Origin of the sequence: Bacillus sp. ISL-35, assembly GCF_018613355.1 — a bacterium.
GTDB lineage: Bacteria > Bacillota > Bacilli > Bacillales > Cytobacillaceae > Mesobacillus.
Genome location: NZ_JAGGQK010000026.1, coordinates 1 through 57098 on the forward strand (window position 1 = coordinate 1; position 57098 = coordinate 57098).

Below are 57098 nucleotides of genomic sequence, written 5' to 3' on the forward strand. Positions count from 1 at the left end.
TCCAACCTGTCAAAATAACATTCGATTCTTGACTGCTTTAGCCGCTTTGCCTTCCAATCTGTCCGTACTTGCCAGCATCGTGCATTAGGGGTACAGCTACTTCATTCCTACTTATTACTTAGATATTTCCCGAATGTGATTTCCCCCATTTTCCGCAAAGAATTTGTATTTTCACCCTCGGAGATCGATTTGTACAGTTTTCCTGGGAAAGAAATACTTAAAACTTTATTTGATTCATTATTTTTTTTTATTTTCAGTTCAGCCATTTCTTTTAATGTCATAATATCTGGTCCACCAAAATCCTCCGCTCTTCCTTGTGGATCTTTTTCCACTAAACCTATTAGATGACTGGCAAATTCACCAACATCAACAGTTTGAAATTTAAAGTTTCCAGGGACAATATATCTTTTAAAGAGTGGTTTTGATATAAATAAATTTTCGACAAAGTTGTGGAACTGAGTGGCACGTACAATTGTATGAGGGATCGAACTATTTTTTAACAACTCTTCTGCTTCATATTTTTGCTTGTAATATTTAAATGGTATTTCATCTATCCCAACAATTGAAGGATAAATAAGATGCTTTATGTGGTTCATTTTCCCTAAAAACTCCTTAAAACCTAAAACCTCGACCATTTTTGAATTTTTAATCGGACTTGTTGCTGCGTGTATAATTACATCTACATCTTTTACTGCAGATTCTAATCCTTCACCAGACGATAAATCGCTATAAATCCACTCGAAATGTCCTACTCCTTCAGGTTTTCTTCTTGAAGTTATTTTAACTTCATAATTCGAACCTTCTAGTTGCTTAAGTAAAGTCGAACCTAGTAGTCCTGTTGAACCAGTAACCAATATCCTCAAAGTAAACACACCCATTCTAATGGATTTCCTCTTTATTTTCATATTCAGAAGTTGGATTTTTAATTCAACTATCCTCCCTCTTCGTTTAAGTAGGAATTCAGTATAAACTGTGCTTAATTGCTTGAGTGCCTACTTGCACAGGTACATTGTAATAATTCGTTAAAAAATTTCAAAAAAACTTTAACAAAAAATATCTTCAGAACATATATTCGTGTATTATTTATTTATGACTATTAAGGGAGGGTTTTTTTTGAATTCAATTGACCTAATTATTTTAAACTTTAATGAAGTTCGAAGAAGAAGCATAAAAGTGTGGACATCAATTCCTGAAGAAAAACTTACATGGAAGCCTGATGATGAAGCCATGAATTGCATAGAAATGATCAGGCATGTTCTGGAAAGCGAGCATTATTATCACCTAGCACTTATTAATAGAGGGAGTCTTTCAGAGTTTATTTCACCTTTCGAAAATAGGCCTTTCACTACTGTAAGCGCGGAATTGGAGTTTGCTGAACCATATCGTAATAAGTTCTTCGACACAATCAATTCATTTTCTGAGGAAGATTTAACAAATATAAAGATAGACCGTTCTGATTCAGGATACATAAGAGACTTGGGGGATATGCTCCTTCGGATTGCCTACCACGAATCAATTCACACAGGCCAGCTATTGGATTATTTAAGAACTGCAGGGGTTCCACGGATACGAATCTGGGATTAAATTATTGTACAGGTGCTTTCACTATAGTGAAGTACCTTTTTATTCTATATTAACATATATATCCATTTTAGTTACAGTAAAAGAAATATTAGTAGACATAACGCTTTTATGCTCCGAGAATCTGTGTGATGACGACAACAAAAAACTCGTCAAAAATTGACGAGTTAATTTTGTCGCTTGTTCTTTAGTTTAGGACACGATATAAAAAAATATTAACCATTTCAAAGTTCCAGGGGCTTACTCACCTACCATACCATCCCCGTCACGATCGTCCATATATTGGTATAGCCAATGCTCACTCGTTATTGGCATGCTAAAACCTGCTGCTTTGGCTTCTTTAATCGTTACCTGTCCATTACCGTCTGTATCAACACTAGAAACATCCTCGTTTGTGTTTGAACTAGTTGATTCGGAAGGCTCACTGCCTGTTAAACCCAGTGATTCGTTTACTTCATCAGGGTTCACATTATCAAATTTATCAATAATCTTGTTACCCATTAAAGTATAGGTATACTGATAACTTGAAGGAATCTGCGTTACCGTATTCGGATATGTGATAATTGCTTCAAAATTTGTGGCTCCTCCTGCTTTACGGATCACGTCCTCCATATAAGCTTGATCACCATGTCGGTTGAGCGTACTATCCTGCGGGGTAATATTATAAGCATTCGATACCCCTCCAAGAGAATCAGCAATGATATGTCCTTCATCTAAAATGTCACTTTCCACACCAGGAACCTTGGCCTCATCAGCGTAGTATCTTCCAGAAGATACTACAGGTTCGTTAAGGTCATCTTGTAGTTTGATTTCGTCAGCAATGACACGTACCAGTTGTCCGTATTCATTAGTAAATGCCCAATATTCACGGTCCCCATATCCAATGTCGACGACGACGTTAGCTTCACGATTACCAGACAAATCACCGCCATCAACTTCAATAAGTTTGTAACCTGGGAACAGTTCACCATTTGCCTCAGTTTGTGTTTCCTCTACTACTGTTTCATCAACATCCGTAGTGTTCTTTTCTTCTTTTTCACTGTTTTCGGTTGTATTAACTGTAGTTACTTTTTGTGGATCTGTATCTCGATCCGTATTGGATGCATCTTTTACATTGCTACAACCAACCATTGAAATAATCGTTAAAAGTAAGATTAAATAATTCATTTTCTTTTTCATTTTAGTACTCTCCTATAATAGTTCCCGAGTGTCATTTAGTGAGATCCGGAACATTAACCTTGTTAGCCTATTGCTAATAGTATATTCCAATATTAACATTATTTCTGTGGGTACTGTGTTCGAAGTTTTTTTAAATCTAAAATTTTATCCCTTCTCAAATTAAGAGAAGGGATAATTTCTTGAATTTCTTTATCAATTATTAACATAAATCTTTATTTGACCTGAAAGGAATCTGCTTAGAGATAATTATCTATCTTTCACAAGCAAAATTATCTTTATCTCTATCCATTTTAGGTTTATAGGCTGGATGATCAGAAGGCACACCGTTTGGATATTTTTTCCTCAGTTCAGTACAATTGGCAAAGTCCTCTGTTTCTCCACTTGAAGCTGCAGCTGCTTGTGCTTCTGCTTCTGCCTTTGCTTTGGCTTCTGCCTCCGCCTTCGCTTGGGCTTCTGCTTCCGCCTTCGCTTTGGCTTCTGCTTCCACCTTCGCCTTCGCTTCTGCTTCCGCCTTCGCTTTCTCCTCAGAACCCTTTTCCTCATTTCTATCCTCTGCTTTTGAGGTTTCTGGACTTTCAGAAGAACAAGCAACTAAACTGAAAATCAAAAATAAAGCCAATAAACCTACTAAATACTTTTTCAACTCGTTGACCCCCATAATATTTTAATAATCTTAATCTTTCATATTAATGTTGATCAGTTTTCTTTTCGTTGCCATAGCAAAAAGGAGTATCATGTATACCGGGTTAGCCCTTATTTTGTATACCTGTTCGCATAACTTGAAGCCACAAATGAATCAGGTTTGATTTGTGCTTCGAGCCCGACTGATTCGATACGCTTAATCATTTCATCCACATATATTCTGGTTTTATTTTTTGCCCCCAGCCCAAGATCCAAATGTCCCACCATCTTAAAACTGGCACCCTTTTTAACATATGGCAGCAATAGGTCGATTATTTGTTTTTGTTTTTGCGGAGTGAACATGCAGGCAACTTCCTGCGTGAAGTTTGTTTCCAACGAAATCTTCTCCTGTAAGGTTTCAATTTTCCTTGATATATTAACGGCACGGTAGCAAGCCCAAACACCTTTGCCTTCACGTTGTATGACCACTCCTGTGATAAAGCGCGTGTAGGAACCATGTACTTGAGAGTCCGTGCCAATGATCAATCTGTGGTTGCCATTTGGCTGCACTTTGATGAACGACAGGATATGCTGGAAGACCTCTTCAAATTCCATATTCCGTTTTGTCAAATTCTGAAAACCTTTTTGGAGTTTCATTTCATTCACCTGCATTTCGGAGAAAGGTTTTACTCATTTATATGCTGCGATAAAGTTGGTTATCAGCATTTCTAATTCTTTCTAAACTGATTAAATCGCGAAGCTTGTCATTTGCGAAAATATTTACATTTTGCTTTTAGAATGTTTACAATAAAACTATAAAGTCCATAAATTTAAAAAAGAGCTTCCGGGTGCAAACGGAAACTCAGATGTACAGCAAGCTGCTTGAAGTGCAGCGCGACTAGTGTGAATAAGAAATGACCTACTCAAACAATGGGCGTTGCAGGGTAGGTCATTTCTTTTTGTTTGCAGAAATACCTAATGTGACTACGGCAATGACTAAAGCAGCAAAACTAATCATCATCATGTTCATTCCTTCGTACGTAACCATCAGCGGCACTCCCTTTCCTAAGAAAGTGAGGAATGACCGCTGTCCACCCCGCATTTGCTGTACATAGATAATCATGCCACAGGAATGTATGTTCGCATAAATCGAACACGGTCTTATAATTTACTATAAATGAACAATTCAAAATGCTATAGGCCTCCTTTCTTTCGAATTCCGAAATAAAATAATAGACCTATCACCTATCCTGTTTTATAGTGTAAGTATTAAGTAAATTCTAAAAACGGGAGGCTATTAAATGGAATATCGTCGCTTAGGCAACACGGGGTTGAAAGTAAGTGAAATTAGTCTTGGCAGCTGGCTTACATATGGCGGGTATGTGGAAGAGCAAAATGCGGTTGATTCGATTGATTTAGCGTACGAATCAGGAATTAATTTCTTTGATACGGCTAATGTCTATATCCGCGGCGAGGCTGAAAAGGTTGTCGGCAAGGCATTGTCTAAATATCCTAGAAGTTCTTATGTGCTGGCAACGAAGGTTTTTGGCAAAATGGGAGATGGCCCGAACGATCAGGGCCTTTCCCGCAAGCATATTATCGAGCAATGTGATGCAAGCTTGAAGAGACTGGGCATGGATTATATCGATATCTATTATTGCCATCGCTACCATCAGGAGACTCCGCTGGAGGAAACCTTGCGTGCTCTTGATGATCTAGTGAGACAGGGAAAGGTACTTTATCTTGGTGTAAGTGAATGGACAGCTGAACAAATTACCGAAGCAGTCCATCTGGCGGATAAAAAGCTGCTGGACAGAATAGTCGTCAATCAGCCGAATTACAGCATGCTGCACCGTAATATTGAAAAAGAAATCATCCCGGTCAGCGAAAAGCATGGAATTGGCCAGGTTGTTTTCTCCCCGCTAGCACAGGGCGTGCTGACAGGAAAGTACTCAAAAGACCAGTTGGCACCAGAAGGCAGCCGTGCAGCACAGCAGAATACAAATATGTCCCATATCCTCACACAACAAAATCTTGAAAAAGTGGACCAGTTGAAATCCATAGCAGCTGATGAAAATTTATCATTAGCACAACTCTCAATTGCCTGGATCTTAAGACAGCCAAACGTATCAAGTGCCATTGTAGGCGCAAGCCGCCCGCAACAGCTTGAGGAAAACGTAAAAGCCTCAGGGGTAAAATTGTCCAATGATGTTCTTGAGAGAATCACTGAAATCCTTAACGATTGATAAAAACCAAAATAAAAACCAAAGGATTCCGTTTTTGCCAAGGTATCCTTTGGTTTATTTATATTTAATAGTTTCCAAACCAGTTAGTAATGGAAAAAATGATGAAACATAATACAAAAATACTCTGACCTGATCAAAAAATAAACTTCCTCGTAGCAGGCCAACTCCCATGCAGTTTTCTAAGCATAACGATTTGTCCGATATGATGTGCATTATGTCGCGTTACTCCTGAAATCATTTCGGCTGCTGTAAGCTCTTTAAATTTAAATTGGGTGCCCTCGTCTGTCATGTGTTCGAATAACACGTGCAGGTCATGGTTTGTTTTATATACCTTTTTTAAAAGGCTTTCCCACTCTTCCTCGCTCCATTTATGTGCTTTTCGAAACGTTTCGTCGTTCTCTGAAGCTTCCTGGAACTGACCGATGCTGTCAGTTAGTCTTCTCAACAGCCGTTCCTGAAAATAAAGAAGATGACTGACAATTTCGGCTATACAATTCACGTTTCCTTCCTGAGGCTTCCAGACTGCATCAGAATAAGTGACCCCTTTTAGTGCATCCAGTAATGGTGGGTACCAATCCTCACGATTATAAGTGTTCAAAAAATCATGGAGTAATAATTCATTTAACTTCATAGTATTGCCTCCTTGAACTCTTGCTTTTTATTCTGCACTTGACCCTTCTCCTTAGTTCTATACATCTTTTATGGGAGCCATGTTTATTCTCCCTTATTTCTTTATGACGATGTATAATCCATTATTCGAAGAAAACCTATGGAAGAAGGGATAAAGAACGAATAGGTACCTTGTTTTTTAATTCCAAAAGTAAGTGTAAAGGTTGAATCTTTATTTCAATAGTTCAGCCTTTCAGAATTCTTATTCCCCGAAAGAAATATACCCTACCTCTTCAACTAGGTATTGTCCCTGGGGTCCCTGCATCCATTCAAGCATGGGTTGGATTGTTTTTTTCGGATTGTCTTTTAAAGTAATTGCATATAGATTGACGACATATGGATAGGTACCGTTTGCTATATTCTCTTTTGATGGTTCGATTCCATCAAGAGAAAGCAGCTTAATATTTTCATTTGGATTCATGCCTGTCGCAAAAAATCGGAATGAGTATCCTAATGAATGATTATAGTTCCGATAGCTTGCTACTTCCTCCATCAGGTCTCCCATCCCTGCTACCTCTTCTTTCAAAGCCGGCATCAAAGGCGCTTCCCCCATGAATTTTTCCATGATCGTCTGGCTGCCGGAATCAGCAGGCCGCTGGAACGCAAGGATTTTCTCATCCATTCCGCCTATCTCACTCCAGTGGGTGATTCTGCCAGAATAAATCGAGCGGATCATTTCTGATGACAAACCATTTATCGGGTTTTTTTCATTTACGAAAAATACAAATGCTTCCTTTCCAATCGGTGTAAGAACGAGTTCCTTTCCTTTGCTTTCAGCCAGGCTTTGCTGAGCGGCGGATGGCTGGGCGCCGAAAAAGATGTCCACCTCACCTGAAAGAAGTCTTTCAAACGCATAAATCGTATTGGTAAAACTCACAATCTCCTCCCCAGTCGGAAGTGTTGACTGGTAAGAAATGTTTTTATATGTAGCGTTTGCGAACGCTGAATAAACTGGAAACGCAGCCTCTGCGCCATCCAACACCGGCATTTCATCCTGGTTTTCCACCATAAAGCTGGCTGGTTCTTTTAGTTTAGGGAGCTTATTATTTGGATTGCTCACAGTATACGGCTCCAGGTCAACACTTGAAAAGCCGTTCCCGTACTCAAAACCATAAGAAGGTGGCAATACAAACTTGGCTCTTTCCATGTAGATAGCGCCGCTGATGGCAAAGAAAACGAGAAGGATGGCAATGCTTCCCCCCATGCGAAATTTACTGATTGCCACCTTTGTACTTTTTCGCCGTTCTGCTATGAAAAAACCAACCAAAAAGAAGAGATAATATGCAAATGGGACAGCAAATACCAATAGAAATTCACCCATCATAGCAGAGATAAAAGAGTTGGGCAGGAATGGGAAAAGGGCAAATACGAAAAACGTCCAGATATCATGACCGAAGAAACCTTTTGACCCGATCATCCCTACAGTGGCCAGTAAAACTGTTGTAAAAAGCGGTACATAAACGGGAAGATACCGTGCGTAAAAGGTTTCGGCACTGGATTTTTTTCCATGATAAATTCCAGTGGCAATTGCAATGATTGAGACTATCAAAAGCAAAAGCGGCGGGCCAAATCTCTCAATCGGTAAAACAGCAAATCCCAAAAATGATAGAAAAATTGGCAAAACCACGATATAGACAATCAACGAACCTGCATCTTTTTTCATGTCCACACATCCCTAACGCTTATTTATTTAGTGTAATTTTACACTAAATAAATAATTTGGTAAATAAGAATAATAAAAAAACAAAGGCAAAACCAATTTTAAAATTGATTTTGCCTGTTTTGATTTAATCCCTTAGTTATAAGCCTTCACGATCTCAACAAACAACTGGATGGCAAGTGGCAAGGCTTCTTCATCTATATCAAACTTCGGATGGTGATGCGGGTAGGCGCTTTTTTCACCACCCATTCCAACGAATACAAATGCTCCTGGTTTGTGAAGCAGGTAATGCGAGAAATCCTCTGCTCCCATACCCGGCTGGACAAGTTCGAATTGGTCATCTCCATAAGCAGATTTGATTACCCCTTCGACAAAATTGCTTTGTTTTATATCGTTAACCAGTGGAGGCGTCCCCAAAATGAAATCGACTTTCCCCTTTGCGCCGAATGCCGAACAGATCCCCTCAGTAAGCTTTTCAATCTGTGAGCGCATCGTCTGGACTGCTTCAAGTGTTAAACCTCGAACCGTTCCATGAAGCGAGGCGGAACCGGGGATAATATTATAAGTAGAACCGGCTTCGATTTTTCCGATGGTAATGACACCCGGTGTGATTGGATTCAGCTTTCTGCTCACAATTCCGTGCAGTGCCTGCATAACATGGGATGCCACATAAATCGGGTCCACCGTTTCGTGCGGTGATGCCCCGTGTCCTCCATAGCCCTCAATGGTAATTTCAAAATCATCGCAAGAAGCCATTTGCGGTCCATGTGCTAGACCAAGCCTTCCCGTTTTCATGCCCTGCCATAAATGGAGGCCAAAAATCGCGTCAACATTATCTAGCACTCCCTGATTGACCAGATATTCCGCACCGCTTGGCGTGATTTCCTCTGATGATTGAAAAATAAGCAGTATATTATGGTCTACTTCTTCCCTGTTATTCACAATCCATTCCGCCACTGCCAATAGCACGGCCGTATGACCATCATGCCCGCATGTATGTGCCACGCCAGGAATCTTTGAAAGATATGGTTTATCTCCCTCCTCCTGCATCGGTAAAGCATCAATGTCAGCCCTTAACGCGAGCGTCTTTTCTCCGGTTCTTCCTTTTACAAATCCGACAACACTCGGAGCCTCGAAGTCCAATATTTCAATTTCCAGAGCTTCAAGCCTGGTTCGAATATATTTACTAGTTTCAAATTCTTCACCAGATAACTCCGGATGCTGATGAAGATAACGGCGGTCCTGCACGGCCTGCTTTATTAGGTGATCCGATAAATATGACATCCCTATGTCCCCCTATGTATCTATTGTTACTGATTTATAAATATACAAAACAATAATGTAATTATACATCTATGTTTTTGAAAATTGAATAGAAAACTTATAGAAGACACTGCTTTGCTGTTGGATGTTTTACTAGTTATCTCTCCTGTGTTTTTGTCTGAAGCTCACATTACTTCGGACATTTCCTTGCTCTTGCATCAGAACTCTGTCCGAAGTCGCCCCGGGTTCGGACATTTTTTTGCTTTCTGGCTGCCCTTTTGTCTGAAGCTGATCTCACTTCGGACAAATTCTTGCTCATTCATCGGAACTTTGTCCGAAGTCGCCACAAGTTCGGACATTTTTTTTACTATCTACCTGCCCTTTTGTCTGAAGCTGACCTTACTTCGGACAAATTCTTGCTCTTTCATTTGAACTTTGTCCGAAATCGCCCCGGGTTCGGACATTTTTTTACTATCTACCTGTACTTTTGTCTGAAGCTGACCTCACTTCAGACAAATTCTTGCTCTTTCATCGGAACTTTGTCCGAAGTCGACACAAGTTCGGACATTTTTTTACTATCTACCTGCCCTTTTGTCTGAAGCTGACCTCACTTCGGACAAATTCTTGCTCTTTCATCGGAACTTTGTCCAAAGTCGCCACAGGTTTAGACATTTTTTCGCTTTCCACTTGTCATTATTGCTGAAGATTAGCTTACTTCTGCCAGACTCTTGCTCTTTCACAAGGTATTAGTATAAAGTCGTACGATGTTCGGACAACTACTCGCGTTTCATCAATATATTGCCCGAAGCTGCGCTTGGTTGCACTGTCATCTGTTTTATCTTCACTATTTTTTCTCAATACAGCAGGTTGTTCTCCTGCCATCAAAAGCAAAAGACGACAGTTACATCCTGTCGCCTGATTTAATCTCTTTTTATAAAGTGAAACTGTCAATCTGCTTATTCGTTTCTTCCAGTTTTATATCCACTTTGCTTGCTTCTTCTATATGCTGCTGAATCAGTTCGTTTACTTGATCAAACAAGATTTTTGTTTGGGTAAGTTCGTCCATAACCTGGTTTGAGCTGTCCTTTTGATGCTCGATCTCCACGATGACTTCCCCGACTTCTGACTTTACTTTTTGGATAACCGAAGATATGTATTCCATTCCAGCTGATGCATTCTTGCTTAAATTAATGCTCTGGTGGATCAACTTTGCACTGGATGTTGTCGAATCCATAGTTTCCTCTATTTCGCTCTGGATGTTGGCTGTGAGCAAGCCGATATCATTTGTGCTTTTCGCTGTATTCTCGGCAAGCTTGCGCACCTCTTCGGCGACCACTGCAAAACCATTGCCATGCTCTCCTGCCCTCGCTGCTTCAATCGATGCATTCAAAGCAAGAAGGTTCGTCTGGTCGGCAATTTCCTTTATGACCTGGACGATCATTTCAATTTCCTTCGATCGTTCATTTAGTTTCTTCATATTCTGAAATGCCTGATCAGAAATTTCCCCAACTTGATTAATCAACTGTTCGACCTGCCGGACCATTTCGCCGCCTTCAGCTGATTTTTCGACCATCTCTTTTGATGAACTGATTAAGCCATGACCTTTACCAGCATGCCCTGCTGCATGATGGACAGAATCCTTACTAATCTCATTCACTTTATCAAAGTGGGTTTTAATCTGACCGACCATACTCCCCAATACATAATGTTGATCATTAACCAGTTCATGCTGAGAAATCGTGTTCCCCAATTCCAGCGCGAATTTTTCCATAAAAGCCTGAAAAAAAGCTTCCTTTTCTCCAAACTGAGCATACAATTCGTCTACTTTATTTTGAAGTGCCTGTTTTTCCCCTTCAGCTACCTTTAACCGCTTCAACGTTGTCAGCATTCTATCTTCCCACGCTTTCTCCCTATTTGCATGAAAATTATAGCAATAACAGGAACAGCTCGTTGTGATATTTATCACAGTAACCATAAAACCGGCTAAAGAACCTCAGTCTATCCCAGCACCAAACAGTGACCATTTACAGCTAAAATAATTGGCCATTATAATTTATGATCCAACTGCCGGCCAATAAACTCCTTAAATGCCCTGATTGGTTTCCTTTGTGAAGCACTTCTCCACTTCACGTACTCCAATGCGAGAATACATAAAATCAGCCAGATGCCTCCAGCGAGATAGCCGGCGATAACGTCGCTCGGATAATGAGCTCCGAGATAAATCCTGCTCATTCCGATAAGGATAGGCATCAATCCACATAGGTAAAATGCAATCCATTTGATTCTTTTTTTCAAGTTCGAGCGAAGTAAGTAATAACCCAGGAATCCGTAGAAAAGCAAGGAACCCATTGAGTGGCCGCTTGGAAAGCTGTAACCGATCGCGTCGATTGCCTCGTCGATGGACGGCCGTTCTCTTCCAAAGTATAGTTTCAGCAGCTTTGTCAGCAGGCCGCCTCCTCCAATGGCAATGATGAAAAATAGAATGCTCCATTTGTCTCTCTTTTTTAACCATAAGAATGAAAGGAAAAGTAGCGAGAAAATGCTAAGGAACCAAATTGAACCTGATTCTGTTATCCAAAACATGATTACATCCAGTGTGTCTGTTGCGAAATGATGGAAAAAACCAATGATGCTATTATCAAAACTTTCCACTTCGGATTCTAGCATTTCTTCAGCTAGTTCTGCGAATAAGTATAGAAAAGCGATGGACACTCCTAAACCGGCTGCAACCAGGAGGACCGGAAGAAGCGTATTTTTCGCTTTTGTTTTCTTGTGATCATTCATTTAACATTTCCCTCCAATCTACACAATAGAAGTTCCCTTTTTAAAATAATGGCAAACAAAAAACGGCAGCTTAGCCACTGCCGTTCGTTCCTCGTATTATTTTCCATAGGATAAAATCGCCTGCTGGACGGTTCCGTAAGTGTCCAATTTTGAAAAATCGATGCCAGTATTAATGACATCAATTGCGAGATCTGCACGGATTCCTGTTAGCATCGTCTCGATTCCGATCAGTTTCAGGACTTTATGGATATTGAAGATCCGTGCTGCAATTTCACCGTCAATCGTTGCAATTCCTGAAAAATCAATAATTAATGTCTTGATTCTCAGTTCACTGATTTTCGGGATTACGTGGGTCATGATATAGTCGCTGCGTTCATAATCGAATTCACCAATCAACGGAAGAATTGCCATTCCTTTTTCAATTGGGACGATTGGCGAGGACAACTCGGATATAATACGCTCGTTCTTTTTATTCAGATCTTGCGCTTGTCTTTCACGCTCGAGGATCGTCTCAGTGATGCTTAGATCCAACAGATAACTAAGTCGGCTATTGACGTAAACGGCATCTTCAGTCGAAAGTCCTTCACTTACTGAAACGTTCGTAAGCATTTCGATCAACTGCAGGCGAGTTTCTGCATAAGGTTTTATGATGCTCTCTAGCTCTAGGGATGCATACTGAAATTGCTTTTGCTTCAGCTGTTTTTCTCTATGCCAATGAATAAACCTCTCTGCCACCGTCTCGTTCGAAAGATTTAATGTCTCCCCCAAAAACCCCAGGAATTCAGTGTTTGTTTTTATGGACTCGGAAATTATTTCGTCAGGTAGTTCTATGTCTAGTTTTTTCAGATTATAGTCAGTAATTTCCTTGCTGATCTTTTCAGCATTTTCAATAAGGTATCGGGAAAATCTTTCGATTGGCTTCACTTTTTCAGCTCCTATTAATTGTTCCGCTTTTTCTTTTAAAGATTATACCATGTTTGTATCATTAGATAATAATATTAACTGAAGCAATATAAAAAGACAAAAATAAAACGACAGTTCTAAACTGTCGTAAAAAATCGGTCTTATTTATATTATCTCTGCGTTTTTACGCTGGTTTGAGGAAACAGTAGCTTCTTTTTCTCCTCTTCCTTCACTCCATTTAAAAACGATTACACCTGCTATGATGATGAGGACACCAAGCAATTGTTTTTCAGTAAAAGGAACTTTATCAAGACCCATCCAGCCGAGTGAATCCCATAAAACTGCGAATCCAAGTTGCGATGTCAATACGATGGAGATGGCGAATGTCGGTCCGAGAAATCTGATTGCCTGCACGATTCCAGCAATTACTCCAATTCCAAGGATACCGCTGAACCAATACCACCATTGCATATTCGCCAAATTAAAAATCTCCCGGCCTTCAAAAAACAGGCCGATGATGAAGGAAGCCAGAGATCCGAGCCCTAAAACCAGGGTTGTGGTCGCCCAGGATCCTGCTTTTTCATTGACCTTGCTGTTGAAAATATTTTGCATGCCGACAAGTGCGCCTGCAATTATGGCAGATAATAAACCTATTAACATTGTATAGCCTCCTACTTATCACTCATAAAGATTTTCCTTCGCTGCTAACTTGAGCCCTTCAAGATCTTTTATCAGAATTGTCCCTTTGTTGCGCTCTACCAGTCCGGCAGCACAGAATTGTTTGATGACCCGATTAAGGTGTCTGTAACTCGTTCCAATCAGATTGGCGATATCCATGAGATTGGATGTGCTGACATTTCCATTGACCAGTGCGTCATTTTCATCATAGGCGACTGATACAAGGTAGCTTGCTAACCTTGTCTCCACAGGGTATAAAATATTGTGGCGCATGAATTGGGATTTGATATAGAATTTCCGTGTAATGATTTCAAGCAAAAATTGCATGAAGGGTGGATGATTCTTCAAGAACTGTCTGGCAGCACTTTGCTTTACTCCGATCATGACGACGGGAGTCACAGCTTCCACGGTATTGATGGTGTCGATTTCCTGGACATATTCAATGTCCCCAATCACTTCGAGAGGTGTTTTAAATGACAGAATCAGTGTCTTACCCTCTTCGGAAGTGGTGTAAATCTTCACCTTTCCTTTTACCAGGATGTATAAGAACTCAGCAGCCTCGCCCTGAGAACAAATCAATTCCCCTTTTTTAAAATGGTAAAGTGATAAGTAAGGGAGGATTTCTTCATTAAACAAAGGAGAAATCTCACCGGACCTCAAGAAATCCTCAAGTTGATCAGCATATTCCATTTTCCTATCCACAATCCTTCCCTTTTGTTACATACCGAGAACCATCACTCCGGCAACCATCATTGTAATACCGATTATCTGTGACATTTTCATTTTTTGCTTTTTGATTTCAAACCAGCCATTCTGGTCAATCAAGACTGTCATTCCAAGCTGGGAAATCAACATCGCTGAGACGGTTAGAGTGACTCCAATAAAATGGATCGCAGTGACATTCCCAAATACGACAATCGCTCCAAATGTACCGCCAATTAAATAAAGGGGGCGTACTTTTGAAAACCCCTGGAATTTCCCTTTACCTGAAACCAATAAAATCACTAATGCCAATAAGAACCCTGCAAATTGTGTGATTGTGGCCGTCTGCCATGTGCCAATATCCTGGCTGATCCTCGAATTGGCTACTCCTTGCAAGGTGATGAACGCTCCCCCTATAACCGCAAAAATAATACCCTTCATTTCTTCTCTCCTCAATCCTAATGTATATGTTCATTAAAAGACAGAACAGAGAATTCAGGAAGGACATATGTCCCAAATTTACAAAAACTATTTTAAAGAAGAGAGGTTCAAAAGAAAAGGCTGAACTAGAAGTCAAATGCTCCAGTCCAGCCTTCTATTATTTCTTTTTCACCAATTCATAGCCATTCTGCTGGATTGCGTACTCTACGCCCTGCTGCAGACTGGAAAAGGATTGTATTCCTTCGAGATTAACATTGGAACTCAAGATTTGAATGCTCAATTCCGATGACACACCAACAATGAAGCATTGGCCGCCAATCAGTCTGATTGCCTGGATTAATTTTTGAATTCCGTGGATGGAATAACTATCAACCTGCTTGATTGCTGTTAAATCGATTAACAGGTATTTAGCCTTCAGCCTCGTGAATTCTATAAGTGATTTCTCGGTCATGTTGCTGATCCGCTCTTCGTTGTACTTGCCAATTAACGGGATAACGAGAATGTCTTTTAGGACAGGAATAATTGGGGAGGACAGCTCTTGAACCAATGAGGACAGCTCTTCGGTCCGCTCTTCTACCTTTTTTTCTAATTCGAGGATGCTTTCCTGTTCTTTCTTTCTCGCTAATTCATGGATATTTTGCGAAATCGTTATGTTCGAAGGAAAAATCTCCACTTCATCATATTCATGGCCTTCCAGCTGGCTTTTCGTCATTTTGTACCACATGTCCTGCTGAAAAAGTCCACTTAAAATGCCGGCCCAATGGCTCGGAAGCAGAACGCCTACTTTATTTTCAGCAGCGAGCTTAAAAATCCGGTGTTCCCAGCTGTTTCGGATTCTTATGACAGCTCTTTTCTCTTCAAAAGAGTAGTCATGAATCTCAAAAATTCCCCATCCAGCACTCCTATAAATATCACTGTATTCATTCAAAAGCTCTACGACATCTGTTCTGCCCTCATAATACGAGCTTACCAGTTGTCCCATTCGAAAACCGGTCACTTCATAGACAGTCTTCGACACATCATTTCCGGAAATTTCTTCAATTGTTTTCAGAAACAGCTCAATCGCCGAATCCCAGAACAACAAAGCAGGAGCTCCATCAAATGTTAGCTCCCCTTCCTGGCTATTCCATACAAACTCATTTTTATTAACTTTTATCTGATAATTAGGATTCCCCATATTTCGACTCCCTTAATATTCGGCTTAGTATCATTCTATATGAACGCCCTGGAAGAATCCAGTATACCAGGTCAATGGAGAAGATGGCCCGGGAAAGTTCTGAAATAAAATGCTTCCTAAATGGACCGATTAATTCATAACTCAAATCCTACCCAAAAAAACGCATCGAAGCAACTTTCTTTAAATAAAGCTATGTGAACAACTTGGCGATGATGATAAATAGGATGGATAAAGAAAAGAAACCAACCATGAAATACCCAAAATACCTTAAAGGCTTCGGCAGCTTCTTTAGGTCAACATCAGTCGGGTATCCTTCAATTTTACTCATGTGGTCCATAGCGTCATTAATAGGCTTTTTATCCGACATAAAGCCACTCCCTTTTTCTCAAAGTCCTCTTCAACACTATTCTGGATATAAAAGGCTGTTCCTTCTTTTTTCCTATTTATTTTAAATAATTCATGATAAGTGCTTCTACGAACATAATTGCTTCCACTATTTCTCTTTTTCTACCCAAACCCCGGCTCCTTCCTCATTTCGGGCGGAGCTTCTCTCTTTCTGCGACCGAAACCTCTGATTACTCCTATTTTCGGGAGCATTCCTTATAGGAAATCTACTGATGACAAATAGACTCCAACGTTTTTCATTAGTAAATATGGGAAAAAAAGAAGAATACATAATTATTAAATCAAGAATCAATTCGTCTCCCATTAACTCTTTGAAGGACAATCCTGTAAAGGGTAAAATAAGGATACGATGACAAGAATGAGGAGTTCGGTATGTCAAAATATAAAAAACAAAGGCAGGAGCACTGGGTAAACAAATATGATTCACTCGATTTGAAAAAGCTGCTAACCATCCTGAAGGACAACCGGCGTGATATCCAGAGTAATCAGCAGCTTTATTATGATCCTGTTCAGGATCTTCAAGATATGGAAAACTATTATCGGGGAGCACAGGACTTGGACTTGTCCGGTCTTGCTCTATTTTATAAATTCCATACGATTGTTTTTCAGTCCCATAAAAATCAGCTTCCTTACTTTCTGGCCAAGGATTTGTATTTGTACACATGGGTTGACCTATACCCGGATGGAACCGCGAAAAGCATCTATTCGAGCCAGATGAAGGACCCAGAGTTATTGCTGATCGAGGATAACGATACACTGCGAGAGAAGTATGATGAATTCAGGAGGCGTTCGAGGAAAATACAGGTGAATGGATTTGATTCAATCAAGGAACTGAAGGTGTTCGAGGACCATTTCAAAATGAACACCGAGCATATTGTGCCACAATCCTGGTTCGAAGGCGCCGAGCCGATGAAGGGCGACCTGCATCACCTGTTTGTCTGTGAACCGGATTGCAATATTTCAAGGTCGAACTTCCCTTTTGCCGACTTTGAATTTTACAATCCCGAATCCGACGATGAACCGATCCAGAATAACTGCGGAGTCAGCAACGGGTTCGAGTTCGAGCCAGAGCATGGGAAAGGAACATCCGCACGGGCAATGCTTTACTTTTTCTTAAGGTATCCAAAAAGAGTAAAGGACGAATTTAAGAAGAAGGTTAACATCCCGTTGCTACTCCGCTGGAATGAGGAATTTCCGCCAACCCTTTATGAAAAGCACCGAAACCAGGCCATCTTTTATATACAAGGAAACCGCAATCCGTTTATCGACTTTCCTGATTTAGCAAAGAAAATCGTTTTTCCGTGGTGATTAAAAGGCTGAACCAGTATGTATCTGGTTCAGCCTTATTTTGTAAAAGCTACGGCTATTCTTTAATCACCTCAAAAATCTTCCTCGTAGTCACGATTGAAGCTGGAAAGAGAATGACAATGGCGAAAAATATCTGAAAGATAAAAACCAGCAAGCCATAAGGAAGCAAACTGGATTCAATATACCTGAAGACATAATCAAACACTTTTATATAGATAAAAAAGAAAATCGCCGATAAGACAAAAAACACGATTTGCTTCGCCATCGATATGCTCCCCTCCGCTCCCAACCAGTTATATTTATTTTAACAAAAAATTACAGGTTCTTGAGGCTTTATTCGCAAATTCAAATTGCGTGTTACCGAAACAAAGGAAATTATCTCATCACGGGTCCATGTTTCCGCATCTTCTCCCTGTGAATCCCCCATCCGCTCCATTTCGGGCACATGTTCCAGCATCTTCTCCCCGTGAATCATCTGTCCGCTTCTTTTCGGGCACATGTTGCACCAACTTCTCCCCGTGAATCCTCTTTCCGCTCCTTTTCAGGCACATGTTGCACCAACTTCTCCCCGTGAATCCTCTTTCCGCTCCTTTTCGGGCACATGTTGCACCAACTTCTCCCCGTGGATCATCTGTCCCCTCCATTTCGGGCACATGTTACACCAACTTCTCCCCGTGAATCCTCTGTCCCCTCCATTTCGGGCACATGTTACACCAACTTCTCCCCGTGAATCCCCTGTCCCCTCCATTTCGGGCACATGTTACGCCATCTTCTCCCCGTGAATCATCTGTCCGCTTCTTTTCGGGCACATGTTGCACCAACTTCTCCCCGTGAATCCTCTTTCCGCTCCTTTTCGGGCACATGTTACACCAACTTCTCCCCGTGAATCCTCTTTCCGCTCCTTTTCGGGCACATGTTACACCAACTTCTCCCCGTGAATCCTCTTTCCGCTCCTTTTCGGGCACATGTTCCACCATCTTTTCCCTGTAAATCCCATGTCATCACCATTTCGAGCACATGTTGCTCCACACATTACATCCTGCAACCTAGGAACTCGCCTCATTTTAACCCTCCACCGATAATTGTCCACCCACCAGAGTTAATTTTTGGTAAAGTTAAAACATATTAGACAAGCAAGTCAATTCGGAACAGAATTTTTACAAAAAGTGAAACCAGAGTGCCACCTGCAAACGACATACTAGTGAAAATAACAAATGGAGGTTTCCCAGTTGAATGAGGAACAGAAATTACTAAATCAAATCCGGGCGGGAAATGGAGATGCGTTTAGCGACCTGGTGGAAAGTCTTCTTTCCTCTGCCTACAGGACGGCTTATCTTATTCTTGGTTCGCGGGAGCTGGCTGAGGATGCTGTCCAGATTGCCCTGGAAGATTGTTATCTAAGCATAATGCGGGATATGGAGATTCGCCACTTTAAAGCATGGTTTTACCGTCTTGTTTATACCCGTTCGATTGATGTATACCGAAAACAAAAAAGGAATCAGTTTTCAGATATCGACGAGAATCCAGAAGCGATTTCTAGACTAAAAACGGATTCAGCTCAGGAAAAGGCTGTTGAAAAGGAAACTAAACAGGAACTGCTTCACCTGATCACGACCTTGAAAGATGAACAGCGAGTCCCGCTGCTGCTGTTTTATTTCGAAAACTTATCAGTGAAGGAAATCAGCCTAATACTCAGTGAAAACACCAATACCGTAAAAACCAGGTTAGCCCGCGGCCGGAAAAAGCTTGGTGAACTCATGAAAAAGGATCAACATTTTCAAATGGAGGAGAAATCATATGGGATATGATAAGAAGGATTTGCAGACCCCTGTTTCACTTGAAAAGTTCACAAAAGATTTGCCTGGTCGATTCGCTGCTGGAGAATTTAAAGATGCACGGGTGGATCGGGTTGAACGCGAACTTGAAGGCTTTAACCTTGCTTTAAAAAAGCAGTGGACTTTCTGGAAAAAGGCTGGAGTCACTACGGCCGCAATCGCTGCGAGCTTCCTGCTATTTGTCGGCTCAGGCTTTGTTTCCCCAACGATGGCGAAGATGGTTTCGAAAATCCCGCCGTTAAGCGCAATGTTTGATAATCACGAACAAGAACTGACAGAGCGACTGACGCAAGCTTTGAAAAAGGATGGATATCCTGTGAAGCAGGTGAACCAGTATGTTGGCGGCAAAAACGAAGGCATCATGGTTCATTTGGACGCATCTGAAAAACAGGTCAAGGAAATGGAACCGGGAGTAAAAAAAATCGGGCTCTCAATCGTACAGGCAGAGGAATTCAAAGGGACGAGGATCGAGGATTATTTTATTAAAGTAAGGAAGTACCATGAACCATCTGAAAAATGGAAACAAGAGCAAGCTGAAATGGAAAAGGAAAGTGAAGAAGTGTTCGAAATCGTCCAGGCTGCGCTGAAGCCATTTGATTTTAAACATAGCATCGGTTTCAGTTCTGATTCGGTTGAGTTGGAGATCCCGAGCGTAGAGAAGCAGGAAAAAGTGGATGAAATACAAAAGGCTGTGAAAGATGCCCTCGCCGCTAATGGCAAAAACAATATCGAGGTCAAAATTCGTAAATTCAACTTGGCCAAACGTGAGCAATACGCACGCTGGAGTGATGCAGTTTCAGGGATTGGCCATGAATTTATGACCTATAAAAAATATAAAGTATCAGGCGTTGGATATAAGAGCAGTGATGGTTTTATGACCATTTACATCACAATGAAAATGAAGAGCACTGACGAAGGAGCAGCTGACCACGCCACCGACCTGTACACAATGGCGGAGGAATTCATCAAGTCGGATGACATATGGCCACATGTAAAGCAAGACCCATATAAAATCGTGGTGAGGACAAAGGATAAGAAAGAATTCGTTAACGATGACGGACAAAAAGGGTTTAGATAAGACTGCGAGCAAAGGGATATTCCCCCTTTGCTCTTTTTTACTGACTGATAAAAAAAGACCACAAGCTGTGTTTCGCTTGTGGCATTTTTATTCAGAAGACGCTTTATTATCAGGATTCTCAAGCACATTCTCCATATAGTTTTTTCCCCATTGGTACATGGAGTCAAGGATTGGCATCAAGCTTTCTCCCTGCTTGGTCAATGAGTATTCTACTTTCGGCGGAACAACCGGATATACCTTTCGTTCGACAATCATGTCATCTTCAAGCTCGCGAAGCTGATTAACAAGCATTCTTTGGGTTATGCCAGGCATCAGTGCCTTCAACTCTCCGAATCGCTTTGTCCCTTCTTTTCCCAGATGCCATAAAATCAGCATCTTCCACTTGCCGCCAATCACTGCAAGCGTCAATTCTTTTTCACAGTTGAATGTTTTTGCATCCATTCTCGCCATCTTGCTTCACCCCCACTGCAACATAGAATATCACTTAGTATACTTTTTGTCACTATGTATGAAAAAAGTGCGTACTTTCAATAAAAAAACATACGCAGTATACTTACATCTATGCCATGAACCAAATGGTTACACTTGGCATGATGGTGAACGTGCAAAATAGGGTAGTTTACAACTGTGCACCAACAATAATTTTAGGGAGTGGAATATAGATGGAATTACAATTGGCATTAGATTTAGTGAACATTCCAGAAGCGATTCAAGTGGTTAAAGAAGTTGAGGAGCATATCGACATCGTCGAAATCGGAACACCCGTTGTCATCAATGAAGGGCTCCACGCTGTCAAGGCAGTAAAAGAGGCATTTCCTAATCTAAAGGTTTTAGCAGACCTTAAAATCATGGATGCTGCTGGATACGAAGTGATGAAGGCATCTGAAGCGGGAGCAGATATTATTACGATTCTTGGGGCTGCTGAAGATATGTCCATCAAAGGTGCTGTCGAAGAAGCGAAAAAACAAGGCAAAAAGATCCTAGTCGATATGATTGCTGTCAAGGATCTTGCTGGACGCGCAAAAGAATTGGATGAAATGGGTGTTGATTATATTTGCGTCCACACTGGTTACGATCTTCAGGCAGTGGGTAAAAATTCATTTGAAGACCTTCAAACCATCAAAAGCGTTGTAAAAAACGCAAAAACGGCAATCGCTGGAGGAATTAAACTGGATACACTCCCTGAAGTTGTGAAAGTCCAGCCTGACCTCGTCATTGTCGGCGGTGGTATCACTGGACAAGATGATAAGAATGCAGCTGCTGAAAAAATGAAGCAAATGATTCAGCAAGGGTAACAATAGTAATGCAGCCCACACAGTACCTTTCTGAAATTTTAAAGGAGCTTCACTCGTCAGCAGAATTAATCTCCGACGATGCTGCAGAAGGTCTTGTCAACGGCATTCTTGAATCTAAAAAGGTTTTTGTCGCCGGTGCCGGCAGATCCGGATTCATGGCGAAATCGTTTGCGATGCGAATGATGCATATGGGAATTGACGCACATGTCATTGGCGAAACGGTTACTCCAGGCTTTGAAAAAGATGATATTTTGATTATCGGATCTGGTTCAGGGGAAACAAAAAGCCTTGTATCCATGGCGGAGAAGGCAAAAAGCATTGGCGGTACCATTGCAGCTGTCACAATTTTTCCCGAATCGACGATCGGACAGATGGCCGATATCATTGTTAAGCTGCCTGGATCACCGAAAGATCAATCAGAGGGCGACTACAAGACCATTCAGCCAATGGGATCCCTGTTTGAGCAGACCCTGCTTCTTTTTTATGATGCCGTCATTCTTAGGTTCATGGAGAAAAAAGGTCTTGATACCAACAAGATGTATGGCAAGCATGCCAATCTTGAGTAATAACGGAAGGCTGCCTGATTATGGGCAGTCTTTCAGCAATTTTTTTAATAGGAGGAATTAACATGATTTCACTAAAAGGAAAAACAGCAATCGTTACAGGAGCAGGCAGAGGGATTGGACGAGCAGTTGCTATTGCTCTGGCCAAAGAAGGTGTCAATCTTGGATTGATTGGATTGACGATGTCCAATCTTGAAAAAATGACTGAAGAACTCGAGCAATATGATGTTAACATTTCAGCTGCTTCAGCCGATGTCTCGGATCTTGAAGCAGTCCAGCATGCCGTGGAGCATATTAAATCAGATCTAGGTGCGATTGACATTTTAGTTAACAATGCAGGAATCGCAAAGTTCGGCGGCTTTATGGATCTATCCCCTGAAGAATGGGAAAAAATTGTCCGCGTCAACCTGATGGGTGTATACAACGTGACAAGAGCGGTTTTACCAGAAATGATCGAAAGAAAATCCGGAGACATTGTGAACATCTCCTCTACTGCAGGCCAAAAAGGAGCACCAGTCACAAGTGCTTACTCCGCTTCCAAATTCGCAGTCCTAGGTCTGACAGAATCACTGATGCTTGAGGTCAGGAAGCATAATGTCCGCGTAACCGCTTTGACTCCAAGTACGGTAGCAACTGACCTGGCAGTCGAAAGCAATTTGATCAGCGGAAACCCTGAAAATGTCATGCAGCCAGAAGATTTAGCTGACCTTCTTGTCGCAGGATTAAAACTGCACCCAAGAGTCCTCGTGAAAACAGCCGGATTGTGGTCAACCAATCCGTAAAACTATATCGGAACAGTAAATCGCTTAACTTCATTGTTAAGCGATTTTTTATTAATGATTCTTTAAATAAAGCTTGCTTATCGCTTCTTTAATAAAATCTTATGACTAATCTTCCAAATCGTACTCATAAATTGGATTTATACAAATTAAGATCGAGACAATAGCATTATTGTATCCAGACATTCTTTCAATTTCCTTTTGATCATTAAATTCGTCGTTTGTAAAATGTACCGAAAGTTTTTTTATTATATTTAAATACTTGCTAACGAATTCATTTTCCTTCATTTCCTTAACGTCCGCCAACATTTCACTATAAGCTAGTAATTCACCTTCATCATTATTTTTGAAATCTGAATTATCGGAGACGGTACCTGTGTTTAAAAAAATTATCTTTCTTTCAATAATATCAGCCAATGTGAAATGGTTTAGTTCCTTATTATTACTCACAATAACCTCCATTTGATTAGCTCTGAATTTTATTTATTATGCCCTGTTTCTAAAAAGAAGTTCATCACAAAAAAAGGCGGTTAACCCTTCCCGGACCACCGCACCACGTTTGTTTAAAACTCATTAATATAAGAAATAACACTTTTTAAGATTTCTATTGATTTTATTGGATCATTATCAAGTTCTAAACTGTGATTTCCACCTTCGACCACTTTCAATATAAGATTTGGATTCGTTTTTATTTTTTCGAAGCGTTCTTCAATAAAACAAAAATGATCTTTTTCTCCGATAACACAAAGGCCTTCATGATTACTGTTAACCATTGCTTTAAATACTGCATCATTTTGTAGTAAAGGAGTCAACCATATTACTTTGGCATCTTTAAACATTGTATGATCGACCAGATAACTCAAAGCTTTTGTTCCGATAGATTTAGCCACAATATAAAAATGGCTGTATTTTTTATCATTGATTGCGGTGTCGATCGCAAGTAGTACACCTTTTGCAAAATCCCCTTCATTTAGCGAAGACAACTCTTGCCTGCTAAATGAATAGTTAATGTGTAATACATCGAAACCTTTATTGTAAAATGCCCCTGTTGTGTAGTATAACAATGGGGCTTGTGTAGTATAACCAGCCCCTGGTAAAACAATAACTAATTTATTTGTGTCTTCTTTCTGTTCAATCAATCTAAAAGGGATAACTTCACTATTCATCGTGATCACAACTCCACAAATTTTATAGATTTCTTTATTTAAACAATTATTCCTACGAAAAATTACCCGATACAGGAATAAGGTAAAAGCTATCCATCATACGTATGCAGGCATTTTCAGCTTTGTAGGGGTACCATTCAAGCGGAAAGATACCCTTATGCAAGCATTTCCACTGCCATAAGGGCATCATTCTAGCGGAAACATACCCTTATGCATGCATTTCCACCTCCATAAGGGCATCATTCTAGCGGAAACATACCCTTATGCATGCATTTTCACCTTCATAAGGGCACCGTTCTAGCGGAAACATACCCTTATGCAAGCAATTTCACCGCCATAAGGGCACTATTTCACATGCCTTTAAATTCCTCTTTTAAAATAGCAAATAGATAATGATCTCTCCATTGTCCTTTTACTTTCAAATTTTTAATAAAATGACCTTCCTGTCGGAAACCTATTCTTCTTAAAAGGTTGACTGAACCAGCATTTTCTACATCACAGACGGCATATATCCTATGAATATCCATCGTATTAAACCCTAAATATAATAATCCGTTTACAATTTCTTTTCCGTACCCTTGTTTCCAGTAGGATGAATTTATAAAATACCCGATTTCTACTGTTTGACAATCCTGATCTCTTATTATAAACAAAGCATTTCCGATAACTTTTTTTGTCTCTTTTTGCACTACGGCTAAAACATATATTTGTCTGTTTTCTTCGGTTTGAAAAGCAATCTGCTTTCTAAGGCTATGTAATGTTTGCTCTCGATTAGTTGGTCCCCAGGTTAAGTATTTAACCACTTTTTGATCTGACTTAAATTGATAAATATCTTCAAAATCCTCTTCATTAAGCTCCCTCAGGACAAGCCTGTTCGTTTCCACTGGTTTAATTCTAGCCATTCGTATACTACCTCCACCAGAAAATTATAGAAGTAATCACCTTTCATTCTATTAAAAGGTGGCTCAATCACACACACGTAGATTAATATAATGACGGTGGACTATCAGCCATCGTATTGACAAGAATTAAATAGAGTAGGACATTAGCGCCAGGCAATAAAATGAAGATTAATCTTACCGCTAAAGAAGATATACCAAAATACTCAGCTATGCCTCCACAGACGCCTCTTATAGACTTATCAGTGGAAGTCTTTTTTAATTTCTTTTTCAATTCAATCCCACCCTCGGTTTTCAATGATTTGAAAAATTAGATGTCTTTTTAGTCAGCTTTCTTTTGATTATCCCTGATTTCTAAAAGTGTAGAGTGAATATTATTAAGGGTTACCAAAATAATGCCTAACATCCCGAAGGTTACGATTTCCTTCGTGATAAAGGAAATCACGCCAAGAATAAATAAATACAAGGTAAATTGCCAATTCTTCATTTGAGCTGCCACCAATCCAAAATATTAAAATTACTTTTCAAGAAGCTTTCCTTAACCTATGCATACATGGGCTAAATTCCTTTCATTAGACTTCAATCTTACTTTTATTCCTTCTTACAAAGTGATTAAAAAACAACATTACAAAAATGACAAACCTAATAGCAAAATATAAATTAAATAAATTTGGAATCACGGTTGTCATACTGTTGGACTCTTGAGATATAACAAAAAGAGATAAGCTGCAGAATGCCAGTAAATGTCCCATTGCCGTTAGGATAACCGCTCTGCGGCAATGAGGGTAATTCGATTCCTGTAACTTTTTTATCTTATTGGACAGGTAGACTGTAAAAGCAATGAAAGCCAGAGCAAGAATCATTACAAAAATGTACAACGGAATCCTAGAAGGAGTCAGATGAATGTTGAAAATTTGCTCAGCTATTCCCTTATCATCTAGCCAAAACGCCAGGTTTGCCACAAATAGAACAATGCACAATCCTAAAAATTTCAATTCACTCAATACTAGTCCAAAGAACATACTTTTAGTTGACATATTGCCACTCACTTTCATTTTTATCAGTAGGTTATCAAAATGTTTTGAACACTTTCGTTACTATTTATATTAACAAATTGTACCAAATTAGGTGGTTTTATTGTTAAAAGAATACATATGTATATTCGGGAGTGAGCGTTTTGTTGGATTTATTTTTATATAATTGGCAAGTAAGAGATGATTGGTTTAATTGGTGTAAATCCATATCACCAGAAGAGTTAAAAGCGGAACGAGTTGGCGGGATGGGAAGCATTCTGAAAAACCTAATCCATGTGATCGATTGTGAACTTTTATGGCTTAATTACATGCTTGAAAAGCCTAATCACTATCCTGAAAAGGATTCAATCACCAGCTTAGATGATGCTATTAGATTTTCAGATTTCACTAAAAAAGTAACTGAAGATTTTATTAGTCACTTACCAAATGATTTCGATGGTAAACTAATTCATATAAAAAATAATAGAGGTAAAGTTCATACATTCAGTTGCGGCAAGATCCTCCGTCATATAATCACCCATGAGATCCATCATATCGGCCAACTATCAATTTGGTCGCGGGAGATGGATATGAAACCTGTTTTGTCCGATTTAATCATTCGAAATTACACATGACAACAATGTCCTTTATATTAAATATGGTACAAAAAACAAGAATAGCGTGTGAAACAGAGCTCAGTTTTGGCGCGCTATTTTTCTGAATATTTTATTAAGGCATTTGATATATTACCCCTGTTATTCACATAATTAAAGATTGTGAATTTACTAAAGCTCCCTAAAGTATTTCTCACCCTTCAAGCAACTGCATATAATACAATTTCTCTCCATTATCCTTTTCTACAAAAATAACCCCTGAATTCCCATCATTTGTATCATACAGTATGGTTCCTTCAGGTAATTTTGTAGCTGAAAGATTAGTGAAAAACCAACTAGAGGTCGTGACTTTTTTAATTTCACCAACTTTTTTCCCTTTTTGATGCTGATCTTTATTTTTCTCAAACCATTCCAGGTTCGTGACATTGCTATAAATAAATCCATCATATTTCAGAATATCCGCATTGTCATTCTGCTTGAGAACATCTCTGGCAGTCACTTTACCGCCATCTGCACTGCAGCCAGTAAGTAAAACAATAGCAATCAAAAGCAAAATCAATGATACTTTTATGACATCTCACCGCCTTTCTAAAACCGACTTTGCTCCGTATATCCTTCTAGGCATTAATTCTCACATGGAAACAACCGATTCCCGGAACCATTCGGCATACTAAACCCTTCCCCGGGGTATACTCAAACAGATGCTCATATATGGGAGGTTTTACTAGTGAAAGAAAGTTCTTCAACGGAACGTTATATGCCTATGACTTCATCAATGAGCGGGATGATTCAGAATGGTGAAAATGGTGTTTACAGCCTTACTGTCCAGATCGTAAATGTTTGTTTTGTGCGCATTTCAGAAGCACCGGGGGACTGGGTCCTGATTGATGCCGGAATGCCTAAATCCGCTGATAAAATCATCGATGCCGCAGAGGAGCTTTTTGGTGAAGGAGCTAGACCAAAAGCAATCATCTTAACGCACGGACATTTCGACCATGTTGGTGCCATCATCGACTTGGTTGAGCACTGGCAGGTTCCTGTTTATGCTCATCAGCTGGAGCTTCCTTATTTGACAGGCCAGCAAGATTATCCAAAGCCGGATGCCAGTGTGGAAGGCGGCCTGGTCGCCAAGATGTCCCCCGCCTTCCCGCATGAAGGGATTGACCTTGGAACAAATGTACAAGTCCTTAACGAGGATGGCAGTATACCACATATGGAAGGCTGGAAGTGGCTTCATACCCCGGGACATACACCTGGGCATGTCTCATTGTTCAGGGAAGCTGACCGTGTTCTCATTGCAGGGGACGCGTTTGTCACGGTGAAACAAGAATCCCTGTATAGTGTGCTGACTCAAGAACAGGAAATAAGCGGCCCTCCGCGGTACCTGACAACCGACTGGGAAGCCGCCCGGTCCTCTGTCCAAAAACTTGAGGCGCTGCAGCCTACTTATGCCATTACCGGACACGGAATCCCAATGGCAGCAGAGACACTAAGAGAAAACCTAAGAAAGCTCGTTGATGAATTTGATGATATCGCCATCCCTGACTACGGAAAATATGTAGACGGCGAAAAATAACCGACAGAGAGGCTTGCCGTTTAGGCAGGCTTTTCAACTTTTAATTCGAATCAAGGACCCTAATCTCTTCATCTACCTTTACACTGATTAATTGCTTTTCAAGTTTGATTTTATGTAACCCTTTTTCGTCAATATATGTATCAATGACATCAAAACCATTCTTAAGATTTAAAATCAACATCGCCCGCCATTTATTCATCGTTTTGGTTTGGACTACTCTGTACCCTCTTTCCATTAGATATTGATGCTGCCTTTTCATTAATGCAGATGCAATACCATATCCTCTATAGGCTGGATTCACCCCGCCTAACCAACTATAAAATTTATCGTTTTTCAATTCATATCCAATCTTATATCCAACCAATTTTGTGCCAGCCATCGCGGTAATTATTAGCAGTTGTGGTTTATTTGCCATTTTCGCAGCTAAATCTTCCGATGTATTGAATACTCTACTGTGTAGTAAATTCAATTCGTTTAAGACATCCTCACTCGGCAGCGAATTATAGATCAAATATTTTATAGTCAAGATCATTCCTCCACATATCAAGAAAAGAGGTGCTCCATCCTTATCTTAATATAGGAGCCATAAAGGATGGTGAAATCTCTCATTTAGGTTTAACGTACCGATGTCACTCACTTTCAATGAAATTTTAAAATCTATTACTTACTGTTCCTGTAATTCCCTAAGTAATTGGAAAATTTGTCCCCTATGGTGGGATTCATGTTCAATTAAATGGTAAACAACCCATTCAGGGGTTACATCATATTGTTCAAGTACACGTGGTTTTCGCCAATCGTTTAAGTCTATTGAACGGAAGTAGGAAAGGAACACTTCACGGACTTTTTTTAGACGATTAAGATGTTGCTCTAAGCTTTCTCCCTCAATGTGTGTCAGGTTACTGGCAGTGCGGCTTTCCAATGGGAACAACGAGCTAATTTCGGGATCCCAGTCTGTTCCGAGGACCTCGACATATAACCAGTCTGCCTCTACCAATGCAATGTGGTACAAGAGTGAGCCAATTGAATGCCTTCCGAGCATTTTTTTGTCTAATAAGTTCTGGTCTATTCCTGTTAATTTAGTAGTAATTGTTTGGCGTACATCCTCTAAACACCATAACCACCTGCCGATTTCTGGTTCATAGCCTGTTAATGAAGATATTTTCAATGATTCTCTATTCAATTATTCATCCTCCCTTTTAAAGTGTTAATAATCTATTCAAATGATGCTGTGCTTGTATTTTAGTAACCCTAGTTCAATAAGGAATTCCACAAAAAGAGCGTTAATCCTCCATGGACTAACGCTTGTTTGGTATTTTCTTTTATCAAGGCTCTAAAATAGCCGGGGCTGACTCGATATTTTCAATCCATTTATAGTCATGGCCGTTCAACCCCTTTTTCACCCATAAATCATTCTTATTACCATTTTTACGCAGCCATGTAATATAGTCCCCGGCAACTTGTGGCTGATGGTCGAGTTCGTTCGTCTTTGGATGGGAAATTTGTTGTTGTCCATCTGTTTTTATATCAATGGCATACAGAGTCGTAAACATGGTTGGAACCGGACCTTCATTCCAAACTTTGTTCTCTTTCGCACGGGCAACAATCACTGTATCCGGAGAATACCACGCCAGGTCCAGGTCAACAAATCCTTCAGGTGTGTATTGTTTTTGCTGAACTGCTGCCGGCATATCGGCGATGGTCGCTTTCTTGTTTTCCACAAAAAATCTTCCTTCTCCAGAAATATAGGCAAGCTGATTCGCTGATGGTGCCCACTTCAACCAGTCTTTGAACCCCAGCATCTTTCCTACCTCCTGAAATTGTTCGCCTTCATTGGTTAGAACACATAATGAATTGCTATCCATTGACCATGAGGCTGTTGGGATGACAATGAAGGCAAGCCACTTTCCATCGTAGCTCCACTTAAAAAAATCGGCATCAATCCCAAACAATGCGGTTTCATCCGTCTTAATGGTATAAAAGGGTTTCATCTTATTTTTATCCAGATTTGCGGTCACTGGTATTCTATACATCGGGATCGGTCCCCACCCTGTCGGCCGCAAACTGGATTGGGAGGAAACGATGAATTCCTTTCCATTCGGGAACCATTCAAAACCGCTGACACCAAGGGCCACATTCTCAAATCCCTTGGGCCTGCCATTCTGCATCTTGGTAACATTCAATATACCCTGTGAATTATAGGCTAGCTGATTCCTGGTCGGTGACCATTTAAAATCAGAAGTTTCAATGAGATATGGCTGGTAGCTGTCTTTTTTCTTCGTATCATAAATAAACAGTTCTGATTTATTCCCCTGCTCATCACCGTCTATATAAGCGATAAATCTCCCGTCGTAAGACCACTTGGGCGATTGCACATATTTCCCCTTCGTCACCTGTACCTCTTGCACCCCCGTTTTGATCCATAACTGATGGTCACGGACAAAAGCGGCAGTGAATGGAACCTCTGCACTTACTTTTATAGATAAAAGAAAACTAACACAAATAAAAAATGGAATCCTCAGTTTCAAGAACATCCCTCCTCTTTATAGAGTGTCCTGTTCTGAAATGAGGATTCTAATTGGTAAAAAATCAGGTTGTTACACTTTCAGGACTATTTTATTGCCTGAAGGATCGATTGTCACATAAGAATCATGTTCTTTTGTAACTGATGCACCCAGCTTATCAAGCTGTGCGACTATTTTACCCATCTTTTCTTCGTCTGACAGAATCAGTGTATATGAGGCTAACCCCACACTTTTTTCTGGCGGTGTGGGTGCACCAACTCCATTCCAGGTATTCAAAGCAATATGGTGATGGTATTTTCCATCTGAAATAAAGGTGGCCTGATGTCCATAGCGGCATACTACCTCAAATCCCAGGCCATTGAGATAGAAATCCTCCGCCTTTTTCAAATCGGCGACATGCAAATGAATATGTCCCATTACTGTTCCAGCAGGAAGGCCATTCCACGATTCCTGCTCTATTCCTGAAAGCAAGTCCTCGAAGTCCAAAGGGTCGACGGTCATTTTCACTTCTCCGTTTTTCCATTCCCATTCAGAAGGCTGGCGGTCTCTATAGACTTCAATCCCGTTACCATCTGGATCGGAAAGATAGAGTGCTTCACTTACAAGGTGGTCTGAAGAACCAAAGCGCACTCCAGCTTTCATGAAATGCTGAACAATCTTCGCTAAATCAGAACGTTCCAGCAAAAGAATGGCAAAGTGATATAAGCCAGTAGTCCTTCCCTGCTTTGGAATGACGTTTTCCGGCTGCTCAATCGTTAATAACACCGTTTTTCCATCCGCAGTAAAGCTCGCGGAAGAATCCGTCTGTTCCATTAGCTGAAAACCGATGACTTTTTCATAGAAAGCGATTGAACGCTGTAAATCCTGCACCTTTAAGTTTACTTGGCCCACGAATGTTATAGGTTTTTGATGAAAATTCATGTTTAGAACCCCCACTCAAGTTAGTTACTTTATGTAAGTTAGTATATAAGTAAAAATTACTTTAAGCAAGTAACTTTTTTATTTCATTGATTAAAAAAATGTATATAATAGGATTAAGGAGTTGGTTTCGTTGGATAAGACAATATGCCCTAGATTTGAAAAAGCCATGGGGATCTTAGGCCAAAGATGGACTGGGTTGATAATGTATCAGCTCTTATCTGGCCCTCAGCGGTTTTGCACAATAGAATCAGCAGTAGGAGTAAGTGGCAGAGTCCTGTCAGAAAGACTGAAAGATCTAGAAAGCGAAGGAATCGTCAAACGAGATGTTTATCCAGAAACACCCGTACGAATCGAATATTCCTTAACCGAAAAAGGCCAGGCATTAGAACCACTGATGAAAGAAATCGAAACATGGTCGCAATCATGGCTGTAGAAGCAGAGGGATAATACCTTCTGCTTTTTTCTTTTTAATAGTGAGAACTTAATTCATACACTTTTTGAAAGGGAATTGCAGGTTAGGGTAATTAGTCTCCGGTTAATATTGTTATATCGACGGTTAGGCCCGATTTATCGACGGTTACAGCATTTTTCCAACGGTTACAGCCATTTTATCAACGGTTGCAGATGATTTATTAACGGTTGGAACATATTTATTTACGGTTACAGCCAATTTATTTACGGTTAGACCCATTTTATTTACGGTTACAGTCATTTTATTTACGGTGGGAGCCATTATAACGGCTGCACCCAATTTACTTACAATTGCATCTCGTCTAATTCAAACTACCAATCGAATTTGCGATCTCAACCAAGACTTCTGCAGTCACTTGATCCGAAGCTCTCTTATCAACGCTTAAAATATACTGCCAGCCATCTCTTTCAAAAACAAGAAGGTTGAAGTTTGTAACATTGGTATAAATCGCTTTACCTCCATTCTTCAGTTTAAAAGTGTCATTTACCCTCATTGGAATCTTGTGACTAATTGGGCGAATGTCTATTTGATAATGATGACCAGGTGAATCCTCATTTAAAAATTTAATTTCCAAAAAGTCGTTAACATCCCCTTCAAGGTCATTGAATCTTCCAAAGTAATGAGTGAACTTTAAAGGTGGAACTCTCACAGGTAGTTTCAAATCTCTTTTATAATGCTGCTCAAACTCCGATACGGCCTCCTCGACTGTCGTATATCCAATCTCCTTATACATTTCTTCCAATGATTTTGGCTGACTGTTAGCTGCTATCACTGAACCACTATTTACTCCGCACATCATAATACTAAAAACTAGCAGTTGGCAAAGCTTCCTATGCAATTAAATCATCCCTTTTCAAATTTTTAGTTATTTTGCCCGTTAATATAGTGGCCATCCTTTTCAAAACTTTAAAGCCAGCTATATTTCATACATTCATCACATTTACATCTTATTATTATGGAAAATTGAATTCAGGATTGGAGTCTAATAATGAAGAAAATATTATCCATTTTTATAGCTGTTTTGTTCCTTTTGGCCGCTTGCTCTACTGGCCAGGATAAAAAAGAAGATTCGCTTGAAGATCCACCGGAGCTTCTGGAAGTGTCGATTAACTCACCTGAAAAAATTGAAATCAATCAGGAAGTTACAATTGAAGCCGAAGTGACACAGGGTGGGAAGAAAGTGACTGACGCAGATGAAGTGAAATTTGAAATTTGGCAATCCGGCATGGATGAGCATGAGATGTTGCCGGCACAAAACGAAAAAGATGGCACATATGCCATCAAGAAAACTTTTAACGAGAGCGGAAATTATTTCATTGTAGCGCATACGACGGCAAACCGGATGCATAGCATGCCAAAGAAAGAATTAATTGTGGCCGGCAGTGAGACAGATCCATCTTCTTCAGCAGACGAGGAAAAGGAAGTTCATGAAAGTCATGCAGAAAACGAACATACCGATCATCATAATAGTGAAGTTGGATTCGAATTCCTTAAGCCTCCCACGATTAAAAGCAACCAGCCAACTGAGTTGAGTACTAAAATTACTCAGGAGAAAAAGCTTATTTCGGAAGCAAGGGTTCGATTTGAAATCTGGCAAGAGAGCGAAACAGCTCACCAGTTCATTGATGCCAAAGAAATCTCTCCTGGCATATACACCACTGAATATACTTTTCCTTCTAGCGGGCACTTTAATGTGAAAATTCATGTGGAAAAAGAGAATATTCATGACCATACAGAAAAATCGGTAGATGTAGAATAATTGTAAATGCTCACAGTAATGCGGGCATTTTTCTTCTAAATGGCTTCCCTTTTTCCATAGCCAGATTATAAAATATGTTTATTAACATTTTCACTGGAAGAGGGAAAACTTGATGAATTTAATAAAAGAAATCAGAATGCGCAAGAATTTACAAAACCTTATCCTGTTCATGTTGTTCGCCCTGATCTTCACCTTACCTGGAAATCATATTTTCGGTGACATCGCCCTTATGGTGATCATTTTTTTTATTGCTTATATATCTTCCTATATTAATATAGTCCCATTCTGGAAAGGATTGCTTTATTCTTTCCTTGTCACACTAATCATCGTTGCCGTTTTCCTTGCCACAATAACTCTTTTTCCGACTATTTCTAATCTCCTCCTAATGGCCATCATAGCCCTTACCGGCTTTTTGTGTACATATCTGATAGGCTAATCCAATTCGTGCTAACACAAAAAGGCTGAACCAATTCCCGGTTCAGCCTTTCCTCTCAATTCGCCGTCTTGTCTTTTTCCAGCACAAACAGCGGCTCGTTTTCCTTCCATTCAGCAAAAAGCACGTCTTCGAAATGATGGATTTTTTGCTTTTCCAGTTCACGTTTAAGCCACTGCTCGTCCAACCCGGCTTCTTTTAAATTCGCCTTAACCACTTCGCCATCAAGAATCATATTGACTGGCAGACTGGGATCGTCTGCTTTGATTTTCATGTCGCTATTCTTGGGTATGTCGAAATCCGCTTTGGGAAGGACGCTGACCATTCCATTTGTTTCGATGATGGCGTATTCGACTTCCCTCAATGAAAAATAGCCTTGCTGCCTGATCAGACTTTGAAGTTGATTGATGTCCAGTTTCGCTTTTTTCAACGCATCGTACTTGATCTTCCCTCTGCGGACAACGATATTTGGTTCCCCCTCGAGCAATTTTCGCGAACCGAGGAACTTCTGGGTAATCGTCTCTGTCACATAGACAAGTATTCCCCACAAAGCTACAGCAAAGGCTATTTCACCAATTTTCACTTCATGGTCATAGATGGCATTTCCCACCAGCTCACCGAGGATGATAGCTGAAATAAAGTCAAATGGGGTTATTTGAGAGAACTGCGTCTTCCCCTGCATTTTCGTCATGATAAATAAAAAGACAAATCCACTCGTCAGCTCGAGTGCAATGGATAGATAATGATTCAACACTCCCACTCCTTCCTTTCCATTATGGGAAAAAGAACGCCAGTTGAACCGTATTTTTTTAAAAAATTCCCTATCTACACCATTCGACTTTCTTGTCATAAAAACAAGAAAGATTTATCTTCCACATAAAGGTAAAACATGTAACTTTTATGTTAAAAAATCGTTTATAAGGTTGTAAATACTTTTCTAAATATGCGTTAGTTTTCAAGGGGGAAGGGAAATGAAAAAGCTGATTGTTTGCATGATGCTGCTGGTTTCAATGGTGTTTTTCGAGGCACCGGCGCTGGCTGCGGGCGGGGAAATGATAATTATTAACAAGTCTAATAATCAACTCGCCTATTATAAAAATAATAAACTGGTAAAAACCTTTAAGGTGGGCACGGGGCGTAAGGCATCATACACACCTGAAGGCAAGTTCAAAATCGTTAACAAAATCAAGAATCGACCTTATTACAGCGGGAAAATTCCGGGAGGCGATCCGAGGAACCCACTTGGCAACAGGTGGCTGGGGATCAATGCGAGAGGAACCTGGGGCACGACTTATGCAATCCATGGCAACAACAACCCTAAATCAATCGGCGGATATGTGAGTGCCGGCTGCATTCGGATGTACGACCAGGAAGTGGAATGGCTGTATGATCAGGTAAAAGTCAATACTCCAGTTGTCATTACGACTTCGAAGAACTCCTTTAACGCGATTGCTGCTGCAAACGGTTATAAAGTCACCGGGCAGGCGTCTGTCCCTGTAACCGCAGTTCCATCAAGCACTGTTCTGAAAAAAGGCATGAGAGGCGCAGAAGTTAAAACCTTGCAGCAAACCCTGACAAAAAAGGGTTATAGTACAAAAGGAATCGATGGTGTTTTTGGCCCAGCAACAGAAGCAGCCGTAAAGAAGTTCCAAAAATCGAAGAAACTTAAAGCAGACGGAATCGTCGGACCAGCCACAAAGAAGGCTCTGGGGATGAAATAAAGTAGAGAATTTAAGAACATGAATTTCTAATTTAAAGGTGCTAATACACCGGCAGTTTTACACTTAAAAAGAATAACAGTAATCAAAAATCGCTTAACGCTACAGTTGTTAAGCGATTTTCACTTTAATCTGGCAATATCCGTTACTATGAGGCTCCTTAATAACAAAACTATATTTATTCCATATGCGATGTATCCCCTACTATTACCTTCTTAAATTGTTTGCCGTCATAATTGACAATCGTTAAACTTGTACCTAGAATCACTGGGGGATCCCACATTTTCTCTGTCGGTATATTCCAAAACAATGACATTAAGGCTCTAATCACTACGCCATGGGTAACAATTAATATCCTGCCATTTTTGTTTCCTTCAATTATTTGTTTCATTGCATGATCTACTCGTTGTTTAAATGTCAGTAAATCCTCGGCATTATGTCCATGATGATTATATTGATGTGGCTTGTTCCAAAAGTTAGCATATTCGGCTTTGAAATCTTCTTCCTCAATTTCTTCCTTGGTTTTTCCTTCCCAGTCTCCAAAAGATATTTCGTTTAAGTCATCGACAATCTTAAGCGGAATTGCATTGTCTGCATTAATAAGCTTTGCTGTTTCCAATGCTCTCTTACTTGGACTAGAGTATATAACCTTGAATTCGATATCAGATAACCGCTTACCTAATAGAACTGCATTACGGATCCCTCTTGCCGTTAATTCAGAGTTCAGCGATCCTTGCAGACGATTTTCCATGTTCCATTCAGTTGCTCCATGCCGAGTAATATAAATTTCTAACATATATGCTCCTTAATATTGAACTTTTAGAAAATTATAACATGGATTTACCCGGAACTAACCCTATAATCGAAACTCCATTATTTTCTCTTTGGCAGAAGTCTTGGGATGATTCCAACTTGTTTTTACTTAATCAATCACACAAAAAAAGGCTCTTCCTTTCAACCAGGAAGAACCTACAGTTTATTTTACACCCTTCACCAGTTCCCTCATCGCTTTAAGCTGTTCGGAAAGCTCCATGAACCACTCCTGGTCTCCGGTAGCCAGGGCCAGGTCAATCAGGTATTGAATTTGTTCTTTATTTTTCACCTGGGGCTCCGGCAGTTTTTTCACTCCATTAGTTGGCATTGGAATGGTTTTGCCAACGAGTGCTTCATCATCACTTGAAGTGATCGTCGCATTGATCTTTTCATCCAAAACATCAAGTGATTCTACATATCCAATGATCAATTCTCCATCTCGGGATTTCCCTTTTATCCAATCCCCTACTTTTAATATTGAGTTATTCATATAAGTCACCTCAATTGTTCTGTAATCTTTTTTATTACATTTCCCTCAAATGAATGGGAGTCAACCCCCCTATTCACAGCATTCTTTCTCGTGCCTGATCAGATCAACCAGTTCTTTAATGGAATAATCCTTCAGGAATTCTCCCAAGTGTTCCTCCGCCCCCAGGAAAATGGCAAACAGGACCTTGTGCATATGCGCACCGACCACACATTTCTCATTGGATTCAGGGCACTTTGGCTGCAAGGCGCCTTCGGAGGTTAATTTGTAGATATCCCAGAGGTTGACTTCATCCAAGTCCAGGGCAAAAATAAAACCGCCGCCGGTACCTTCTTTTGATTTGATAAAACCGTGTTTTTTTAACAGACCCAGTACTTTGCGAATTCGTACCGGATGGACTCCGGCACTTTCTGCGATTGCATCGCTCGTCGACATTCTGTCAGGCTGCAGTGCAAGCAATGTTAAACTGTGAATGGCAAGGGTAAAATCACTGTTCATAGCCTGCCTCCTATTAACAATCTGTAATAATATATATTACAGTTAAAATAACCATATGACAAATAATCAGCTTTTAATTAGCCATGCTATCCCATTCAAAGCCGGTAAATGTGCGAAGTTTGCGCGGCAAGAAACTGCGGATTTCTTCTTCATTGTATCCAACCTGCAATCTTTTATGATCCAGGATAATCGGACGGCGCAGCATTTGCGGATTTTTAATGATCAGATCATATAGCTGATTCAGCGGAAGAGAATCGATATCCATGTCCAGTTTCTGGTACGCTTTTGAGTTCTTGGAGATAATGTCTTCCGTTCCGTCTTCTGTCAAACGAAGGATTGATTTGATCTCATCCACAGTAAGCGGATGGGAAACAATGTTTCTCTCGATAAAATCGATGTTATGCTCCTGAAACCAGGCTTTTGCTTTACGGCACGAAGCACAGCTCGATGTTATATATAAAGTTACCATGATCCAACAACTCCTTCTTTTTACTGTAAAAATAAAAATTACAGTTGAGCCAAAAAAATACTTTGATTTAAAGATATTCCGTATACTGTAATATTAATCTTTACAGTTTAAAAAGTCAACACTATCTAGGTGAATAATTACTGGGAACCTGACAAAATTTTTGACACCATCCCTTATATCCTCCACCCTTTTTAGAGTTAGTCTTGGATGGCTACCAAGCTCTGTTTCATCTCAGTACAGAGCTTAGCAGATCTCCCAGTGTTAAAGTCTATACGAATACATAAGAACTAAAGATTATTCAGTCGGGCAGGTAAAAAAGCAATTCCCAAACTCATCACAACCAATATAGCAGCCGGCCAATGGCTGGTCACCTTCCCCTACAGATACCAGTGTGCAGATCCGTCCGATACACACTAAATAGGAATCATCGGGTATCTGGCTTACCGGTATAATTTTCAGCTTTGAAAGTGGAAATTTTCTGAGGCCAGGTTCGCATAATGGATTATCACCATCATGTCTGTGATCGTTATTGTCGAATGACATATTCATCTCACCTCCTTCATAACAATGTATTCTGACAAGGAAGGGTTTGTATGGATATGAATCCATGAACCTAAACATATTTAGCTTTCTTTGTCCATCATCCTGGGTATGACGGACAGAAATGAAAGAAATCAAGCTCAAAGTGTCCGTCATCAGGTTTATGACGGACAAAAATCAGTGGATAGAAGACAAAAGTGTCCATCATCAGGATTATCCCGGACAATAAAGAACGCAATGAAGATAAAAGTGCAAATGCCACTCCTCCAATTAGTCTTAATTGGTTTATTACCTATCACTCGCGAATTAAGTTAACATAATATTTTTATAAACAACCCATTATCCCCTCTTCACCACCCAAATGTCAAAATGGGCTTATCCCTTCGAAACTCGGTCAGAATCATCTCGTCAAACTATATGAGGTGAGGAAAATGAGGAAGATAAAGCGATTCATACAGCTTGGGCTGAGTATTTTATTGATGGGGTCATTACTCTTTTTTGCAAATGGGTCAGGGTATGCTGACGACGTATCTGTCACAGTAAAAAAAGGAGATACTTTGTACAGCATATCAAAAAAATACAACCTGACTGTTCAAGAGTTAAAGGAGTTCAATGGGCTTAAGAACAATACGATTTATATTGGACAAAAGTTGGTGCTGCCTTCTTTGAACGAGCCAGAACCAATGTATTCGGTGATCGGGGGTTCTTTTACCAAGAAAGACAATGCAATAAAGCAAGTCGATAGACTGAAAAAAGAGGGAATTGATGCAGCAGTCACCACGAAGGTCATCAATGATAAAACCTATTACCGCATCCAGGCTGGTGTTTTTTCCAAAAAGACAAATGCTGAGAAACAAAAGAAGCTGGTGCAGAAAAACGGAATCAAAGATGCCTACATTGCAACGAACAACAATCTTCATATTAATGGGGTCCACCTTGGCTCGACTTACAGCAAAGTCCTCCAACAGTTTGGAAAGCCAATTAAAACGGAGGACCAGTTGAATATCCGGTCGCTATATTACAGTGGCGATGGTGCGGGAGTAAGAGTGAACTTCAACATGAAGGACGGTTCCGTATTCGGCCTGCAAGCCTATCCAGAATATTTGAAGCTGAAGACCCTGCCTACACAGAAAAAGCAGGTTATCAATAAGTATGGATATCCGAATAAAATGCAGAAAACCTCTTGCTACGAAAGTGCCACTTGTGGACAATATATTTACCAATTTAATAAAAATGAACTGATCATCCAGTTCGACCGAGATGGAAAGACCGTTCAATACCTTGACTTAAGGAAGATGAATTAAAACCGCCACTTGGCGGTTTTTTTTCTTTCAGCGAGTCCTTCACTGAATAAAATCACATCATATTTAAATACTAAATTAGATACTATCAACTCTAGAAGGAGCATGGACGATGAAAAAATTATTGGTTATGGGTCTCATTTTAGTTGCGTCGCTGAATATGGCGCCTGGAGTAACACCGGCATACGCGAAGCCTCATCATAATCACGAATGCATCAGCCAGTCTGAGGTCAAATTCGAAAATCAGTTCAGGAGACTGTGGGTTGACCATGTTTTGTGGACAAGCAATTACATAACAAGTGCCACAACCGCCGGTGCCGAGGATCAAAAAGATGTGCTTGAAAGACTCCTGAGAAACCAGGAGGATATCGGAAACTCCATTAAGCCTGTATATGGAGAGGAAGCCGGAAACAAACTTACAGCTTTGCTTAAGGAGCATATTGTCATTGCCGGTGATATTGTTCAAGCTGCAAAAGACGGAAATAAAGCAAAGCTTGATCAGCTGAACAAAGCATGGTTTAAGAATGCTGATGATATCGCAGCATTCCTGAGCAAAGCCAATCCTAATTTGAAAAATGAACAGTTAAAAGAGTTACTTTATAAACATCTTCAAATGGTGGCAGATGACCTATCAGCGAGCTTGAAAAAAGACTGGGGAGCAAGAATTGTTTCGATAGATGATGGAATGTCTCATATTATTATGATGTCGGATACCATTTCAACAGCCGTTGTTAAACAGTTCCCAGACAAGTTCAAAAAATAACAAAAAATCTTGGAGTCTGTCGTGGCTCCAAGATTTATTTTCGATTTTTTTGCTAAAGATAAAAGGCGATCGTAAACGTCGTAATAAATACAAGTAAGAAACTGGTTCCAATCATCAACGGAATATAGGTAAATGCATCGATTAAACGATCTGCGGTTGACCACGATGACGCATTAGGCGGGCGAGAAAAAGTCACTGCCAGATCGGTCCCATTTGCGCCGATGATTAAAACAAAACGCCCAGGAAGAAAAACATCACGGGTACTTTGAATACCTTGAATATTTTTTCATCATTGCCCCCCTCTTTCCTGCTTCTAATCCAGGTCACCTGGTTATATTCATCGCTGGACAGGCATATTATTTACTGTAATTTGACCAAAAGGAGTTATCAAATTGATCCGTATATTAGGATTATCCGTTCTCATGCTATTCTGTATCTATCTGGTTTATGCCTATCCCCAAATTGCACAAAAAAATGTTGATGTCGAGACGAACGCCACTGTCCAGGAAGACCCGGAAACGAATGAAGACATTTTTGAGAGCATCATACCTGATTTTGAGTACCTGCACGAAGAAGCGCTTGATAAAGAAGTAGACGGATATGTTGTTGTGACCTACAGAGAATACGAAATCCACCGTGACAAGGCAGGCAACATCATAAAACAAATTCCAACCTCAAACTATGAGTATATAAGATATAGAAGCTACTAATTCTGGGCAAAGGCTTATCTTTGCCTATTTTTATTTGAGCAAATAGCTCCTCCCTTATTGAGCACCTCTGCTGAAAATTCTTACTCCATTCGGATCCTCTGCCTGTTTTACCGGAAAGTTCTCCATAACGGCTTCCCGGATGGTTACGGCATTGCCGATTATCGTATGTAAATGGTTCACAGACTTTCCGAACAAATTTAGAATATCGTCTGCCAAGCCTTCTATTTTCGTTTCCACTGTTAACGTTTCAATTTTAGCATCCATTGAATCTACCAAATCTTCGTGTGTCTGTAGCTCTATTCGAAAATCATATGGTGTCGTTATAAAAGTTCTTCGTTGGCCACAATCCACTTTCCAGTCCATTTTTTCTGCATTTTTGCAGATGGTTTCTTGTTCCTTTTCTGATACGAGAAAGCCGATATGGTCAAACATGACTTTTTTTCCATATCCAAAAGTGATGTTGATGCTGCCCTTCCTCGCTTCTATAATCCGAAAAAGCACCCTTTTCTCCCGAAAGTCTTCCCATTTTAGCGGTGGATTAAAGTTCTGAAATTCCCCCTGGTATTTTCCGATTCGCTGAACGATTCGAAAGCCGTGGTCTTCATAAAATTTTTCTGTCTCTTCTACGAATGGCGTCCAAAAATGATAATGGAAAAGCAAAGTACCACCTCTTATTTTGTTTTTGTCACCAAGATACCCTAACTGGATTGAACAAATAGACCAACCACCCAATAAATAACGGCTGCCCACAACAATAAAATCATCGCTGCTGCCAGCCAATTCTTCTTTTTCACCCTGCCAGTTGCAGCCACTTTTTCACGTGATTCCTGAATGACGTGGTCAGGAAGCAGTTTTAACAGAATCGCAATTCCCAGTGGTACGAGAATGAGGTCATCCAGATAACCGAGGACTGGTATAAAATCTGGAATTAAATCAATCGGGCTGAATGCATAGGCGACTACGATCAATGCGAACAGCTTGATATAAAATGGTGTATCCGGGTGTTTGTAAGCTTCTGCAACAACAAAGATATCTTCTTTGAGTTTTTTCATCCGCACTTTGAAATGTTCCATCGCCTTTCTCATTGATGTCCTCCCCTCTAACTATTTCATCCTATTTACAATAGCATAAATAGAGCCTGGCACAATGTCCAGGCCCTCCCATTTTAGAGTGCATCTTTTGTTTCAAATGGATTACAGTCTTTAATTGTTAAAAACTTACGGCATTCTTTTGATGTTGTTCAATATAAGCTTTCAGGCCCGCTTTGAACTGCTGGATTTCTTCTTTTGTATTATAAGGGGCCAGCCCGATTCGCACCCAACCGCCTGATGGATGGACATCCAACACCTCAGCCATCGTGGATGCATAGAAGTCTCCATCTGCAACACACATATTGTAATTTTTGGCGAGCCATGCAGTGACCTCCCGTGACTGATGTCCCTCTATCGTAAAAGCAAATGTCGGCGTTCTGCGGCCTGATTTTGCCCGATACAGCGTCACTCCTGGCAGGCTTCTCAGAAAGTTCTCCACTTCGGCTGCAAGCTCTTGCTCATATTCATCAATCGCATGCATACCGGCCAGCAATCGTTCTCTTCTCGTCTCTCCATGGCCCAATTCTTCAATGAACTGGATGGCACCCATCACCCCGGCAATGCCTTCATGATTTTGAGTACCTGTCTCAAGCTTATAAGGAATCTCTGCAGGTGCCGGCTTCAGCTTGTAAACCGGCAGTTTTTCAAAAAGACTCTCCCTAACAACAGCAATCCCGACATGCGGCCCAAAAAACTTGTATGCCGAGCACAAAAGAATGTCACAACCCAACTTCTGAACATCGATTGCTAAGTGTGGTACACCATGAACGGCATCGACAACCGCCAGTGCCCCTACCTCTTTCGCCCGTTTTATTACCCGACGCAGATCAGTCACAGTCCCGGTAACATTCGATGACATTCCTACCGCGACCAGCTTCGTTTTTGGGGTAACAACCTGATACAACTCATCCAGCTTCAGACTGTACGTTTCTGGATCAAGCTTCAGGAATTTAACTTCTGCTCCTCGGTCCCTTGCCAAGGTAATCCATGGATCTACATTTGCACGATGGTCGAGCTCGGTGACGACTATCTCGTCGCCTTCATTGATGAAGCCAGCCAGACTACGTGCAATCGCAAAGGCATGCGTGGTCATGTTTGCGCCAAAGGCCACTTCATTCACCTGACATCCAAGCAAATCCGCCACTGCATCCCTCGCTTTATCCAGCATTGCATCCGTGTCGGCACTGGTATTAAAGGTTCCATGGAGATTCGCCATCCCGTTCCTTATGTATCGATACATCGATTCGAGCGCATAATCAACCATCTGCGTCCCGCCTGGCCCGTCAAAATAAATGACTTGCCGGCCATCATCACTGCGGCTCAAAGACGGAAACCTCTCCCTCACCAGCTCAATTGGAAACTTATCAGCCAACCTTATCACTCCCTCAGCTAAAATATACACCTATTATGTCATAATATTCTAACAATGACATCTAAAACCCTTCGACAAGCGAAGGGTTTTAGTCAATTATTTTTCACTTTTGTAAATCAGTTTTCCGTCAGAAGAGTAGGCTGATACAATTCCGCGCTCTTCTTTCACATCCCGCCTATCAAACGAAAGATACCAAAAAGTTCTTTTGTTATTCTGAATGATTTCTGCATCCTTCTCGGGATTTGTATATTCAACCTTTATTTTGAAAATCTGTACTTATTTTAACCTACGGAACTTTGCCATAAAAAAGAAAGACCAAATCGATTACGATTTGGCCTGGCTGAATCACTTATTCCTCTTCTGGTGTGACCGGACAGACTAAATAACAAAACCCGCTCTCCGTACAAACAATCTCACAATCATCAAATGGCTCTTCGCCTGTTCCATAGCAGGCTAAAAAGTAAACTGGTCCCACACGTACCAAAACACAATCATCAGGCACTTCACTAACTGGAATGATCTCTAATCTGGGTAAAGGCACTCTGCTGACATTCCGGTCACAAAACAAATCAGAAATATCCCCTATATGATTTTTTCTCTTCATCTTCTCACCTCCATGTTACCATGTTATTCATGGAGGAAGACAAGGGTATGGATGTTCGTCCGGATTGGACCTATGTCATCATAGAGAAAACAGGATTATGACACCAAATATGAAATGACATCGGAAATTCGCTGTTTAAAAGCTGTGTAATGATGCCCAGCCCCTTCAATCACTTTCAATTCTGCCTGTATTTCTTTCTGTTCGATAATCGAAAAAACCGCTTTGTTGGTTTCGAGAAAAGGTACTGCGAGTTTTTCGCCGCCTTCATTTGTACCGCAATCTAAATAGATTTTTTCCAGTGAAGTTAAATCCGTTTCCTTCAACAACTTCTCAATCTCTTCCTGATTCCGGTAAAAACCTGAAGAAAGTCCAGCCACTCTTTTAAAAATATTAGGATATGTGCATGCAGCATAAACTGAAATCAAACTCCCTAATGAAATGCCGGCCATATAGGTTTCATTTGGGTTGGAAGGATATTCCGAGTCAATCAATGGCTTTAATTCGTTCACAATGAACGAGATATAATTCTTCCCTTTCCCGCCTTCGGTACTCGGTTTGCCAAGCAGCTTTGTTGTATACTCCCCATTCTTCCAGGGACAATATTCATTGATTCGCTCCGAAGATTTTTGGTCAATCGCCACTACCATCAGCTCGATCTGTTTCTTTTCCAAAAGCTTATCCAGATCCAGCCCGACACCGCCGATTGCCTCTTCATCACCAAATACATTTTGTCCATCATGCATGTATAACACCGGATACCGTTTGCCATTCGCTGCGGTTGGAACATATACCCGGATTCTTCTTGCCTCGCCAAACAATGAAACTTCAAAACTATTGATCATCATAAGAACACTCATCTCATTATTTTTTAAAGAAAATTTTACCATAACGAATTCATTATAACCATAAAATCTTATGTATCCAGGAGGAAAGGCTATTGTCAACATTTTATTGATTATAAAAAAATGGGAATCACCCATCATCAAGATATCCCCTTTGATGCTGGAGTCATTACCGATCCCGATGAGCAATGAAGAAAGCTGCACCAGCGTGACTGCTGGTGCAGTTTTTTTATCACAAAAGTTCTTCTACTAACTATGCAAACTTCCTTTTAACCACGGCCTCGGGCGGAAGTTACCGATTGGAATTCGAATCAGGCTTGTTTGTTCACTCATTTCGTAAAGCTGATCCGCCATGCTTGCATTGAAGCCAAGCAGAGGATGACCTCCCAGTCCCAGAGCGGAGGATGTTAAAAGCAATCTTTGCACGAGCATGCCTGCTTCCATTTGTAAGATCCGGTAGCCCCTGTATCCCAGTTCTTTCTGGTAAAATTCCATATTGCCTGCAACGTGCAGGCAAAGCGGCACCTGCTGCAGATTAACGTTATCAAAGGACAAACCTGACTGTAAGAGCAGACGATGATCTCCTTGCTGGATTTCTAGTAATCTATGTTCCCTGCTATCGTAATGATAGGCCCCGTTCGGGATACCTTCAACATTATAGAGACAGCTATAGACTGAAACCTTGGGTTCTTGACCGAAAAAAATGTCGTCCACATCATTGCGGTAATGAAACGAAGTTAACGATTCCTTCAACAGAACCGCCAACTGCTCCTGACTTATGCGTGATAAAACAAAATCCATCTCTGGTGAAAAGCGTTTTTTGCTTACTTCTGCCAGATCATATGGTAATGATTCTGTTTGTGGAAGATGAATCACTCGGTTTCGGCGGTCTTCATAAGAGCGGTTTCTAAGCCGCGTAAAAGAGGCGGTTGATTCGAATTTTGCTGCATCATTCATTTCGATTAATTTATGGAATTCCAGAACGTTTTTAGACCTTTCTACACGCTCAAAAACCACTGGCTTCAACTCTTTTTTTAGCGTATCTGCGGTTATATGCGTTCCGATGCCGCTCCCAGTCCAGTTTGTCGGCTCTACCGACAGCGGGATTACCGAATAGATGCTCTCCTCTTGTTCGGATAAACCAAGAAGGTGATTGAGTGCCGAATCCAAATATTGATAGTAAACCCCGGCAGCAAAACCAAAACGTTTTGCACTTTCCAACAGCTGCCCCATCAGTACGCCGGCATCCAAGCCCTGCAGGCGATAGGAGAAATTATTGTACTTAAAGAAGTTTTTCCAGAACATAGTGGAGATGAATACTGTGCCGAAGCAGGATGAAAGCTCACAACGTTCTCCTAAGGCAGCGGAAATGTAGGAATCAAAATTTCCGGCCCGCAACAAGACAAGTCGGTGGTGCGATGGATCATAATGATAGACTCCGTCAGGAAGCCCATTAATCTTCAAATAGACATATAGTTCATTAGGATAGAGCGCCCCACCTGAGGGAGCAAACCTTCTGTAGGAATGAATCGGATTTGCTTCCTCCGGAAAAACAGACTCGCTCAGTTGAGAGATTCCGAAAACATACCAGAGAAAATGACCGATTCCTTTTAAATCTGGACTTGCTGGCATTCTGTATTCCTCGAGGGACAATGGGACCTCCGCAGAGAGAGGCACAACCGGAAGTCCTTTGTATAGTTTATAGGCTAAAGGTGCATCCTCCCAATTGGGTTCCCAGTTTTCCTGGTTGGCACGATCGATATCAAAATGTAAATCCTTCAGAAATTCATCAAGTGTCATTCTTGCACCTCCTATGGGAACGGATGCGGCAAGTGGTTTAGTTCTTCATATGTCAAAGGTTTCTTTGTATAGCCGAGCTGCATCGGGACATGCAGCACCCGATCGAGCCCTTTGAGTCGGGTCAGGTGGTGCCCGAAGGTCATTGGCAGCATTCCGGGTATCATCACTTTCACACAATTAAGCCCATTTTTCCTCAGTTCCGGAGGGGTCTGATCGACAACGATGACATTGAGGCCCAATTGACGGAATCTCCCAAGAACTTCCTTTAAATCTTCGGTCAAGTCATCATGACGCGACTCCCAGTTAAATGCATCAGGAAAACTTTGCATTGACCGGCTGTCATCGAACAGGAAGTGCAACCGCTCTTCAGCCTGCGGAAGTCCGTAAAGCATCCCGTGGTCATCCATTTGCCGCACAAGGTAATCATCTTCAAGCATTTGTAAATACTTTTCCTTATTCTCTTCGAGTTTCCCATCAAGATTGAGCATCATCCCAGCCAGCTCCTGGATCGCACTCTTGGCAGCCTTCACAGGATCAAGATGGGCCCCTGCTGCACAAATAATGTTCAATCCCTTATCCTTTCGGTTCTTCGCCATCGCCCAGACGCTTGGTATGCCATGCTCCATGGTGGCGTTATACAAAAATAATTCATAGCCAGCTACCGCACGCATGCGCTCTTCCATCAATTGCAGTTCTTCGTCGTCTGCAGAACAAGGATCAAGTCGGGGCAGGTTCAGCTTTGCGTACCATGATAAGAGGAAGGAGTCTCGCTCGACAACTTCCATAATGCCATAAAAAATCGCCTCTTCCATGCTTCCGCCAAGAGCACAGCCATTTGAAGTTTCATAGACAAATCCAGAGGACCCGCATCCCAGACTATAATAGGAGAGCAGCTCAGGCACAAGGATTGGACGATCTTCAGTCAATGAGTAACCCCAGACCCAATCCATCGGCCGTTCGGGATCGAATTTCTGAAATGGAAATCCTTGTTTTTCATATTGCTCATCCGCGTGGACGCCAACTTCCAAAGGGTTCAAAGCCTGTGCCTCTAAGTTTCGGTAACTGTCATGAACAACTGGGCGTTTACCGCGCGGTTCAAGTCCGCAATGACGCTCAAGGCCTTCCAGGATGGCAGTCAGTTCGCTGTCAGCATAGCATTGTGTCCTTCCAGCCGTGCCTTCATTGCCACCGGAGATCATCGGCAGATTGACACTGGAATCAGCGAAAGGTGTGACCAAATCATACATTTTGCTGTTTAACAGTCCTGTCCGGTTGTCAAAATAATCCGCATAGAGGACTTTCTTCAATTCATCCAGCGGTGTAGTGCGGTAGCTGCCGGGGCTGATTTTTGGACTTGAGCTCAGTGAAATTTTTGCGAGTTCAGCGGAATCCTCAGGAATCTGACTGCATACCGGGCACAGTGAATCAGCAAGGAGAGAGTGCCATGATCCATTTAATGTCTTTAGGTCGGTAAAATACATTCTTCCCTCGAGCTGAGACTCTTTCCCTGCAAGGATTTTATCAGTCTCCTCCACAATTACATGTGCGAGCTGCAAGAGTCCGTTTTGTGTGGCCCATGGATCGCTTGCCATCCCTTCTTTAGCGGCCAGTTTTTGCTTCACTGCCTGCATCTTACTTCGTTCCTGTCCCCCAAGAAGCCTTCTATGATCGGCACATTGTGAACATCCTGGAGTACCCGGTCGAACGAGGGGTCCGGCAATGCCTTCTCCAAAGGAAACAAAACCCCTGAGCCATGGGCTCCCTGTCATTTTTACGGTTTCTTCAGCCTTTTGATGGGCAGCGGGATTCCACGTATCATGGAGCACCAGGATCAGCTCCGAATTTGCGGGGAGACTATTTTCAAAATCAGTCCGCCTGAACACCTGGTAACGGGTTGATAACTCTTCCCCCACCCGATCTGCAAGCCTGCCTTCTCCAATAATTACTACGAAGGAACTCAATCCACTCCCTCCTCTCGCAGCAATACACCAACCACCCCTTCGAGTTGCTGGTTAAAAATTGGTTCAATTAGCAAGTCGTATACTGCCAACTCGATTTCGTTCTCTTTCAGGACATTCATTGCTGCATACAAGGTTTCCGGCTGGATTCTTTCTGGACATTCAGAAATCGCGATTTTTTGTTTTTGCCGTTCTTCAAGCTGCACCTCTGAATCATTGAGGCAATCACCGTCCGATTCATTCTGGAAATCGGCCAAAGCACTCTGTAAAGCGTTCCTTAACGCCATGGTGGCGTTCAAATCCGCACTGCCATACCAGCCTTTGCTCGTTCCAGCCCAGAAAACAGGAAAACCGTTTATGTCATTTCCCATTCCTACTCTCGGTGTACCCTGCATTGTCGTAAGAGCTTTTATATAGAAACGACAGCGATTGTCTTCAATTGGCTCAAGGTCCACAAGAGTTATCGATTCTTTTTGTCCAGCTCTTCGATTATTCAACTTCTCTGACAGACATTTTTTCAAACCGCGCCCAACGGCTTCCGCAAAGGACTCCCCGGCGCCGACACCTATGAACTGCCCGTTATCAAACAAGCCAGACATTCGTGATGCATAATCTTCGATTCCAGATAACGCCGCTTCTATCCGTGCCTCTTCATGTGTTAAGCCACTGCATACCCGCGCTTTCAGCAACTCAGCCGGACCATCAGACAGCGGATCGACGGCCTGGACACGGCATTGTGCCAGCGGAAGTTGTTTCAGGTCCCCTTCCTCCCACACATGCAGGATCCCGGTCTCCCTGGAAGTCAATAAACTAAAATAGTGAAATAATTTTTCCGGATCAGGACCTCTTTGGTTCTTTCCGATTCTGTCCTCGAGGATTTCCGCCTTTTCCAATGTGAAGGCGCGTGTTTCCAATGGATGAGGAAAAAACGAATGCCAGCTTCCTTCAAGTGTCTCTAAATCCAGCATAAAGATCCGATTTTTTTGTTCAGATGTTGTGACGCCAGCCAGATCTTTAAATAATTCAAAAGTAATCACGTTCGACAGCAATGCACCTGTTGTCAATGAAGCCCAAGGTACTCCTTGCTCTTTTTCAAAGACGGAGGAATGCAATCGCCTCCAGGCTGACTCCCAGCAAATTTCTGAACCCGGATTAAAGATTGGACCTGCTAAGCCTTTATTTTTCAGAATGATAGCTGGAAGGAATGCTTTGTTCTCCTCTCTGCAAATGTTTTGCCACGTCCTCAGCTCTTCCAGATTGCCTCCCTGTGAAACATAAAGGATATGATCATATGAGCTCAGTAACTCCCGCCAGTTCCCTTCTTTTACCGGCTGTTCCTGATACACCACCTCTGAATCTGTTTTACGGGCATGAGCTACCAGCTCCGCAAGTCTTTTTCTGTTCGTCGGCATTTCATTTGTAATCGAGACATTCAGTTTTTGCAGGCCAGATTCCATTAAAGAAGATACGAGTGAATTCAACATCGGCCCTGACCCAACAGCAAGGACATTTGCATCCCGGAATGTCTGGAATCTTGCAGCACCCGAGCCGGCCAAATTGTCCACAAACTCAATTTGCGAGGCGAATTTTTTTCTAACCTCCTCCGATAGTGAATGCGGTTCATCCCTGGCAACATCCCGTACAAAGCCATTCTCTAAAAGGACCCCGGCAATTTGATATACACGCTCCCTATATGGTCCTGGCAGCCCGTCAGTCAATTTTTCCAGCGTATACTCTCCATTGAACATCGGCAAAAGCTTTTCAACCCACTGATCAATCCCGATTCCCTCAAGACGGAAGGAACATGAGTTATTTCGTAAATACACTCCCCTGTTAGGTTCAGAGAGATAAAACGTATCCCTTTTCACCTTCAAACGCATGGAAGGATCCAAATTTGCCATTTCACTCCTCCTTGGGCTTTTCCAGCCCCCTTCTTTGCTTAATTACCTCGCATTATCATCGTATGTATCTCAATTTGTCCCTTATGTCTTATCACGGGAATAACGAAAGCTCCTGCTTTTCCATTTGCAGGAGCTTTCCTTAAAAACTATATTATTTTAACCCCGATGGCACCGGCCACAGCCGCCGCAACGACCGCATCCTCCACAACGGAAGCAACCGCCGCAGCCGCCACAGCGGAAACAGCCTCCGCAACGGAAACCTCCGCACCCAAAGCAGCTAAAGAAGCAAGAGAACCCGAAGCAGCCGCCAAAGCCACCCAAACCCAAACCTAGAAAACGCTCATCTCCTGCATGGTGGTACACGCTTTGATCCCAGCTGACAGGTTGAGTTGCCTGGAAATCACCAACATTCAGCATTTGCAGCTCATTATGAAAATCATTCATCATTTTTCTTTACCTCCTCCAAATAATAAAGGGCCGTTCTACACAACAAAAAACAAAGAGCTAACCAGATATGTTTCCGTATAAAAGTTGCAAACATTATTGAATACTCTTCAACAATTTATGTCGACAAAAGGGCCTTTGTCACATATGCAAAAGCCTATTTTGTGTGGTGATGGGAAAAAGAGGAATTTAGAGGCAATATGTAAGGAATACAAAACAAAAGCCAAACACCTTTAGTAGTAAGTTTTTTTCACTACAAAATATTCTGCAAACGTCATATCAAAGATGTACAATAGAGCTATAAAATTGATTCATTTTGGAGGGTAATAAATGAGGAATCATGAAATTGATTACAAAATTTACGGTGATGACATGCAGTTTGTTGAGGTTGAACTAGATCCGAGCGAGACGGTTGTCGCCGAAGCTGGCAGTCTGATGATGATGGACCAGCAAATTGAAATGGAAACGATTTTTGGTGATGGTTCCGGAAGCGGCGGCGGTCTTGTTGGCAAACTGTTCGGCGCAGGAAAGCGACTGCTGACTGGCGAGAGCCTTTTTATGACAACCTTCACCAATGCCGGACATGACAAAAAACATGTGTCCTTTGCTTCCCCTTACCCAGGAAAAATCATTCCAATGGATTTGAGCGAGCTAGGCGGAAAAATCATCTGCCAGAAAGACGCTTTCCTTGCAGCTGCAAAAGGAGTATCTGTTGGAGTTGAGTTCCAGAGGAAGCTAGGAGCCGGATTCTTTGGCGGCGAAGGTTTCATCATGCAAAAGCTAGAAGGAGACGGAATGGCCTTTGTTCATGCCGGCGGTACCATACATAAAAAAGAACTCCAGGCAGGAGATGTCATCCGCGTCGACACAGGCTGTCTAGTAGCGATGACAAGTAATGTGGATTATAACATTGAAATGGTAAAAGGCATCAAAACCGCCCTGTTTGGCGGAGAAGGATTATTCTTCGCTACACTGAGAGGACCAGGAACAGTATGGATCCAATCCCTTCCATTCAGCCGACTTGCAAGCAGAGTCTTTGCCGCAGCACCCCAAGGCGGAGGACAAAATAAAGGTGAAGGCAGTGTACTAGGCGGAGTCTTCCGTATGCTGGATGGCGATTGATTAATTGGAGAAGAAATTCGGACACTTTCTTTTCGCCGAGCCAGTGTTTTGTCTGAACTTGCACCTGCTTCGGATACTTTCTTTTCGCCGAGCCAGTGTTTTGTCTGAACTTGCTCCTGCTTCGGACAATTTTCATTGGCCGAGCTGGGGTTTTGTCTGAACCTGCACCTACTTCGGACACTTTCTCCTGACTGAGCCGAGGTTTTGTCCGAACTTGCATCTACTTCGGACACTTTCTCCTGACTGAGCCTGAGTTTTGTCTGAACTTGCTCCTACTTCGGACAATTTCTTCTTGCCAGGACGGAGTTTTGTCTGAACTTGCATCTACTTCGGACAATTTCTTCTTGCCAGGACGGAGTTTTGTCTGAACTTGCATCTACTTCGGACAAATTTCACTGGCAGAGCAGGTATTTTGTCTGAAATTGCACCTACTTCGGACAATTTTCACTGGTAGAGCTGGAGTTTTGTCCGAACTTCTACCTACTTCGGACAATTTCTCTTGGCCGAGCCAGATTTTTGTCTGAACTTGCATCTACTTCGGACAATTTTCACTGGCAGAGCAGGTATTTTGTCTGAACTTGCACCTACTTCGGACAATTTTCACTGGCAGAGCAGGTATTTTGTCTGAACTTGCACCTACTTCGGACAATTTTCACTGGTAGAGCTGGAGTTTTGTCCGAACTTCTACCTACTTCGGACAATTTCTCTTGGCCGAGACGGAGTGTTGTCCGAACTTGCACCTACTTCGGACAAATTCCATTGGGAGTGCGGGGATTTTGTCCGTACCCACATTCTGATTGATTCTTTTTTAAAATAATAGCAAGCAAAATTAAGAATAATGTAAATTATCAGTTTACAAACAGAACAACCGTTCCATATAATAGTAATAGATTCACTATAATCAAAAGATCAGGGGTGGTAATAAATGAGTAAAATCGCTGAATCACAAAGATCTTTTATTTACCTTGAACTGGACGAGCTATTTCTTAAATCGAACCTCTTAGAACCTCAAAAACAGTCAATCTACCAGGAGTTCAAGCTTTTCCTTGATGGTGTGGATGACACTTCCCTTTTAACTGAAATCACCGATGCTATATTTGAACTCGGGGCTTCCGAGGAAGACTCATTCCCAAATCTATTAACCTTGAAAAACCAGCTATCAGAAAAGCAACTTCTGATCAAATTGTGATACGACAGAATGTAAAAAGCTCAGAGATTTTGTCTCTGAGCTTAATTTTAGTAACACTATTTGATTTAATACATTTCGTTATGCCCTCTTTAAAGTGATGTCCTTCCTCCGGAAAACACTAAGCACCATTCCCATAATAAAAGCATTGAAAAGCATATGCAATAACCCGTAACTGATGAACGGGAGGGACATGGAGATCAGCGGGAATACGCCAAGAATCATTCCAACATTATAAATGAATTGGACAAGGAACAAGGTTAAGCCACCGAAAAGCAACAGGTTTCCATATTTACTGTTGATCGACTTCGATATCATCAGGATCCTTACAGCGAATAAAGATAGAATGACGAACAGCATAATGGCGAACCAATATCCGTAATGATACATAAGGTTCAGGAAGGCATAATCAGTATGTTCAAATGGCAAAGCCTTACTTTCTGCAGCTGAGCCAAACCATCCAGCTGAGTCCAATCTTCCTCTTAATTGCAGATACATATATCCCCAGTTATCTGGATATTTTTCCGGATGAAGGAATCCTAACAATCTGGCGAGCTGGTATTCTTTTACTGTGAACCATGCCAAAGTGCCGAAGAAGATGAAAGCAAGACCAGCAATGATGGTGAGAATAATCGCCGTTTTCCTTTTAATCGTACTCCACCACATCATGGCAAACACCATGGTTACATAAAGAAATGTAACAGACAAATTCGGGATGGCTACAAATAATAGAAGGGCCACACCGAACAATAAGAAATGCTGCCACAGTTTGATCTTCTCGTTGCTGAAAAACGAAGCCCAGGCCAGGAACAAAAATGGAAGAGCCATAAAGCTTGATACCTGGAAGGGTCCCACCATTAAATACGGAACTCCATTAATATATAAATTTGGAATGGTTATTAAAGCGACGAGCAGCAAGACACCTAACGAATAAAACAAGTAACCTTTATTTTCAAACTTCCGATAATCAATGAACATCATGACAACAGCAAGCAGGATGCCAAGAAGTACATGAATACTCTTTCTCGCGATATAATCATTTTCTAACCCATCACCTGCTGTAATCAATGGCAGGAAACTCAGCCCCATTGTGATGACCAGCAAACCGATGAGCAGCCAATCCACCTTTGGCTTATGCAGTTTGTTCATTTCATGTCCGAGCTTAGAGGGACTGCCCATCTGGCTGACAGCTTTCTCTTCCGCTTCGGTTTCACTCATTCCCTTGCCGTTCCATTCCTTCTTTACCTCATTTAAATGGTATTCCAGTTCTGAAGCTACGAATTTCTTCGCCTCCTTTGAACGGATATGGTTCATGACCTCGCTTAAAAAATGATCCCATCTCTTACTCACACCCATCACTCCTCCAGCAGCCCCTTGATTGAGTTGCGGGTTGCCACAATAGACTTTTCCTGCTTCAGAAGGTACCTTTTGCCTTTATCCCCTACCAGGTAGACTTTTGTTCCATCCTCTTTCCAGGCAGAAACTATCCATCCTTTTTGTTCAAGACGATGCAGGAAGGTATATAAAAAACCTTCATTTCCCTCGAATTTCCGGAAGCCCCGGGCTCTTAGCAGTCCGGTCAACTCATAGCCTGTTTTTTCAGTATGAAGAAGCTGCAGGATTGCCAATGTAATCATTTCTTCACTCTCATTAGGCCTGTTGATTTGCTGGTGGACTTCCCTTCGCATCTTTTCTGAAAAACTCAACTGTTTAAAAGCGGATTCCTCCATAGATTTTCGGAGGCGATTCAGGCGGTTCTCCATTTATATTGCCTCCAATCTTTCCTTCAAGAGTTCTTTTGCTCGTTTAAGCCGCGTCTTCACCGTGTTTTCTTTTATTTCAGTGATCGAGGATATTTCCTTGATTGTCAACTCTTCAAAATAAAATAAATAAATGACTTCGCGATAATCAGCTGGCAGGTCCATGACCGCTGCGGCCAGTTCTCCATCCACTTCATCCTGGATCACTCTCTCCTCGACACCATCCCATTGAATAGAATCATAAATAGGCTGATAATCCGTCGCGAAGACATTTTTGTTATACCAGCTTTTCAAATAATCTTTGCAATGGTTGGACGCAATCCTCCAAAGCCATGTACGGAACTTTGAATTTCCGCTAAAAGTATGTAGCGATTTATAGCATTTCACAAAAATCTCCTGAGTCAAATCCTCGGCTATTTGCTTATTTTTCACATACGAGAATGCGAGCTGCAGAATCTCCTTCCCGTATTTATCCATGATTTCATCGATTAATTCTCCCGAGTTATCGATTTCAATCATTTCTGATGTAATTTCATCCACAACCTTTCCCCCTTCATAGTTATAGACGACGCTCTTTAGAATAAGTTTTTGAGTATTTATAATACCAAATAAAGGTGTTGCCGTATTCAGGCTTAATGAGGTTAAATCCCCCATTAAAAAAAGCACTTGATTTTTCAAGTGCTTAGTCTCTATACAATGCTCTTCCCGCTTTTCCCGAGTGCGTAATAGATTCCGTGCTGAAGTGTCTGGAGGCATTCGTATTTTTTCAGTCCGGTCATTGTTTTGGTGATCACCATTGCCAGTTCGGCTGAAATTCCTACAAGAATGACTTCCACTCCTAACAATCTGGCTGCTGAACCGAGTTTATCTATCAACTCTGCAGTGTATGTGGAAATGTCCCTATTCAATCCTGTAAGATCCAGCAAAACGTATCTTGCTTGATGCTTGGGCAAATTATTCAAGGTGTTGTTAATCAGATCCTCCGCACGGTTTTCATCATATCTGCCAATCAATGGGACGACGACAATCCCCTCAAGTACCGGAATCAGCGGTGAAGATAGTTCCTTCACCAGGTCCTGGAGCATCTTTGTTTTTTCCGCCACCAGGCTCTCTAATTCCTGGATGTGTTTAGTTTCTTGCTTCCTTGCCAGCTTGCTAATATTTTGTTGGATATTCA

At 41.3% G+C, this 57098-nt stretch carries 67 protein-coding genes and 1 pseudogene (1 of these 68 running past the window's edge); 19 read left to right on the forward strand and 49 right to left on the reverse strand.

The features are described 5' to 3' along the window. Positions 1 to 107: 107 nt before the first annotated feature. A complete protein-coding gene (locus J7E38_RS22460) occupies positions 108 to 878 on the reverse strand; it encodes an SDR family oxidoreductase (protein WP_214710010.1) in 771 nt (256 codons plus the stop codon). Positions 879 to 1113: 235 nt separating this feature from the next. On the opposite strand from J7E38_RS22460, the gene J7E38_RS22465 reads away from it, so the two are divergent. Next, positions 1114 to 1584 carry a DinB family protein gene (locus J7E38_RS22465; protein ID WP_214710012.1) on the forward strand — a complete coding sequence of 157 codons (471 nt, stop codon included), beginning with the start codon at positions 1114 to 1116 and terminating at the stop codon, positions 1582 to 1584. 237 nt (positions 1585 to 1821) lie between these two features. Here J7E38_RS22465 and J7E38_RS22470 read toward each other — a convergent pair whose 3' ends face one another. From J7E38_RS22470 to J7E38_RS22480, 3 genes and pseudogenes are all read right to left on the reverse strand, one after another. After that, the gene (locus J7E38_RS22470) at positions 1822 to 2760 is read right to left on the reverse strand and encodes a DNA/RNA non-specific endonuclease (protein WP_214710014.1); all 939 of its coding nucleotides are present in this window, start codon (positions 2758 to 2760) and stop codon (positions 1822 to 1824) included. 250 nt (positions 2761 to 3010) lie between these two features. After that, positions 3011 to 3139, reverse strand: a pseudogene (locus J7E38_RS24515) (excalibur calcium-binding domain-containing protein); the annotation flags it as partial. A gap of 374 nt (positions 3140 to 3513) precedes the next feature. After that, complete coding sequence (locus J7E38_RS22480; protein WP_214710018.1) at positions 3514 to 4038, reverse strand: ribonuclease H-like YkuK family protein; 525 nt, start codon at positions 4036 to 4038, stop codon at positions 3514 to 3516. Positions 4039 to 4682: 644 nt separating this feature from the next. On the opposite strand from J7E38_RS22480, the gene J7E38_RS22485 reads away from it, so the two are divergent. Then, a complete protein-coding gene (locus tag J7E38_RS22485) occupies positions 4683 to 5627 on the forward strand; it encodes an aldo/keto reductase family protein (RefSeq protein WP_214710020.1) in 945 nt (314 codons plus the stop codon). Positions 5628 to 5760: 133 nt separating this feature from the next. Here J7E38_RS22485 and J7E38_RS22490 read toward each other — a convergent pair whose 3' ends face one another. The 11 genes from J7E38_RS22490 to J7E38_RS22540 all read right to left on the reverse strand — a co-directional run bounded on the left by J7E38_RS22490 (position 5761) and on the right by J7E38_RS22540 (position 16271). Beyond that, positions 5761 to 6258, reverse strand: coding sequence for a DinB family protein (locus tag J7E38_RS22490; RefSeq protein WP_214710022.1), 498 nt, complete (start codon positions 6256 to 6258; stop codon positions 5761 to 5763). A gap of 240 nt (positions 6259 to 6498) precedes the next feature. Then, positions 6499 to 7959, reverse strand: a complete 1461-nt coding sequence (locus J7E38_RS22495) for a substrate-binding domain-containing protein (RefSeq protein WP_214710024.1) — start codon at positions 7957 to 7959, stop codon at positions 6499 to 6501. A 132-nt stretch (positions 7960 to 8091) separates the two neighbouring features. After that, entirely contained in the window at positions 8092 to 9240 is a 1149-nt protein-coding gene (locus J7E38_RS22500; RefSeq protein WP_214710026.1) for a M20 metallopeptidase family protein, read from the reverse strand. A gap of 910 nt (positions 9241 to 10150) precedes the next feature. Then, positions 10151 to 11194, reverse strand: a complete 1044-nt coding sequence (locus J7E38_RS22505) for a methyl-accepting chemotaxis protein (RefSeq protein WP_214710028.1) — start codon at positions 11192 to 11194, stop codon at positions 10151 to 10153. 71 nt (positions 11195 to 11265) lie between these two features. Further along, a complete protein-coding gene (locus J7E38_RS22510; protein ID WP_214710030.1) occupies positions 11266 to 12003 on the reverse strand; it encodes a phosphatase PAP2 family protein in 738 nt (245 codons plus the stop codon). A 96-nt stretch (positions 12004 to 12099) separates the two neighbouring features. After that, positions 12100 to 12927, reverse strand: a complete 828-nt coding sequence (locus J7E38_RS24395) for an STAS domain-containing protein (RefSeq protein WP_214710032.1) — start codon at positions 12925 to 12927, stop codon at positions 12100 to 12102. Between the two features lie 144 nt (positions 12928 to 13071). After that, on the reverse strand, positions 13072 to 13566 hold the full coding sequence (locus J7E38_RS22520; RefSeq protein ID WP_214710034.1) for a DMT family transporter: 495 nt from the start codon (positions 13564 to 13566) through the stop codon (positions 13072 to 13074). A gap of 18 nt (positions 13567 to 13584) precedes the next feature. Continuing rightward, positions 13585 to 14274, reverse strand: coding sequence for a Crp/Fnr family transcriptional regulator (locus J7E38_RS22525; protein ID WP_215038971.1), 690 nt, complete (start codon positions 14272 to 14274; stop codon positions 13585 to 13587). 27 nt (positions 14275 to 14301) lie between these two features. Then, complete coding sequence (locus tag J7E38_RS22530; protein WP_214710037.1) at positions 14302 to 14727, reverse strand: DMT family transporter; 426 nt, start codon at positions 14725 to 14727, stop codon at positions 14302 to 14304. A gap of 157 nt (positions 14728 to 14884) precedes the next feature. Further along, entirely contained in the window at positions 14885 to 15904 is a 1020-nt protein-coding gene (locus J7E38_RS22535; RefSeq protein ID WP_214710039.1) for an STAS domain-containing protein, read from the reverse strand. A 190-nt stretch (positions 15905 to 16094) separates the two neighbouring features. Continuing rightward, positions 16095 to 16271, reverse strand: a complete 177-nt coding sequence (locus J7E38_RS22540) for a hypothetical protein (protein ID WP_214710041.1) — start codon at positions 16269 to 16271, stop codon at positions 16095 to 16097. Between the two features lie 410 nt (positions 16272 to 16681). Here J7E38_RS22540 and J7E38_RS22545 point away from each other — a divergent pair, with 410 nt between their 5' ends. Next, on the forward strand, positions 16682 to 17617 hold the full coding sequence (locus J7E38_RS22545; RefSeq protein WP_214710043.1) for an endonuclease I family protein: 936 nt from the start codon (positions 16682 to 16684) through the stop codon (positions 17615 to 17617). Between the two features lie 55 nt (positions 17618 to 17672). Here J7E38_RS22545 and J7E38_RS22550 read toward each other — a convergent pair whose 3' ends face one another. Together J7E38_RS22550 and J7E38_RS22555 are read right to left on the reverse strand one after the other, a co-directional pair. Further along, the gene (locus J7E38_RS22550) at positions 17673 to 17882 is read right to left on the reverse strand and encodes a hypothetical protein (RefSeq protein WP_214710045.1); all 210 of its coding nucleotides are present in this window, start codon (positions 17880 to 17882) and stop codon (positions 17673 to 17675) included. Between the two features lie 118 nt (positions 17883 to 18000). Further along, entirely contained in the window at positions 18001 to 18270 is a 270-nt protein-coding gene (locus tag J7E38_RS22555) for a hypothetical protein (RefSeq protein ID WP_214710047.1), read from the reverse strand. Positions 18271 to 18846: 576 nt separating this feature from the next. On the opposite strand from J7E38_RS22555, the gene J7E38_RS22560 reads away from it, so the two are divergent. Both J7E38_RS22560 and J7E38_RS22565 read left to right on the forward strand, forming a co-directional pair. Then, entirely contained in the window at positions 18847 to 19425 is a 579-nt protein-coding gene (locus J7E38_RS22560; protein ID WP_214710049.1) for an RNA polymerase sigma factor, read from the forward strand. Next, positions 19415 to 20530: a DUF4179 domain-containing protein gene (locus tag J7E38_RS22565; RefSeq protein ID WP_214710051.1), complete on the forward strand. Its 1116-nt coding sequence runs from the start codon at positions 19415 to 19417 to the stop codon at positions 20528 to 20530. Before J7E38_RS22560 ends, J7E38_RS22565 begins: the two co-directional genes overlap by 11 nt. An 87-nt stretch (positions 20531 to 20617) precedes the next feature. On the opposite strand, the gene J7E38_RS22570 is transcribed toward J7E38_RS22565, so the two are convergent. Then, a complete protein-coding gene (locus tag J7E38_RS22570) occupies positions 20618 to 20980 on the reverse strand; it encodes a winged helix-turn-helix transcriptional regulator (RefSeq protein WP_214710053.1) in 363 nt (120 codons plus the stop codon). 212 nt (positions 20981 to 21192) lie between these two features. Between J7E38_RS22570 and hxlA the strand changes: the two genes are divergently transcribed. The 3 genes from hxlA to J7E38_RS22585 all read left to right on the forward strand — a co-directional run bounded on the left by hxlA (position 21193) and on the right by J7E38_RS22585 (position 23170). Then, positions 21193 to 21825 carry a 3-hexulose-6-phosphate synthase gene (hxlA, locus tag J7E38_RS22575; RefSeq protein ID WP_214710055.1) on the forward strand — a complete coding sequence of 211 codons (633 nt, stop codon included), beginning with the start codon at positions 21193 to 21195 and terminating at the stop codon, positions 21823 to 21825. Positions 21826 to 21833: 8 nt separating this feature from the next. After that, positions 21834 to 22391: a 6-phospho-3-hexuloisomerase gene (hxlB, locus tag J7E38_RS22580; protein WP_214710057.1), complete on the forward strand. Its 558-nt coding sequence runs from the start codon at positions 21834 to 21836 to the stop codon at positions 22389 to 22391. Positions 22392 to 22453: 62 nt separating this feature from the next. Beyond that, complete coding sequence (locus J7E38_RS22585) at positions 22454 to 23170, forward strand: 3-ketoacyl-ACP reductase (protein ID WP_214710059.1); 717 nt, start codon at positions 22454 to 22456, stop codon at positions 23168 to 23170. A gap of 105 nt (positions 23171 to 23275) precedes the next feature. Here J7E38_RS22585 and J7E38_RS22590 read toward each other — a convergent pair whose 3' ends face one another. From J7E38_RS22590 to J7E38_RS22610, 5 genes are all read right to left on the reverse strand, one after another. Next, positions 23276 to 23617: a hypothetical protein gene (locus tag J7E38_RS22590; RefSeq protein ID WP_214710061.1), complete on the reverse strand. Its 342-nt coding sequence runs from the start codon at positions 23615 to 23617 to the stop codon at positions 23276 to 23278. 113 nt (positions 23618 to 23730) lie between these two features. Then, on the reverse strand, positions 23731 to 24333 hold the full coding sequence (locus tag J7E38_RS22595; RefSeq protein ID WP_214710063.1) for an alpha/beta family hydrolase: 603 nt from the start codon (positions 24331 to 24333) through the stop codon (positions 23731 to 23733). Between the two features lie 350 nt (positions 24334 to 24683). Beyond that, positions 24684 to 25235 (reverse strand): GNAT family N-acetyltransferase, encoded by a 552-nt coding sequence (locus J7E38_RS22600; RefSeq protein WP_214710065.1) that lies wholly within the window; start codon positions 25233 to 25235, stop codon positions 24684 to 24686. A gap of 82 nt (positions 25236 to 25317) precedes the next feature. After that, positions 25318 to 25506 (reverse strand): PspC domain-containing protein, encoded by a 189-nt coding sequence (locus tag J7E38_RS22605; RefSeq protein WP_214710067.1) that lies wholly within the window; start codon positions 25504 to 25506, stop codon positions 25318 to 25320. Positions 25507 to 25554: 48 nt separating this feature from the next. Continuing rightward, entirely contained in the window at positions 25555 to 25719 is a 165-nt protein-coding gene (locus J7E38_RS22610; RefSeq protein WP_214710069.1) for a hypothetical protein, read from the reverse strand. Between the two features lie 690 nt (positions 25720 to 26409). Between J7E38_RS22610 and J7E38_RS22615 the strand changes: the two genes are divergently transcribed. Then, on the forward strand, positions 26410 to 26880 hold the full coding sequence (locus J7E38_RS22615; protein WP_214710071.1) for a DinB family protein: 471 nt from the start codon (positions 26410 to 26412) through the stop codon (positions 26878 to 26880). A gap of 172 nt (positions 26881 to 27052) precedes the next feature. On the opposite strand, the gene J7E38_RS22620 is transcribed toward J7E38_RS22615, so the two are convergent. Continuing rightward, the gene (locus J7E38_RS22620; RefSeq protein ID WP_215038957.1) at positions 27053 to 27406 is read right to left on the reverse strand and encodes a hypothetical protein; all 354 of its coding nucleotides are present in this window, start codon (positions 27404 to 27406) and stop codon (positions 27053 to 27055) included. Between the two features lie 210 nt (positions 27407 to 27616). Here J7E38_RS22620 and J7E38_RS22625 point away from each other — a divergent pair, with 210 nt between their 5' ends. Then, positions 27617 to 28435: an MBL fold metallo-hydrolase gene (locus J7E38_RS22625; RefSeq protein WP_215038973.1), complete on the forward strand. Its 819-nt coding sequence runs from the start codon at positions 27617 to 27619 to the stop codon at positions 28433 to 28435. 40 nt (positions 28436 to 28475) lie between these two features. On the opposite strand, the gene J7E38_RS22630 is transcribed toward J7E38_RS22625, so the two are convergent. The 4 genes from J7E38_RS22630 to J7E38_RS22645 form a co-directional block, all read right to left on the reverse strand. After that, positions 28476 to 28967, reverse strand: a complete 492-nt coding sequence (locus tag J7E38_RS22630; RefSeq protein ID WP_214710077.1) for a GNAT family N-acetyltransferase — start codon at positions 28965 to 28967, stop codon at positions 28476 to 28478. Between the two features lie 132 nt (positions 28968 to 29099). Beyond that, positions 29100 to 29615 (reverse strand): DinB family protein, encoded by a 516-nt coding sequence (locus J7E38_RS22635; protein WP_214710079.1) that lies wholly within the window; start codon positions 29613 to 29615, stop codon positions 29100 to 29102. A gap of 142 nt (positions 29616 to 29757) precedes the next feature. Then, complete coding sequence (locus J7E38_RS22640; protein ID WP_214710081.1) at positions 29758 to 30960, reverse strand: hypothetical protein; 1203 nt, start codon at positions 30958 to 30960, stop codon at positions 29758 to 29760. A gap of 69 nt (positions 30961 to 31029) precedes the next feature. Further along, positions 31030 to 31878: a VOC family protein gene (locus tag J7E38_RS22645; RefSeq protein WP_214710083.1), complete on the reverse strand. Its 849-nt coding sequence runs from the start codon at positions 31876 to 31878 to the stop codon at positions 31030 to 31032. 130 nt (positions 31879 to 32008) lie between these two features. On the opposite strand from J7E38_RS22645, the gene J7E38_RS22650 reads away from it, so the two are divergent. Further along, entirely contained in the window at positions 32009 to 32311 is a 303-nt protein-coding gene (locus J7E38_RS22650; protein WP_285291770.1) for a winged helix-turn-helix transcriptional regulator, read from the forward strand. Between the two features lie 144 nt (positions 32312 to 32455). Here the strand turns inward: J7E38_RS22650 and J7E38_RS22655 are convergent, their stop codons facing one another. Beyond that, entirely contained in the window at positions 32456 to 32611 is a 156-nt protein-coding gene (locus tag J7E38_RS22655; protein WP_214710085.1) for a hypothetical protein, read from the reverse strand. 40 nt (positions 32612 to 32651) lie between these two features. After that, positions 32652 to 33188, reverse strand: a complete 537-nt coding sequence (locus tag J7E38_RS22660) for a hypothetical protein (RefSeq protein ID WP_214710087.1) — start codon at positions 33186 to 33188, stop codon at positions 32652 to 32654. A 150-nt stretch (positions 33189 to 33338) separates the two neighbouring features. Between J7E38_RS22660 and J7E38_RS22665 the strand changes: the two genes are divergently transcribed. Together J7E38_RS22665 and J7E38_RS22670 are read left to right on the forward strand one after the other, a co-directional pair. Next, positions 33339 to 34109: a FixH family protein gene (locus J7E38_RS22665; protein ID WP_214710089.1), complete on the forward strand. Its 771-nt coding sequence runs from the start codon at positions 33339 to 33341 to the stop codon at positions 34107 to 34109. Between the two features lie 112 nt (positions 34110 to 34221). After that, positions 34222 to 34545, forward strand: a complete 324-nt coding sequence (locus J7E38_RS22670; protein WP_214710091.1) for a hypothetical protein — start codon at positions 34222 to 34224, stop codon at positions 34543 to 34545. 55 nt (positions 34546 to 34600) lie between these two features. On the opposite strand, the gene J7E38_RS22675 is transcribed toward J7E38_RS22670, so the two are convergent. Next, positions 34601 to 35293: a DUF421 domain-containing protein gene (locus J7E38_RS22675; RefSeq protein ID WP_214710093.1), complete on the reverse strand. Its 693-nt coding sequence runs from the start codon at positions 35291 to 35293 to the stop codon at positions 34601 to 34603. A 220-nt stretch (positions 35294 to 35513) separates the two neighbouring features. On the opposite strand from J7E38_RS22675, the gene J7E38_RS22680 reads away from it, so the two are divergent. Further along, on the forward strand, positions 35514 to 36263 hold the full coding sequence (locus J7E38_RS22680) for a L,D-transpeptidase family protein (RefSeq protein WP_215038961.1): 750 nt from the start codon (positions 35514 to 35516) through the stop codon (positions 36261 to 36263). 175 nt (positions 36264 to 36438) lie between these two features. Here the strand turns inward: J7E38_RS22680 and J7E38_RS22685 are convergent, their stop codons facing one another. From J7E38_RS22685 to J7E38_RS22705, 5 genes are all read right to left on the reverse strand, one after another. Beyond that, positions 36439 to 37056, reverse strand: a complete 618-nt coding sequence (locus tag J7E38_RS22685) for a histidine phosphatase family protein (RefSeq protein ID WP_214710095.1) — start codon at positions 37054 to 37056, stop codon at positions 36439 to 36441. Positions 37057 to 37236: 180 nt separating this feature from the next. Further along, positions 37237 to 37563 carry an IDEAL domain-containing protein gene (locus J7E38_RS22690; protein ID WP_214710097.1) on the reverse strand — a complete coding sequence of 109 codons (327 nt, stop codon included), beginning with the start codon at positions 37561 to 37563 and terminating at the stop codon, positions 37237 to 37239. Between the two features lie 69 nt (positions 37564 to 37632). Further along, complete coding sequence (locus tag J7E38_RS22695; RefSeq protein WP_214710099.1) at positions 37633 to 38058, reverse strand: RrF2 family transcriptional regulator; 426 nt, start codon at positions 38056 to 38058, stop codon at positions 37633 to 37635. A 73-nt stretch (positions 38059 to 38131) separates the two neighbouring features. After that, a complete protein-coding gene (spxA, locus tag J7E38_RS22700) occupies positions 38132 to 38527 on the reverse strand; it encodes a transcriptional regulator SpxA (RefSeq protein WP_214710101.1) in 396 nt (131 codons plus the stop codon). A 294-nt stretch (positions 38528 to 38821) separates the two neighbouring features. Continuing rightward, positions 38822 to 39070, reverse strand: a complete 249-nt coding sequence (locus tag J7E38_RS22705; protein ID WP_214710103.1) for a hypothetical protein — start codon at positions 39068 to 39070, stop codon at positions 38822 to 38824. Between the two features lie 428 nt (positions 39071 to 39498). Between J7E38_RS22705 and J7E38_RS22710 the strand changes: the two genes are divergently transcribed. The 3 genes from J7E38_RS22710 to J7E38_RS22720 all read left to right on the forward strand — a co-directional run bounded on the left by J7E38_RS22710 (position 39499) and on the right by J7E38_RS22720 (position 41841). After that, positions 39499 to 40371, forward strand: a complete 873-nt coding sequence (locus J7E38_RS22710; protein ID WP_214710104.1) for a LysM peptidoglycan-binding domain-containing protein — start codon at positions 39499 to 39501, stop codon at positions 40369 to 40371. 109 nt (positions 40372 to 40480) lie between these two features. Continuing rightward, positions 40481 to 41131, forward strand: coding sequence for a hypothetical protein (locus tag J7E38_RS22715; protein WP_214710106.1), 651 nt, complete (start codon positions 40481 to 40483; stop codon positions 41129 to 41131). A 392-nt stretch (positions 41132 to 41523) separates the two neighbouring features. Next, positions 41524 to 41841, forward strand: coding sequence for a hypothetical protein (locus tag J7E38_RS22720; RefSeq protein ID WP_214710108.1), 318 nt, complete (start codon positions 41524 to 41526; stop codon positions 41839 to 41841). Positions 41842 to 41895: 54 nt separating this feature from the next. Here the strand turns inward: J7E38_RS22720 and J7E38_RS22725 are convergent, their stop codons facing one another. From J7E38_RS22725 to J7E38_RS22765, 9 genes are all read right to left on the reverse strand, one after another. Continuing rightward, positions 41896 to 42501 carry a hypothetical protein gene (locus J7E38_RS22725; protein ID WP_214710110.1) on the reverse strand — a complete coding sequence of 202 codons (606 nt, stop codon included), beginning with the start codon at positions 42499 to 42501 and terminating at the stop codon, positions 41896 to 41898. A 38-nt stretch (positions 42502 to 42539) separates the two neighbouring features. Further along, positions 42540 to 42926, reverse strand: coding sequence for a YkvA family protein (locus J7E38_RS22730; RefSeq protein WP_214710112.1), 387 nt, complete (start codon positions 42924 to 42926; stop codon positions 42540 to 42542). A 124-nt stretch (positions 42927 to 43050) separates the two neighbouring features. Then, positions 43051 to 44313, reverse strand: coding sequence for a cysteine desulfurase-like protein (locus J7E38_RS22735; protein ID WP_215038965.1), 1263 nt, complete (start codon positions 44311 to 44313; stop codon positions 43051 to 43053). Positions 44314 to 44653: 340 nt separating this feature from the next. Continuing rightward, the gene (locus tag J7E38_RS22740; protein WP_214710116.1) at positions 44654 to 44908 is read right to left on the reverse strand and encodes a hypothetical protein; all 255 of its coding nucleotides are present in this window, start codon (positions 44906 to 44908) and stop codon (positions 44654 to 44656) included. Between the two features lie 95 nt (positions 44909 to 45003). Beyond that, a complete protein-coding gene (locus J7E38_RS22745; protein ID WP_214710118.1) occupies positions 45004 to 45753 on the reverse strand; it encodes an alpha/beta hydrolase in 750 nt (249 codons plus the stop codon). Between the two features lie 246 nt (positions 45754 to 45999). Next, the gene (locus J7E38_RS22750) at positions 46000 to 47550 is read right to left on the reverse strand and encodes a SagB family peptide dehydrogenase (RefSeq protein WP_214710120.1); all 1551 of its coding nucleotides are present in this window, start codon (positions 47548 to 47550) and stop codon (positions 46000 to 46002) included. A gap of 11 nt (positions 47551 to 47561) precedes the next feature. After that, positions 47562 to 49511, reverse strand: coding sequence for a TOMM precursor leader peptide-binding protein (locus J7E38_RS22755; RefSeq protein ID WP_214710122.1), 1950 nt, complete (start codon positions 49509 to 49511; stop codon positions 47562 to 47564). Next, positions 49508 to 51409, reverse strand: coding sequence for a putative thiazole-containing bacteriocin maturation protein (locus tag J7E38_RS22760; protein ID WP_214710124.1), 1902 nt, complete (start codon positions 51407 to 51409; stop codon positions 49508 to 49510). Before J7E38_RS22760 ends, J7E38_RS22755 begins: the two co-directional genes overlap by 4 nt. Positions 51410 to 51565: 156 nt before the next feature. Beyond that, positions 51566 to 51856: a heterocycloanthracin/sonorensin family bacteriocin gene (locus J7E38_RS22765; protein ID WP_214710126.1), complete on the reverse strand. Its 291-nt coding sequence runs from the start codon at positions 51854 to 51856 to the stop codon at positions 51566 to 51568. A 327-nt stretch (positions 51857 to 52183) separates the two neighbouring features. Between J7E38_RS22765 and J7E38_RS22770 the strand changes: the two genes are divergently transcribed. Together J7E38_RS22770 and J7E38_RS22775 are read left to right on the forward strand one after the other, a co-directional pair. Next, positions 52184 to 52975 (forward strand): TIGR00266 family protein, encoded by a 792-nt coding sequence (locus J7E38_RS22770; RefSeq protein WP_214710128.1) that lies wholly within the window; start codon positions 52184 to 52186, stop codon positions 52973 to 52975. 925 nt (positions 52976 to 53900) lie between these two features. Then, complete coding sequence (locus tag J7E38_RS22775) at positions 53901 to 54164, forward strand: hypothetical protein (RefSeq protein WP_214710134.1); 264 nt, start codon at positions 53901 to 53903, stop codon at positions 54162 to 54164. Between the two features lie 78 nt (positions 54165 to 54242). On the opposite strand, the gene J7E38_RS22780 is transcribed toward J7E38_RS22775, so the two are convergent. The 4 genes from J7E38_RS22780 to J7E38_RS22795 all read right to left on the reverse strand — a co-directional run. Beyond that, on the reverse strand, positions 54243 to 55511 hold the full coding sequence (locus tag J7E38_RS22780; protein ID WP_214710136.1) for an FtsW/RodA/SpoVE family cell cycle protein: 1269 nt from the start codon (positions 55509 to 55511) through the stop codon (positions 54243 to 54245). 5 nt (positions 55512 to 55516) lie between these two features. Further along, entirely contained in the window at positions 55517 to 55924 is a 408-nt protein-coding gene (locus tag J7E38_RS22785; protein WP_214710139.1) for a PadR family transcriptional regulator, read from the reverse strand. Continuing rightward, complete coding sequence (locus tag J7E38_RS22790; protein WP_214710141.1) at positions 55925 to 56461, reverse strand: sigma-70 family RNA polymerase sigma factor; 537 nt, start codon at positions 56459 to 56461, stop codon at positions 55925 to 55927. It abuts the gene before it with no gap. Between the two features lie 149 nt (positions 56462 to 56610). Next, positions 56611 to 57098, reverse strand: the 3' portion of a protein-coding gene (locus J7E38_RS22795; RefSeq protein WP_214710143.1) for an STAS domain-containing protein. The gene runs 538 nt beyond the window's last position; only the last 488 of its 1026 coding nucleotides appear in the window; its start codon lies off the right edge, out of view; the stop codon is at positions 56611 to 56613.

Coding starts and splice junctions, on each gene's coding strand:
- J7E38_RS22625 (WP_215038973.1), top strand. CDS start 27,617: ATGCCTATGACTTCATCAATGAGCGGGATGATTCAGAATGGTGAAAAT.
- J7E38_RS22770 (WP_214710128.1), top strand. CDS start 52,184: ATGAGGAATCATGAAATTGATTACAAAATTTACGGTGATGACATGCAG.
- spxA (WP_214710101.1), bottom strand. CDS start 38,527: ATGGTAACTTTATATATAACATCGAGCTGTGCTTCGTGCCGTAAAGCA.
- J7E38_RS22695 (WP_214710099.1), bottom strand. CDS start 38,058: ATGAACAGTGATTTTACCCTTGCCATTCACAGTTTAACATTGCTTGCA.
- J7E38_RS22785 (WP_214710139.1), bottom strand. CDS start 55,924: ATGGAGAACCGCCTGAATCGCCTCCGAAAATCTATGGAGGAATCCGCT.
- hxlB (WP_214710057.1), top strand. CDS start 21,834: ATGCAGCCCACACAGTACCTTTCTGAAATTTTAAAGGAGCTTCACTCG.
- J7E38_RS22645 (WP_214710083.1), bottom strand. CDS start 31,878: ATGAATTTTCATCAAAAACCTATAACATTCGTGGGCCAAGTAAACTTA.
- J7E38_RS22765 (WP_214710126.1), bottom strand. CDS start 51,856: ATGATGAATGATTTTCATAATGAGCTGCAAATGCTGAATGTTGGTGAT.
- J7E38_RS22510 (WP_214710030.1), bottom strand. CDS start 12,003: ATGAATGATCACAAGAAAACAAAAGCGAAAAATACGCTTCTTCCGGTC.
- J7E38_RS22680 (WP_215038961.1), top strand. CDS start 35,514: ATGAAAAAGCTGATTGTTTGCATGATGCTGCTGGTTTCAATGGTGTTT.
- J7E38_RS22740 (WP_214710116.1), bottom strand. CDS start 44,908: ATGAAGAGAAAAAATCATATAGGGGATATTTCTGATTTGTTTTGTGAC.
- J7E38_RS22480 (WP_214710018.1), bottom strand. CDS start 4,038: ATGAAACTCCAAAAAGGTTTTCAGAATTTGACAAAACGGAATATGGAA.
- J7E38_RS22460 (WP_214710010.1), bottom strand. CDS start 878: ATGGGTGTGTTTACTTTGAGGATATTGGTTACTGGTTCAACAGGACTA.
- J7E38_RS22545 (WP_214710043.1), top strand. CDS start 16,682: ATGTCAAAATATAAAAAACAAAGGCAGGAGCACTGGGTAAACAAATAT.
- J7E38_RS22745 (WP_214710118.1), bottom strand. CDS start 45,753: ATGATGATCAATAGTTTTGAAGTTTCATTGTTTGGCGAGGCAAGAAGA.
- J7E38_RS22505 (WP_214710028.1), bottom strand. CDS start 11,194: ATGGTTACTGTGATAAATATCACAACGAGCTGTTCCTGTTATTGCTAT.
- J7E38_RS22705 (WP_214710103.1), bottom strand. CDS start 39,070: ATGTCATTCGACAATAACGATCACAGACATGATGGTGATAATCCATTA.
- J7E38_RS22540 (WP_214710041.1), bottom strand. CDS start 16,271: ATGTCGGATAAAAAGCCTATTAATGACGCTATGGACCACATGAGTAAA.
- J7E38_RS22565 (WP_214710051.1), top strand. CDS start 19,415: ATGGGATATGATAAGAAGGATTTGCAGACCCCTGTTTCACTTGAAAAG.
- J7E38_RS22585 (WP_214710059.1), top strand. CDS start 22,454: ATGATTTCACTAAAAGGAAAAACAGCAATCGTTACAGGAGCAGGCAGA.
- J7E38_RS22690 (WP_214710097.1), bottom strand. CDS start 37,563: ATGAATAACTCAATATTAAAAGTAGGGGATTGGATAAAAGGGAAATCC.
- J7E38_RS22570 (WP_214710053.1), bottom strand. CDS start 20,980: ATGGCGAGAATGGATGCAAAAACATTCAACTGTGAAAAAGAATTGACG.
- J7E38_RS22630 (WP_214710077.1), bottom strand. CDS start 28,967: ATGATCTTGACTATAAAATATTTGATCTATAATTCGCTGCCGAGTGAG.
- J7E38_RS22595 (WP_214710063.1), bottom strand. CDS start 24,333: ATGAATAGTGAAGTTATCCCTTTTAGATTGATTGAACAGAAAGAAGAC.
- J7E38_RS22520 (WP_214710034.1), bottom strand. CDS start 13,566: ATGTTAATAGGTTTATTATCTGCCATAATTGCAGGCGCACTTGTCGGC.
- J7E38_RS22485 (WP_214710020.1), top strand. CDS start 4,683: ATGGAATATCGTCGCTTAGGCAACACGGGGTTGAAAGTAAGTGAAATT.
- J7E38_RS22685 (WP_214710095.1), bottom strand. CDS start 37,056: ATGTTAGAAATTTATATTACTCGGCATGGAGCAACTGAATGGAACATG.
- J7E38_RS22530 (WP_214710037.1), bottom strand. CDS start 14,727: ATGAAGGGTATTATTTTTGCGGTTATAGGGGGAGCGTTCATCACCTTG.
- J7E38_RS22710 (WP_214710104.1), top strand. CDS start 39,499: ATGAGGAAGATAAAGCGATTCATACAGCTTGGGCTGAGTATTTTATTG.
- J7E38_RS22490 (WP_214710022.1), bottom strand. CDS start 6,258: ATGAAGTTAAATGAATTATTACTCCATGATTTTTTGAACACTTATAAT.
- J7E38_RS22535 (WP_214710039.1), bottom strand. CDS start 15,904: ATGGGGAATCCTAATTATCAGATAAAAGTTAATAAAAATGAGTTTGTA.
- J7E38_RS22470 (WP_214710014.1), bottom strand. CDS start 2,760: ATGAAAAAGAAAATGAATTATTTAATCTTACTTTTAACGATTATTTCA.
- J7E38_RS22670 (WP_214710091.1), top strand. CDS start 34,222: ATGAATTTAATAAAAGAAATCAGAATGCGCAAGAATTTACAAAACCTT.
- J7E38_RS22600 (WP_214710065.1), bottom strand. CDS start 25,235: ATGGCTAGAATTAAACCAGTGGAAACGAACAGGCTTGTCCTGAGGGAG.
- J7E38_RS22715 (WP_214710106.1), top strand. CDS start 40,481: ATGAAAAAATTATTGGTTATGGGTCTCATTTTAGTTGCGTCGCTGAAT.
- J7E38_RS22500 (WP_214710026.1), bottom strand. CDS start 9,240: ATGTCATATTTATCGGATCACCTAATAAAGCAGGCCGTGCAGGACCGC.
- J7E38_RS22525 (WP_215038971.1), bottom strand. CDS start 14,274: ATGGAATATGCTGATCAACTTGAGGATTTCTTGAGGTCCGGTGAGATT.
- J7E38_RS22730 (WP_214710112.1), bottom strand. CDS start 42,926: ATGAGAAAGGCGATGGAACATTTCAAAGTGCGGATGAAAAAACTCAAA.
- J7E38_RS22655 (WP_214710085.1), bottom strand. CDS start 32,611: ATGGCTCCCACCGTAAATAAAATGACTGTAACCGTAAATAAAATGGGT.
- hxlA (WP_214710055.1), top strand. CDS start 21,193: ATGGAATTACAATTGGCATTAGATTTAGTGAACATTCCAGAAGCGATT.
- J7E38_RS22750 (WP_214710120.1), bottom strand. CDS start 47,550: ATGACACTTGATGAATTTCTGAAGGATTTACATTTTGATATCGATCGT.
- J7E38_RS22775 (WP_214710134.1), top strand. CDS start 53,901: ATGAGTAAAATCGCTGAATCACAAAGATCTTTTATTTACCTTGAACTG.
- J7E38_RS22665 (WP_214710089.1), top strand. CDS start 33,339: ATGAAGAAAATATTATCCATTTTTATAGCTGTTTTGTTCCTTTTGGCC.
- J7E38_RS22760 (WP_214710124.1), bottom strand. CDS start 51,409: ATGGCAAATTTGGATCCTTCCATGCGTTTGAAGGTGAAAAGGGATACG.
- J7E38_RS22495 (WP_214710024.1), bottom strand. CDS start 7,959: ATGAAAAAAGATGCAGGTTCGTTGATTGTCTATATCGTGGTTTTGCCA.
- J7E38_RS22550 (WP_214710045.1), bottom strand. CDS start 17,882: ATGGCGAAGCAAATCGTGTTTTTTGTCTTATCGGCGATTTTCTTTTTT.
- J7E38_RS22610 (WP_214710069.1), bottom strand. CDS start 25,719: ATGAAGAATTGGCAATTTACCTTGTATTTATTTATTCTTGGCGTGATT.